This is a genomic window from Micromonospora sp. NPDC005553 (assembly GCF_042871765.1).
Classification (GTDB): Bacteria; Actinomycetota; Actinomycetes; order Mycobacteriales; family Micromonosporaceae; genus Micromonospora.
In genome coordinates this window covers 614,584-670,464 of record NZ_JBIAJD010000002.1, presented here as the reverse complement: position 1 = coordinate 670,464, position 55,881 = coordinate 614,584, and the positions used below count along the sequence as shown (strand labels likewise).

At 71.0% G+C, this 55,881-nt stretch carries 52 protein-coding genes, 3 tRNA genes and 1 pseudogene (2 of these 56 cut by a window edge); 24 read left to right on the top strand and 32 right to left on the bottom strand.

Annotation, left to right across the window (positions count from 1 at the left end; all coding sequences use genetic code 11):
* Positions 1 to 107: the final stretch of a multiple cyclophane-containing RiPP AmcA gene (amcA, locus tag ACFYPG_RS10470; protein ID WP_355004714.1), read on the top strand. It extends 121 nt beyond the left edge of the window; 107 of the gene's 228 nt are visible here — the last part of the coding sequence; the start codon falls outside the window, past its left edge; its stop codon occupies positions 105 to 107.
* Positions 108 to 243: 136 nt separating this feature from the next.
* Here amcA and ACFYPG_RS10465 read toward each other — a convergent pair whose 3' ends face one another.
* Positions 244 to 459 carry a DUF3073 domain-containing protein gene (locus tag ACFYPG_RS10465; protein WP_124821603.1) on the bottom strand — a complete coding sequence of 72 codons (216 nt, stop codon included), beginning with the start codon at positions 457 to 459 and terminating at the stop codon, positions 244 to 246.
* A 303-nt stretch (positions 460 to 762) separates the two neighbouring features.
* Positions 763 to 1,845 (bottom strand): Glu/Leu/Phe/Val dehydrogenase dimerization domain-containing protein, encoded by a 1,083-nt coding sequence (locus ACFYPG_RS10460; protein WP_145796214.1) that lies wholly within the window; start codon positions 1,843 to 1,845, stop codon positions 763 to 765.
* Between the two features lie 193 nt (positions 1,846 to 2,038).
* Between ACFYPG_RS10460 and ACFYPG_RS10455 the strand changes: the two genes are divergently transcribed.
* Positions 2,039 to 2,878, top strand: coding sequence for a hypothetical protein (locus ACFYPG_RS10455; RefSeq protein ID WP_203123410.1), 840 nt, complete (start codon positions 2,039 to 2,041; stop codon positions 2,876 to 2,878).
* A gap of 250 nt (positions 2,879 to 3,128) precedes the next feature.
* Positions 3,129 to 3,338: a BldC family transcriptional regulator gene (locus ACFYPG_RS10450; protein WP_007073996.1), complete on the top strand. Its 210-nt coding sequence runs from the start codon at positions 3,129 to 3,131 to the stop codon at positions 3,336 to 3,338.
* A 113-nt stretch (positions 3,339 to 3,451) separates the two neighbouring features.
* On the opposite strand, the gene ACFYPG_RS10445 is transcribed toward ACFYPG_RS10450, so the two are convergent.
* A complete protein-coding gene (locus ACFYPG_RS10445; protein ID WP_355004716.1) occupies positions 3,452 to 3,841 on the bottom strand; it encodes a PPOX class F420-dependent oxidoreductase in 390 nt (129 codons plus the stop codon).
* A gap of 54 nt (positions 3,842 to 3,895) precedes the next feature.
* Between ACFYPG_RS10445 and ACFYPG_RS10440 the strand changes: the two genes are divergently transcribed.
* Complete coding sequence (locus ACFYPG_RS10440) at positions 3,896 to 4,675, top strand: class I SAM-dependent methyltransferase (protein WP_387351472.1); 780 nt, start codon at positions 3,896 to 3,898, stop codon at positions 4,673 to 4,675.
* A gap of 53 nt (positions 4,676 to 4,728) precedes the next feature.
* On the opposite strand, the gene ACFYPG_RS10435 is transcribed toward ACFYPG_RS10440, so the two are convergent.
* Positions 4,729 to 5,016 carry a hypothetical protein gene (locus ACFYPG_RS10435; RefSeq protein WP_355004718.1) on the bottom strand — a complete coding sequence of 96 codons (288 nt, stop codon included), beginning with the start codon at positions 5,014 to 5,016 and terminating at the stop codon, positions 4,729 to 4,731.
* A gap of 177 nt (positions 5,017 to 5,193) precedes the next feature.
* On the opposite strand from ACFYPG_RS10435, the gene ACFYPG_RS10430 reads away from it, so the two are divergent.
* Both ACFYPG_RS10430 and ACFYPG_RS10425 read left to right on the top strand, forming a co-directional pair.
* A complete protein-coding gene (locus ACFYPG_RS10430) occupies positions 5,194 to 6,051 on the top strand; it encodes a 3-hydroxyacyl-CoA dehydrogenase family protein (RefSeq protein ID WP_387351470.1) in 858 nt (285 codons plus the stop codon).
* Positions 6,052 to 6,103: 52 nt separating this feature from the next.
* The gene (locus ACFYPG_RS10425; protein ID WP_112586217.1) at positions 6,104 to 6,847 is read left to right on the top strand and encodes an enoyl-CoA hydratase/isomerase family protein; all 744 of its coding nucleotides are present in this window, start codon (positions 6,104 to 6,106) and stop codon (positions 6,845 to 6,847) included.
* A 67-nt stretch (positions 6,848 to 6,914) separates the two neighbouring features.
* Here ACFYPG_RS10425 and ACFYPG_RS10420 read toward each other — a convergent pair whose 3' ends face one another.
* A complete protein-coding gene (locus ACFYPG_RS10420) occupies positions 6,915 to 8,261 on the bottom strand; it encodes an ABC transporter substrate-binding protein (RefSeq protein WP_387351468.1) in 1,347 nt (448 codons plus the stop codon).
* A gap of 155 nt (positions 8,262 to 8,416) precedes the next feature.
* Here ACFYPG_RS10420 and ACFYPG_RS10415 point away from each other — a divergent pair, with 155 nt between their 5' ends.
* The gene (locus ACFYPG_RS10415) at positions 8,417 to 8,806 is read left to right on the top strand and encodes a hypothetical protein (RefSeq protein WP_355004721.1); all 390 of its coding nucleotides are present in this window, start codon (positions 8,417 to 8,419) and stop codon (positions 8,804 to 8,806) included.
* A gap of 58 nt (positions 8,807 to 8,864) precedes the next feature.
* On the opposite strand, the gene ACFYPG_RS10410 is transcribed toward ACFYPG_RS10415, so the two are convergent.
* On the bottom strand, positions 8,865 to 9,305 hold the full coding sequence (locus ACFYPG_RS10410; RefSeq protein WP_238672776.1) for a hypothetical protein: 441 nt from the start codon (positions 9,303 to 9,305) through the stop codon (positions 8,865 to 8,867).
* Between the two features lie 129 nt (positions 9,306 to 9,434).
* Between ACFYPG_RS10410 and ACFYPG_RS10405 the strand changes: the two genes are divergently transcribed.
* Positions 9,435 to 10,139: a DUF2786 domain-containing protein gene (locus ACFYPG_RS10405; RefSeq protein ID WP_357203063.1), complete on the top strand. Its 705-nt coding sequence runs from the start codon at positions 9,435 to 9,437 to the stop codon at positions 10,137 to 10,139.
* A 12-nt stretch (positions 10,140 to 10,151) separates the two neighbouring features.
* On the opposite strand, the gene ACFYPG_RS10400 is transcribed toward ACFYPG_RS10405, so the two are convergent.
* Positions 10,152 to 10,679 (bottom strand): SRPBCC family protein, encoded by a 528-nt coding sequence (locus ACFYPG_RS10400; RefSeq protein ID WP_355004723.1) that lies wholly within the window; start codon positions 10,677 to 10,679, stop codon positions 10,152 to 10,154.
* A gap of 156 nt (positions 10,680 to 10,835) precedes the next feature.
* Between ACFYPG_RS10400 and ACFYPG_RS10395 the strand changes: the two genes are divergently transcribed.
* On the top strand, positions 10,836 to 11,960 hold the full coding sequence (locus ACFYPG_RS10395) for a hypothetical protein (protein WP_387351465.1): 1,125 nt from the start codon (positions 10,836 to 10,838) through the stop codon (positions 11,958 to 11,960).
* 209 nt (positions 11,961 to 12,169) lie between these two features.
* On the opposite strand, the gene ACFYPG_RS10390 is transcribed toward ACFYPG_RS10395, so the two are convergent.
* The 8 genes from ACFYPG_RS10390 to ACFYPG_RS10355 all read right to left on the bottom strand — a co-directional run bounded on the left by ACFYPG_RS10390 (position 12,170) and on the right by ACFYPG_RS10355 (position 17,757).
* Positions 12,170 to 12,243: transfer RNA gene (locus ACFYPG_RS10390), tRNA-Phe, on the bottom strand.
* Between the two features lie 99 nt (positions 12,244 to 12,342).
* A tRNA-Asp gene (locus ACFYPG_RS10385) sits at positions 12,343 to 12,416 on the bottom strand.
* 52 nt (positions 12,417 to 12,468) lie between these two features.
* Positions 12,469 to 12,541 (bottom strand) — tRNA-Glu (locus ACFYPG_RS10380).
* Between the two features lie 154 nt (positions 12,542 to 12,695).
* On the bottom strand, positions 12,696 to 13,478 hold the full coding sequence (locus ACFYPG_RS10375) for a polysaccharide deacetylase family protein (protein WP_387351463.1): 783 nt from the start codon (positions 13,476 to 13,478) through the stop codon (positions 12,696 to 12,698).
* A gap of 75 nt (positions 13,479 to 13,553) precedes the next feature.
* On the bottom strand, positions 13,554 to 14,498 hold the full coding sequence (locus tag ACFYPG_RS10370) for a MerR family transcriptional regulator (RefSeq protein WP_355005172.1): 945 nt from the start codon (positions 14,496 to 14,498) through the stop codon (positions 13,554 to 13,556).
* Complete coding sequence (idi, locus tag ACFYPG_RS10365) at positions 14,488 to 15,108, bottom strand: isopentenyl-diphosphate Delta-isomerase (protein ID WP_387351462.1); 621 nt, start codon at positions 15,106 to 15,108, stop codon at positions 14,488 to 14,490. Before idi ends, ACFYPG_RS10370 begins: the two co-directional genes overlap by 11 nt.
* Positions 15,105 to 16,586, bottom strand: coding sequence for a phytoene desaturase family protein (gene crtI, locus ACFYPG_RS10360; protein WP_357203073.1), 1,482 nt, complete (start codon positions 16,584 to 16,586; stop codon positions 15,105 to 15,107). The genes idi and crtI overlap by 4 nt, the downstream gene beginning before the upstream one ends.
* Before the next feature lie 28 nt (positions 16,587 to 16,614).
* Positions 16,615 to 17,757 carry a polyprenyl synthetase family protein gene (locus tag ACFYPG_RS10355; RefSeq protein ID WP_387351460.1) on the bottom strand — a complete coding sequence of 381 codons (1,143 nt, stop codon included), beginning with the start codon at positions 17,755 to 17,757 and terminating at the stop codon, positions 16,615 to 16,617.
* A 64-nt stretch (positions 17,758 to 17,821) separates the two neighbouring features.
* On the opposite strand from ACFYPG_RS10355, the gene ACFYPG_RS10350 reads away from it, so the two are divergent.
* The gene (locus tag ACFYPG_RS10350; protein WP_355004729.1) at positions 17,822 to 18,745 is read left to right on the top strand and encodes a phytoene/squalene synthase family protein; all 924 of its coding nucleotides are present in this window, start codon (positions 17,822 to 17,824) and stop codon (positions 18,743 to 18,745) included.
* Positions 18,742 to 20,067 carry a deoxyribodipyrimidine photo-lyase gene (locus ACFYPG_RS10345; RefSeq protein WP_355004730.1) on the top strand — a complete coding sequence of 442 codons (1,326 nt, stop codon included), beginning with the start codon at positions 18,742 to 18,744 and terminating at the stop codon, positions 20,065 to 20,067. Before ACFYPG_RS10350 ends, ACFYPG_RS10345 begins: the two co-directional genes overlap by 4 nt.
* Here the strand turns inward: ACFYPG_RS10345 and ACFYPG_RS10340 are convergent, their stop codons facing one another.
* Positions 20,068 to 21,144 (bottom strand): serine hydrolase domain-containing protein, encoded by a 1,077-nt coding sequence (locus ACFYPG_RS10340; RefSeq protein WP_387351458.1) that lies wholly within the window; start codon positions 21,142 to 21,144, stop codon positions 20,068 to 20,070.
* 92 nt (positions 21,145 to 21,236) lie between these two features.
* Here ACFYPG_RS10340 and ACFYPG_RS10335 point away from each other — a divergent pair, with 92 nt between their 5' ends.
* From ACFYPG_RS10335 to ACFYPG_RS10300, 8 genes are all read left to right on the top strand, one after another.
* Complete coding sequence (locus tag ACFYPG_RS10335) at positions 21,237 to 22,712, top strand: dihydrolipoyl dehydrogenase family protein (protein ID WP_387351456.1); 1,476 nt, start codon at positions 21,237 to 21,239, stop codon at positions 22,710 to 22,712.
* An 80-nt stretch (positions 22,713 to 22,792) separates the two neighbouring features.
* On the top strand, positions 22,793 to 23,797 hold the full coding sequence (locus ACFYPG_RS10330; protein ID WP_112586239.1) for a LacI family DNA-binding transcriptional regulator: 1,005 nt from the start codon (positions 22,793 to 22,795) through the stop codon (positions 23,795 to 23,797).
* Positions 23,798 to 24,130: 333 nt separating this feature from the next.
* Positions 24,131 to 25,510, top strand: a complete 1,380-nt coding sequence (locus tag ACFYPG_RS10325; RefSeq protein ID WP_387351455.1) for an ABC transporter substrate-binding protein — start codon at positions 24,131 to 24,133, stop codon at positions 25,508 to 25,510.
* An 87-nt stretch (positions 25,511 to 25,597) separates the two neighbouring features.
* On the top strand, positions 25,598 to 26,554 hold the full coding sequence (locus ACFYPG_RS10320) for a carbohydrate ABC transporter permease (RefSeq protein WP_387351453.1): 957 nt from the start codon (positions 25,598 to 25,600) through the stop codon (positions 26,552 to 26,554).
* Positions 26,555 to 26,565: 11 nt separating this feature from the next.
* A complete protein-coding gene (locus ACFYPG_RS10315; RefSeq protein ID WP_387351452.1) occupies positions 26,566 to 27,453 on the top strand; it encodes a carbohydrate ABC transporter permease in 888 nt (295 codons plus the stop codon).
* Between the two features lie 138 nt (positions 27,454 to 27,591).
* Positions 27,592 to 29,211 carry a glycoside hydrolase family 13 protein gene (locus ACFYPG_RS10310; RefSeq protein ID WP_387351450.1) on the top strand — a complete coding sequence of 540 codons (1,620 nt, stop codon included), beginning with the start codon at positions 27,592 to 27,594 and terminating at the stop codon, positions 29,209 to 29,211.
* 144 nt (positions 29,212 to 29,355) lie between these two features.
* Complete coding sequence (locus ACFYPG_RS10305) at positions 29,356 to 32,253, top strand: discoidin domain-containing protein (RefSeq protein WP_387351448.1); 2,898 nt, start codon at positions 29,356 to 29,358, stop codon at positions 32,251 to 32,253.
* Positions 32,254 to 32,442: 189 nt separating this feature from the next.
* Positions 32,443 to 36,129 carry a discoidin domain-containing protein gene (locus ACFYPG_RS10300; protein WP_387351446.1) on the top strand — a complete coding sequence of 1,229 codons (3,687 nt, stop codon included), beginning with the start codon at positions 32,443 to 32,445 and terminating at the stop codon, positions 36,127 to 36,129.
* A 1-nt stretch (position 36,130) separates the two neighbouring features.
* Here ACFYPG_RS10300 and ACFYPG_RS10295 read toward each other — a convergent pair whose 3' ends face one another.
* Positions 36,131 to 36,931: a crotonase/enoyl-CoA hydratase family protein gene (locus ACFYPG_RS10295; RefSeq protein ID WP_387351444.1), complete on the bottom strand. Its 801-nt coding sequence runs from the start codon at positions 36,929 to 36,931 to the stop codon at positions 36,131 to 36,133.
* A gap of 185 nt (positions 36,932 to 37,116) precedes the next feature.
* Between ACFYPG_RS10295 and ACFYPG_RS10290 the strand changes: the two genes are divergently transcribed.
* Positions 37,117 to 37,971 (top strand): Rieske 2Fe-2S domain-containing protein, encoded by an 855-nt coding sequence (locus tag ACFYPG_RS10290; protein ID WP_355004740.1) that lies wholly within the window; start codon positions 37,117 to 37,119, stop codon positions 37,969 to 37,971.
* 1,192 nt (positions 37,972 to 39,163) lie between these two features.
* Here the strand turns inward: ACFYPG_RS10290 and ACFYPG_RS10285 are convergent.
* The 12 genes and pseudogenes from ACFYPG_RS10285 to ACFYPG_RS10230 form a co-directional block, all read right to left on the bottom strand.
* Positions 39,164 to 40,207, bottom strand: a pseudogene (locus ACFYPG_RS10285) (LysM peptidoglycan-binding domain-containing protein); the annotation flags it as partial.
* A gap of 14 nt (positions 40,208 to 40,221) precedes the next feature.
* Positions 40,222 to 40,671 (bottom strand): pilus assembly protein TadG-related protein, encoded by a 450-nt coding sequence (locus ACFYPG_RS10280; protein ID WP_355004741.1) that lies wholly within the window; start codon positions 40,669 to 40,671, stop codon positions 40,222 to 40,224.
* A complete protein-coding gene (locus tag ACFYPG_RS10275) occupies positions 40,668 to 41,135 on the bottom strand; it encodes a TadE/TadG family type IV pilus assembly protein (RefSeq protein ID WP_355004742.1) in 468 nt (155 codons plus the stop codon). The genes ACFYPG_RS10280 and ACFYPG_RS10275 overlap by 4 nt, the downstream gene beginning before the upstream one ends.
* A complete protein-coding gene (locus ACFYPG_RS10270) occupies positions 41,132 to 41,575 on the bottom strand; it encodes a TadE family protein (RefSeq protein ID WP_387351441.1) in 444 nt (147 codons plus the stop codon). The genes ACFYPG_RS10275 and ACFYPG_RS10270 overlap by 4 nt, the downstream gene beginning before the upstream one ends.
* A 5-nt stretch (positions 41,576 to 41,580) precedes the next feature.
* Positions 41,581 to 41,784 (bottom strand): hypothetical protein, encoded by a 204-nt coding sequence (locus ACFYPG_RS10265; RefSeq protein WP_355004744.1) that lies wholly within the window; start codon positions 41,782 to 41,784, stop codon positions 41,581 to 41,583.
* Positions 41,785 to 41,810: 26 nt separating this feature from the next.
* Positions 41,811 to 42,683, bottom strand: a complete 873-nt coding sequence (locus tag ACFYPG_RS10260) for a type II secretion system F family protein (RefSeq protein WP_387351439.1) — start codon at positions 42,681 to 42,683, stop codon at positions 41,811 to 41,813.
* Positions 42,684 to 42,738: 55 nt separating this feature from the next.
* Positions 42,739 to 43,686 (bottom strand): type II secretion system F family protein, encoded by a 948-nt coding sequence (locus ACFYPG_RS10255; protein WP_387351853.1) that lies wholly within the window; start codon positions 43,684 to 43,686, stop codon positions 42,739 to 42,741.
* A complete protein-coding gene (locus ACFYPG_RS10250) occupies positions 43,641 to 45,188 on the bottom strand; it encodes an ATPase, T2SS/T4P/T4SS family (protein WP_355004747.1) in 1,548 nt (515 codons plus the stop codon). The genes ACFYPG_RS10255 and ACFYPG_RS10250 overlap by 46 nt, the downstream gene beginning before the upstream one ends.
* The gene (locus ACFYPG_RS10245; protein ID WP_355004748.1) at positions 45,178 to 45,978 is read right to left on the bottom strand and encodes a ParA family protein; all 801 of its coding nucleotides are present in this window, start codon (positions 45,976 to 45,978) and stop codon (positions 45,178 to 45,180) included. The genes ACFYPG_RS10250 and ACFYPG_RS10245 overlap by 11 nt, the downstream gene beginning before the upstream one ends.
* 2 nt (positions 45,979 to 45,980) lie before the next feature.
* A complete protein-coding gene (locus ACFYPG_RS10240) occupies positions 45,981 to 46,640 on the bottom strand; it encodes an SAF domain-containing protein (RefSeq protein ID WP_387351436.1) in 660 nt (219 codons plus the stop codon).
* Positions 46,637 to 47,572 carry a hypothetical protein gene (locus ACFYPG_RS10235; RefSeq protein ID WP_355004750.1) on the bottom strand — a complete coding sequence of 312 codons (936 nt, stop codon included), beginning with the start codon at positions 47,570 to 47,572 and terminating at the stop codon, positions 46,637 to 46,639. Before ACFYPG_RS10235 ends, ACFYPG_RS10240 begins: the two co-directional genes overlap by 4 nt.
* A complete protein-coding gene (locus ACFYPG_RS10230; protein ID WP_387351851.1) occupies positions 47,566 to 48,075 on the bottom strand; it encodes a hypothetical protein in 510 nt (169 codons plus the stop codon). Before ACFYPG_RS10230 ends, ACFYPG_RS10235 begins: the two co-directional genes overlap by 7 nt.
* 646 nt (positions 48,076 to 48,721) lie before the next feature.
* Between ACFYPG_RS10230 and ACFYPG_RS10225 the strand changes: the two genes are divergently transcribed.
* Complete coding sequence (locus ACFYPG_RS10225; RefSeq protein WP_387351435.1) at positions 48,722 to 49,606, top strand: prepilin peptidase; 885 nt, start codon at positions 48,722 to 48,724, stop codon at positions 49,604 to 49,606.
* Positions 49,607 to 49,622: 16 nt separating this feature from the next.
* Here ACFYPG_RS10225 and ACFYPG_RS10220 read toward each other — a convergent pair whose 3' ends face one another.
* Entirely contained in the window at positions 49,623 to 50,252 is a 630-nt protein-coding gene (locus ACFYPG_RS10220; RefSeq protein WP_355004752.1) for a phosphatase PAP2 family protein, read from the bottom strand.
* Between the two features lie 260 nt (positions 50,253 to 50,512).
* Here ACFYPG_RS10220 and ACFYPG_RS10215 point away from each other — a divergent pair, with 260 nt between their 5' ends.
* Positions 50,513 to 52,822, top strand: a complete 2,310-nt coding sequence (locus ACFYPG_RS10215; RefSeq protein ID WP_387351849.1) for a glycoside hydrolase family 65 protein — start codon at positions 50,513 to 50,515, stop codon at positions 52,820 to 52,822.
* Positions 52,823 to 52,884: 62 nt separating this feature from the next.
* On the opposite strand, the gene ACFYPG_RS10210 is transcribed toward ACFYPG_RS10215, so the two are convergent.
* Complete coding sequence (locus ACFYPG_RS10210; protein ID WP_357222197.1) at positions 52,885 to 53,349, bottom strand: hypothetical protein; 465 nt, start codon at positions 53,347 to 53,349, stop codon at positions 52,885 to 52,887.
* 180 nt (positions 53,350 to 53,529) lie between these two features.
* On the opposite strand from ACFYPG_RS10210, the gene ACFYPG_RS10205 reads away from it, so the two are divergent.
* Positions 53,530 to 54,690 (top strand): low temperature requirement protein A, encoded by a 1,161-nt coding sequence (locus ACFYPG_RS10205; RefSeq protein WP_387351434.1) that lies wholly within the window; start codon positions 53,530 to 53,532, stop codon positions 54,688 to 54,690.
* A gap of 27 nt (positions 54,691 to 54,717) precedes the next feature.
* On the top strand, positions 54,718 to 55,614 hold the full coding sequence (locus ACFYPG_RS10200) for a GNAT family N-acetyltransferase (protein ID WP_387351432.1): 897 nt from the start codon (positions 54,718 to 54,720) through the stop codon (positions 55,612 to 55,614).
* 42 nt (positions 55,615 to 55,656) lie between these two features.
* On the opposite strand, the gene ACFYPG_RS10195 is transcribed toward ACFYPG_RS10200, so the two are convergent.
* A protein-coding gene (locus ACFYPG_RS10195; protein ID WP_387351431.1) for a hypothetical protein crosses the window boundary here: on the bottom strand, positions 55,657 to 55,881 show its 3' portion. The gene runs 159 nt beyond the window's last position; 225 of the gene's 384 nt are visible here — the last part of the coding sequence; its start codon lies off the right edge, out of view; the stop codon is at positions 55,657 to 55,659.

Below are 55,881 nucleotides of genomic sequence, written 5' to 3'. Positions count from 1 at the left end.
TGCTGCGTTCGGAGGTGTCGGGCGGAGGGGGCTCCAGCGCGGTCTGCGCCTGGAACCACTTCGAGAACATCCCGACGTTCTACAACTGGAACAATCGCCCGCGCTGAGGGAGCCGTTGTCAGGGGCCTGTCGAGCGGCCGGAGTGGATCCGGTCGGGCCAGGCCCCTGATCGTCGGCGACTGCACCTGCTCGGGACGTGGGTGAGCACGCGGGGGTTACCGCGTGCTCAGCTGCGTCGAGAGGTCAGCGGGTCGGACGGACCCAGGGATCTGGGTCGTCGTCAGCGTGATCCTCATCATCATCGCCGACGGACTCTTTAGAGTCGTCGTCGAAGTGGTGCTCAGACTTACCAGCACCCGCCAGTTCGCGCTGCAAAGCGGTGAGGTCGGTGTTCGGGGAGTGGTACTTCAACTCCCGCGCCACCTTAGTCTGCTTGGCCTTAGCACGGCCGCGCCCCATGGCTCGACCCCCTCGCACAGAATGCGGGGCAGCCCGAAGGCGGGCCCCGATGACGTCAGGCATCTCTCGTGGCTCTTACGGTACATGGGGATGCCATCGTTCGGCACCTCGGGTTACCGTCAGCCGGCTCTGCGCGTCGCGTCGATCCGGCCGTCACCCAGTGTACTGGGTAAGGGGCGGAACGGTTAGCACCCGTGACACCGGACAAACCGCATCAAATTTGACCCCGGCTCAGCTTACCCAGCGAGGCCCGGCGCCGGGGCCCGGAGGCGGATCTCGTTCGACCCGCCCCCGGGGACGCGCTCAGCGCAGGTGGATCGCGCGCAGCCGGCCGACGTCCGCCATCCGGCGCTCCGCCAGCCGGTCGGCGGCCACCGCCGGGGGCACGCCCTCCGCGTCAGCCAGGTGCAGGATCTCGCGGGTGGTGTCGTAGATCCGGGTCGCCCGCAGCTTCGCCCGGTCGAAGTTGAAGCCCTCGATCTCGTCGGCCACCTGGATCACGCCGCCCGCGTTGACCACGTAGTCCGGGGTGTAGAGAATGCCCCGGTCGGCCAGCAGCTTCTCGATGCCCGGGTGGGCGAGCTGGTTGTTCGCCGCCCCGGTGACCACCTTGGCGCGCAACGCCGGCACGGTGTCGTCGTTCAGGGCGCCACCCAGCGCGCACGGCGCGTACACGTCGATGTCCGCGGCGACCAGCGCGCTGGCGTCGTCGACGAGGGTGACCTCAGGGTGGTTGCTGCGCACCCACGCCAGCGCCTTCGGGTTGACGTCGGTGGCGACCACCTCGGCGCCGTCCTCCAGCAGGTGCCCGGTGAGGTACTTGCCGACCTTGCCCAGCCCGGCCACGCCGACCCGCCGGCCCCGCAGGCTCGGAGTGCCCCACACGTGCTCGGCAGCGGCCCGCATCCCCTGGAAGACACCCCAGGCGGTGAGGATCGACGAGTCGCCGGCGCCGCCGTGCTCGACGCTGCGCCCGGTCACGTAGCGGGTCTCCCGGGCCACCACGTCCATGTCCGCCACGTACGTGCCGACGTCACAGGCGGTGTAGTAGCGACCGCCCAGCGACTCCACGAAGCGGCCGTACGCGCGCAGGAGCGCCTCGCTCTTGATCTGCTCCGGGTCGCCCCAGATGACGGCCTTGCCGCCGCCCAGGTCCAAACCGGCGAGCGCGTTCTTGTACGCCATCCCGCGGGACAGGTCCAGCACGTCGGCGAGGGCGTCGTCCTCGCTCGCGTACGGGTAGAAGCGGGTGCCGCCGAGTGCCGGGCCCAGCGCGGTGGAGTAGATCCCGATGATCGCCTTCAGGCCGCTCTGCTTGTCCTGGCAGAACACGACCTGTTCGTGGCCGGTCGATACCGGGTCGTCGGTGCTCGCGAATACGCCCATTGCTGGCTCCTACTGTGGTGTGCGTCCTTGTGGGACGTGGACCTGGTGGACCCCGGCGGGGATGCTGCCGGTGTGATCGAGCCTAGTATCGGCCGCCGGGCAGGCGCTCGACGTGCCTCCGCCGTCCCACGGTGCGGCGCGCGTGCTCCGGCCGCTGACCGCGTACGGGCGTGGTTCGTGGGAGGATCGCGCGGTGCCGTCGCTCTTCGCTTCTTACCTGCGCGTGTACGAACCGCTGGCCGCGTTCGATCGGGACCGGCAGAGCTACTGGCGCCGCTACGTCTCGGAGGGGCGCGCGATCGCCCCGGTCGAGGGGCCCGGTCGGCAGCGGACGGCGGTGATCGAGGCGCTGGGCGCTGGCTGGACCCGGCTGCCGGACCTGCCGGAGGAGGCGTACGTCCTGGAGACGGACGACGGCCTGCTGGTCTGCCCGTGGAACCTGCGCATCCGGGTCGCTGAGGCGGCGCTCAGCGCCCGGGACGGGGTGCCCTCGGTGCTCGCCGACGCCTTCGTGCCGCCGGTGCTCGCCGGGCAGGCCAGGGCAGTGGTGGACGACTGGCGCAGTGGCGCCCGGGTGCTGGAGCACGGGGTGCCCCGGGTGCACGAGCAGATCGCCACCTGGGGCGTACCGCTGCGGTGGTTCGTGCTCTTCGACCCGGCGGAGCGGGACCTGGTCACCCAGCCGGGCCGGCGGGCGTTGCGCTACCGCACCGAGATCTCCAAGGCTCGACGCCGCTCGTCGCGGGCGCTGTCGGTGCTGCGCAAGTCGGTGGGCGAGGCGCCGATCACCGAGGCGGTGGAGGAGGCGGCCCGCTGGCTGGAGGAATTCCATCCGCGGTCCGTGGTCGAGCTGGACTACGGCGGCCTGGTCGACCTGCTCTCCGACGAGACGCTCGCCGCGGACGACTCGCCCGAGCTGGTCGCCGGTGGCCTCGCGGGGCTGTCGCGCGGCGAGGCCGAGGAGGCGTCGGCCGCGTACGACAAATTGGTGGCCCGGTGGCGCGCGGTGCAGCTGTTGGAGCGGTGCAACTAGGGCATATCACCTTAGGAGCGCTCCCAAGGCGAGTTGTGCTCGTAGTTGACGCATCACGAACCGTGATCATGAGTCCTAATAAGGTACTTTCTGCCGTGTAAAAGTCGTAAAAATCGGGCATGGTTCATCCGTCCGTCTAGGGACCTTCATCCGTTCGGCCCATGTCGGACATCGGGGACTAGCCGGACCATGGGAGACGCGTCGGCCGGCGGGACCCCGGCCGATGTCTATACATGTGGAGGAGTGACCGATGGCATCGCGAACGCACGAACCAGAGCCGCTACTCACGCCGGCCGAGGTGGCGTCGATGTTCCGGGTCGACCCGAAGACGGTGACCCGGTGGGCCAAGGCTGGCAAGCTCAGTGCCATCCGCACCCTGGGTGGCCACCGTCGGTACCGTGAGTCGGAGGTCAGGGCGCTTTTGCAGGGCCAGATCCCGCAGCAGCGGCAGGGCGACTGAGCAGCGATAGTTCTTCGAAAGGGGCGGTGGATCTCGATCCGCCGCCCCTTTCGTGTGCGCCGCCGAGCACGACCCCGACCGCGCGTCAGCGCCGCAGGGTCAGCGCCGTGGGGTCAGCGCCGTGGCTCGGCCAACGTCACCCTGATGCCCACCGTGCCGCCCTCGCCGCGACGCAACCGGCTGCTCAGCAGACTCAGTCGACCGATCACGCGGTACTTGTGCTTGAGCAGGTCGCGGATCCGGCCGGTGTCACCACCTCCGTAGAGCGTCGCGTGAGCTGGCACCTCCGCCCCGTGTGGTCGACCCCGGACGTCGCACGGGGCGATGGTCACCTCGCCGTTGCGGCGGATCCGCTTGACCTTGCCGGAGTCGGCCCGGGTCCAGACCGCCAACGCCTCGCCGTCGCGCACCGCCCAGACCGGGGTCGGCACCGCCCGACCGTCCTTGCGGAAGGTCGTGAGCAGGATGTACTTCTCGGCCGACAGTCGGTCCAGCATGGTCACGCCGCCAGGATACGGCCGGTGCGGGGCACTGAGTGGCCAGATAGCGTGAACGTCGTGACGGTGGAGCCCCAGATCGGTGACGTGGTCGGTGAACTGCTGCGGGACACGCTCGCCGTGGCCACCGGGGTGGGCCCCCGGCCCCTGGTCGGTGGTCGACTGCCGCGACCGGTCATCGAGATCATCGAACGGGACGACGGTCTGATCAACGGCGCCCCGTCCGCGCACTACCTGGACGGGCCGGCGGAGTGGCAGCCGTACGACCACCGCGCGGTGGACCGGGCGCACGGCGAGACGCTGGACATCGGCACCGGAGCCGGCCGGATCGCGCTGCTGCTCCAGGAGCGCGGCGTACCGGTCACCGGGCTGGACACCTCCGCCGGCGCGCTGGAGGTGAGCCGGCGTCGCGGTGTCCGGCGGCTGGTGCACGGCACCGTCGACACGCACGTCGCCGACGGGGCGCGGTACGACACGTTCCTGCTGCTCGGCAACAACCTCGGGCTGTTCGAGGGGCGGGAGCGTGCTCCCGAGTTCCTGGCCGCGCTGGCCGCGCTGGCCCGACCGGGGGCGCAGATCATCGCGCAGGGCACCAACCCGTACGGCACCCGCGACCCGCTGCACACCGGCTACCACGAGCGCAACCGTCGACGCGGCCGGTTCGGTGGCCAGCTGCGGCTGCGGCTGCGCTACCGCGAGTTGAGCACCGAGTGGTTCGACTACCTGGTCTGCTCGGCGGACGAGTTCGCCAGCCTGGTGCACGGCACCGGTTGGCGGCTCACCGATGTGGACGACCGTGACGCCCCCTACTACCTGGCCACCCTGCGCCTCGTCGACTGAGCAGGACGGCCCCCGCTCACCGCCGGGCGGAGAGCGGGGGCCGTCCGTACGTCTCAGACCTGGACGGTCGGGGGGAGCTGCTCGGGCGGAAGGCCGCCGTCGCCGTCGACCACCTCGTCCGGTTGGCCGTCCTCGTCGATGTCGACCATGGTGATGTCCACCTTGCCGTCACCGTCGGTGTCGAACTGGAACAGGTCCGCCTTGCCGTCGCCGTCGGTGTCGACCACCCACACGTCGGTCTTGCCGTCGTTGTTGGTGTCGGCGCGCAGCAGTTCGACCCGCTCGTCGCCTCGGGTCTCCACGGTCTCCCCGGCGGTGACGCTCTCCGGTGCCTGGCTCATGTCGATGCGGTCCTTCCCTCGGTTGACGGGGCGTCATTACCCGATCCGGCGCTCCCCCACGCATGGTCCGGGTCGTCGCGCTGTCTAGGGTCGCACCATGAGCGAGCGGAGCGGGCGGGACACCCGGTCAGGCGTAGCGGGGACCCCGCGCATCGGCGGGCGGGACAGGGAGGCGTGATGAGCGATCGTTTCGTGGTCGTCGGTGCCGGCACGATGGGGCTTGGTATCGCGTACGTGGCGGCCGGTACCGGGCACGCCGTCGAGTTGGTCGAGGTGGATCCCGAGCGGGGTACGGCCGCGCTGAACCGGCTCGCCGAGCTGTGGGAGCGGGCGGTGCAGCGCGGGAAGTTGAGCGCCGACGAGGCCGCCACGAACCGGCAGCGGGTGACGCTGCGCCCAACCCTCGCCGATGTCGCTCCCGCCCCCCAGGTGATCGTGGAGGCGGTGCCGGAGCGCCTCGAGCTGAAGCGTGCGGTGCTCAGGGACGCCGCCGCGCTGCGTCCGGCACTGCTGGGCAGCAACACCTCCAGCATCGCCATCGGGGCGCTGGCCGCCGAGTTGGACGCGCCCGAGCGCTTCCTCGGCCTGCACTTCTTCAACCCGGTCTGGGCGATGGCGCTGCTGGAGATCGTGGTCGGCCCGGCCACTGCCGAGGAGACCACCGCCGCGGCCGTCGCGCTCGCCGGCCGGCTCGGCAAGGACCCCGTCGTCGTACGCGACATGCCCGGATTCGCCACCTCCCGGCTCGGGGTCACCCTCGGGCTGGAGGCGATCCGGATGGTCGCCGACGAGGTGGCCAGCCCGGCGGACATCGACAAGGCCATGGTGCTCGGCTACCGGCACCCGATCGGGCCGTTGGAGCTCACCGACCTGGTTGGGCTCGACGTGCGGCTGGACATCGCCCGCACCCTTCAGGCCGCGTACGGGGACCGTTTCGCGCCGCCGCAGATGCTGGTGGAGATGGTGGCCGCCGGGCGGCTGGGCAAGAAGTCCGGGCAGGGCTTCTACCGCTGGGAAGGCGGGGTCAAGCGGTGAGCGCGAGGAGTGAGCTTGCGAGCCCCGCAGTCGCGAACGGAAGGTGGGCAGAGTGAGCGGCCTGCGGATCGAGGAACGTCCGGACCGGCTGGTGGTCACGCTGGACCGGCCGGAGAAGCGCAACGCCATCGACGCCGACCTGATCGCCGAGCTGCACCAGGTCTGCGCCGAGTTGGAGGCCCGCCCGCGCCTGCTGCTGCTCACCGGCGGCGCGTCGGGCATCTTCGCCGGTGGCGCCGACATCGGCCAACTGCGCGAACGGGGTCGCACGGACGCCCTCGCCGCGATCAACTCGGCTGCCTTCGCCCGTATCCGGGCGCTGCCGATGCCGACCGTGGCGGCCGTCGACGGCCCGGCGTTGGGCGGTGGCGCCGAGCTGGCGTACGCCTGCGATCTGCGGGTGTGCACGGCGCGGGCGGTCTTCGGGCAACCGGAGGTGCGGTTGGGCATCCTTGCCGGCGCCGGCGCGACCCACCGGCTGCCGGCGTTGATCGGCGAGGGCCGGGCCAAGGAGCTGCTCTTCACGGGCCGGCGGGTGGACGCCGCTGAGGCGCTGCGGATCGGCCTGGTGAACCGGGTGGTGGACGAGCCCGGCGAGCTGCTGACGGTGGCGCACGCGTTGCTGGACGAGATCGCCCTGGGCTCACCGCTGGCGGTGCGGCTGACCAAACTGGCGGTGGACGCGCCGGCCGCCGCGCACCCGCACCTCGACCTGGTCAGCCAGGCGGTGCTCTTCGAGGACGATGAGAAGCACCGCCGGATGACCGAGTTCCTGGAGCGCCGCCGGCCGCGCTGATCCCGCGTACGCAGAAACGGCCGCACCGGCGCGAAGCCGGTGCGGCCGTCGTGGTTTCTGGGCCTGCCTACTGCCGGATCTGCACCCCGGCGTCGGCCAGGCCGCGGATCACCTGGGCGGACTCACCGAAACCGATGATCAGCACGGCGTCCGCGCCGAATTCCTTGATCTCCTTCGCGCCGCCGCTGAAGTCGACCGGAGCGGCCTTCGCGTCGGCCGGCGGCTCGTACGTCAACAGCTTGAGCCGGTCGTTGGCGATACCGGCCTTCTCCAGCTCGTCACGGACGGTGCCCTGGAGGCCCTCACCGTAGGAGTCCTTGCGGGCGACGATAACGATCTTCTGTGACCCGTCGCGGAGGATCACGTCGGCCAGCGCCCGGCCCTGGAGGCTGTCCGGCGGGGCGGTACGGAAGTAGAGGCCCTGGTCGTCGACGTCGGTCAGGCTGCTGTCGGTGTTGGACGGGGAGAAGAGAATCTTCCCGGCCTGCACCACGTCCGGCAGCACCGCCCGGGAGATGCCCGAACCGCCGGCACCGATGATCACGCTGACGCCGTCCGTCACGTGCTTGGCCACCGTCGCCTTGGCCACCGCCGGGTTGGTGCCGTCGTCGCCGTCGAGCCACGTCACCGGCTTGCCCAGTGCGCCGCCAGCGGCGTTGACCTCCCTGATCGCCAGCGCCGCGCCGGCGGCCATCGGCGGGTAGGCGATCGAGAGGTCACCGGTCTTCGGCAGCAGGCCGCCCAGGATCAGCGGCTCCTGGTCGGCGGCGGCGCCACCCGGGCGCTGCTTCTTCGGCTTCGGCGGGGCCTTGGTGCTCGCCGCCGACTCGATACCGGCGCCGACGAACTCGGTCTTGCCGTCGTTGATCTGCTGCCCGTCGAAGGTCAGCGTCGCGTAGCTGGCGGTGGCCGGCTCACCCTTGTCGGTGAAGCCCGCCCGGGTCAGCGACACGCCGCGGTACTCGATGTCCTGCCCGTTGCGGGCCAGCGCGAGACAGCTCGTCGGGTCTTCGCAGCGCTGCCCGTCGTTGGTCACCGCGACGATCTGCTTGGTGATGGCGGCCGGGTCGGTGCTCCCTGCCAACTGGGCGGCGAGCACGGCGATCACCACCGCGTCGTACGTCTCCGCGGAGTACACGAAGTCCGTCAGCGCCGGATTGACGGCCCGTAGCCGGCCCTTGAAGTCGTCTGGCAGCGGCACGAGGGGCGTGGTGCCCTTCATCCCGTCGACGAGACTCGCCCGTTCCTTCAACTCCGCTGGATAGGAGTTGAGCATGTTGCCGTCCGTGCCGTAGAGGCGCACCTGTTGGGCGCTGGCCTCTTCGGGCTTGTCATCCCCGCAAGCGCTTGTGGCGAGCAGGATCGTCGCGCAGGCAGCCAGTGTGGCTACCCGCGAGCGGCGTGATACGAACATGGTCGTCCTTCCTCCGGCGAAGGTCCGCTGCGCACATTAGCGTGCCGAGGCCGGCGGCGGGACCGTGGAGGTGGCGTAATGCGCAGGTAGCTCGCGTTGAACACGGACAGTGACGGTTGAGGAGGCGCTTGACCACCCGTCCTACTGTGCGCTGCGTGACGGATCTACCACAGCAGACGTTCGATGACGCGGCCGCCGTGCTCCGTTCGGCGCTGACCGGCGATGGAGACGCGGTGGTGGGAGCCTTCGACGCGGTCGTCAACCGGGCCGGCCTGGACGGCGCGTACGACGTCGCCTGGTGCCTGGCCGCGACGATGCTCGGTGACGCGCCGGCAGCCAGCGGGGCGGCGCTCGACTTTCCGGGGATCGATCAGGCCGGGTACGACACCCGCTGGGTGGCCCGCTTCGTCAGCGCGTACGCGAATCGGGACGAGCCGACCGGGGAGGCGCTGTTCGGCGCGGCGGCCGCCGACGGGCTGCTCCCCGACTGCCTGCTCACACTCGCCGGTTCGACGATCGCCACACTGCGCAGCCGCGCGGAGTGAACCGCCGCCGGGTCGCGGCGTCCGTCGGGGGGGCGGACGCCGCGACAGTGCGGGTCGGTCAGAACGCGTGGTACGCGATGAGCGGTTCGTACTCGTAGCGCAGGTTCTCGAAGCGGACCCGGAAGTTGACGCCGTCCCGGACGTTGGTCGCCACCGTGATCCAGCCCGAGTTGGCCGGCAGGTAGGTCCAGTAGTTGCAGGCGCTGGTCTTGTCGACGAAGATCACGCACGCGTCGGTGGCGTACACGCTCGCGTTGCGCACGTTGATGTCGCGGCAGCGCGTCGTGGTGCGGTACTGGCCGGCTGAGCCGCCGTACCGGCCGGTCTCGAAGTACGACCGGACCGCCCCGCCGTAACAGGTGGCGAGCGGGGCGAACACGTTCGGCCCGGAGCTGACCGGCGTGGTCGGTGTGGTCGGCTCCGCCTGGGCGGGCGTGCCGACGGAGAGCAGTGCGGTGGCCGTGGCGACGGCGAGCAGACGAGCGGTCGGGGATGGCATCCGTTCGTTCCTCCAAACAGTTGGTCAACGGTCCGTGTTGGACTGATCATCTGGCCGTGACGATGATACGTATCGATCGATTACCGCGCGGCCCCGGTGATGTCCGGCCCGTGTGGTAGCTCTGTAGGCATGTCCGAGGCCATGCTCAGCAAGGTGCGCAAGCTGTTGGCCCAGGCCGAGGACCCGGCCTGCACGCCGGCCGAGTCCGCCGCGTTCACCGCCAAGGCGACTGAGCTGATCGCCCGCTACGGCGTCGACCGGGCGCTGCTCGCCGCCCGGGACCCGACCACCGATCCGGTCGGCGATCGGGTGCTGGACGTCGTCGCCCCGTACGCCCGCGACAAGGTCGGCCTGCTCGCCGCCGTGGCCGAGCCGCTGCGCTGCCGCTGCGTACGCCGCCGGCAGGGCAACGGCTTCGCCCTGCACCTCTTCGGCTTCGCCAGTGACCTGGAGCGAGTCGACCTGCTCTTCACCTCACTGCTCGTGCAGGCGGCGCACGGCCTGGCCGCCACGGAGGTGCCCGCCGACGACCACCCCGCCGCCTTCCGCCGCTCCTGGCTGGCCGGCTTCGCGGAGGTGGTCGGAGGGCGACTCTGGGCGGCGGAGTCGGCGGCGGCCAGCGAGTCGGGCACCCCGTCGGTGGCGCTGGTGCTGGCCGACCGGTCCGACCGGGTGCAGCGCCGGCTCACCGAGGAGTACCCACGGCTGCGTACGGCACCGCCACGTCGGTTGGGCGGCACCGGCTTCGGTTCGGGGGCGGAGGCCGGCGAACGCGCGAACCTCGGTGGTCGGGACCTCGGCGGCGCCGCTGCCGGTCGGCGGCTCGGCCGGTGACCCGGTAGGCCGTCAGGCCGCCGTGCTGGGGCGATGGCGCGACACCGTGGCGACGTAGCGGGTGAGCAGCTCGTGCCAGCCGGCTGTGAGCGCCTTGCGGTAACCCTCGGCAGCCTCGCCGTGCCGGTCGAAGTGCCGGTGCTCCAGTTCGAGCCGGGTCTGTTCCGGCCCCTCGGCATGGAACAACACCTCGACCTCGCTCGCGCGGGCCGGGTCCGGGACCGGTGCCCGGTCGGGGCCGATCTGCCACACGAAGACCAGCCGGCGAGGCGGATCCCAGGTGAGCACCCGGCCCCAGTCGGCCCGGAAACCGTACGGGCCGATCTCGTAGAGCATGCCGCCGGCCCGAGGCTCCATGCCCAGCTCGGCCAGTGCGTCCGGGCCGGACCAGGTGTATTCGGTGACCCACCAGTCGGTCAGCTCGTCGCTGAAGACCGCGAATGCGTGCTCGGCGGCACCCGGGACGAGAACGCTGCACCGGAGAGAGAACTGGCCGACGTCCTGCCGGATGTCGGCCGGATCAGTCAATTCCTGTCCCATAGGCCCGGACCATACCGGCTGATGCCTCGGTGTGCAGCTTCGCGCGGTGCCCGGTTCCAGACAGAGGGTCGTCGAGTCGTCACGGACGGGATGCCCGGCCGGAAAGCGGGTAACCGCGCGGACGACCGGGACTTTCGTGCGGGCGGGCGGGAGATCATGAGCGAGAACGCGCAGCAACGAGGGCCGGACCGGACCGTCGACGACGCCGCAGACCCGGACGTCCTGCTCGACATCCCGAAGGTCACCGTCGACTCCATCCGACTGGCGGTCGACGGTCTGGAGGCCGACCTGTCGCTGCGGGCCCGGGTGGCCAACCTGCTCCAGGTCGACGCCGGCGTACGGGTGCACCTCAACGGCGGCGAGTTGAACATCGACGGGGTGAACGCCGAGGCGCAGTTGCGGGTGCGGTTGGAGCAGTTGACCAGGATCCTGGGCCGCGCGCTCGACACTCTCGACCACAACCCACACATCATCGAGACGCTCGCGCGCACGGCCGGCACCGCCGTCGACGACATGAACCGCGGTGCCCAGCAGCTGGCCGCAGGCTCAGCGGAGATCAAGGCATCGGGGCGACGCTCGGACGACGTCCGCGACGAGCCGAGCCGGCAGGTCGGCGCGGCCAGCCCAGTGGCCGACCGCGACCAGCTGGGCTCCGACCGGACCGGTCCGGGTCGGCCATCGGGCTCCGGTCAGCCGGGCCCCGATCGCCGTGGTCCCGATCGCCATGGTCCCGATCGCCGTGGTCTCGATCAGCCGGAGCTGGATCAGCCGGGCCCTGGGCGACCGGCTCCTGACCGGCCGAATGCGGGTCGGGCGGATGCGGGTCGGTCCGGGGCTGGTCCGGTCGGCTCAGGACCGGGTGCCGGCGGTCCTGGACCGCGAGCGGGTGGCCCAGGACCGGCCGACCAGGCGCAGCCGCAGCGTCCGGAGGGCCGTGGGCCGCAGGGCCCGCAGTCGGAGGGGCAGCAGCAGGAGGGCCAGCGTTCGCAGGGCCAGCGTCCGGAGACCGGCCCGCCGGCTGCCGCCCATGGCTCGGAAGGTCAGCGGCACGAGGGTCCGCGTGGCACCGAAGAAGCCCACAAGCAGTCGGATGGGTCGGGTCCGAGCCCGTCCGGTGGCGGTGACGGTGGTCTGCCGGGCGCGGCGCAGGCTGCGGCCCAGAGCGCGGCCCAGTTCGCCGAGCAGGCGGGGGAGACGCTGCGAGAGGCCGGACGCAGCGTGTGGGAGGCGATCCAGGGCAGCGTGGCCCAGCATCGCCCGCAGGGTCGCCGCGACCACTGACGCCGTGGGGCCGTGCGGCACGCCCGCCATCGCTGCCCTGATGCGGAGGTGACCACAGGCATGATCGACTCGGTTTCCTTGAATACGCGGTGTCGCGCCAGCCGGGACCCCGCGACTTCCAGAAAGTCGTGTTGACCACACCCGCCAAAGCAAGATCCCCACCTGCGTATTCGCTGGTGGGGATCTCTGTAGCCCGGCGAAAGGCTATGTGGCCAGGGGCGGGGTCGAACCGCCGACCTTCCGATTTTCAGTCGGACGCTCGTACCAACTGAGCTACCTGGCCGTGTCGCTCGGCTCATGTTACCCGGCAACCGGACGAACCGGCGGCAAGGCGACCTGCTCCGATACGCAGAACGCCGCGCGGGGCGCGGCGTCAGCGCTGCGGTCCTGACGGGACTTGAACCCGCGACCTCCGCCTTGACAGGGCGGCGAGCACTCCAACTGCTCCACAGGACCTAGCTTGTGTTGCTCCGGCTTTCGCCGGCCTTGCCCCGGCTTTCGCCGGTCGTGCCCCCAACGGGATTCGAACCCGTGCTACCGCCTTGAAAGGGCGGCGTCCTGGGCCGCTAGACGATGAGGGCGGCCCCGCCATCATTGCACACTCGCAACTTCAAGCGGACTTGCTCCCATCCGGCCCCGCCGGAGGCTTCGAAAGCATACGTGATGCTCCGTCGGTCGACAAAATCGGTATCGGCAAGGGCTTGGGACGGGCAATAACAGCAGGTCAGAGCGGTTCTAGCGGAGTCGGGTTATGCCGAAGCGCTGCTTCAGGTCGGCGATCACCTTTGGGCATGCGGCGAGTGTCGCGGCCCGATCACCGCCTCCGTCATGCAGAAGAACGATCGCACCGGGCCGGGTGGCGGAGTGGACACGCTTGCCGATCGTGGCTGCGGTCGGCTTGTCCCAGTCCTGCGGGTCGACCGACCAGTGCAGTGGACGCATGCCGAGGTCCTTGGCCACCCTGACCACCTCCGACGTCCACCGGCCGCCGGGCTGCCGGTAGAACGACACCTTCGCGCCGGGAACGGCCTTCTGGATGGCCTTGTTGGTGCGGTCCAGGTCGGCCCGGATCTCGCCGACGGGTCGACGGGCGAGCTCGAGGTCGTGTCGCCAGCTGTGGTTGCAGAGCTGGTGTCCCTCCCGGACGATCCGCCGGACCAACTCCGGGTGACGCTGTGCCTCGCGACCGACGACGCAGAAGGTCGCTGTCACCTTGGCGGCCTTCAGCTGGTCGAGCACCTTGGGTGTCCAGGCCGGGCTGGGCCCGTCGTCGAACGTCAGGGCCACCGGGCGTACGCCGGTGTTGCGCCCCAGGCCGGAGGGGAGCTTGGCCGGCAGCGGCCGCAGCGGCGGCTTGGCCGGCTTGGTGACGCTGGGGTGCGGTTTCGGGGTGGGCGGCGGTGTCGACTCCACCGGCTTCGGAGCGGCGGCCGGTGTGATGGTGCGGGTTGGCTGGGCGCAGCCGGACAGGAGCAGCGCCACGGCGAGGACGGACGCCAGGATGGCGCGGGCTTGCATGTGCTCGCTCCCGGAGGGTCGGGGTAGGCGGACCCGCCCGACGGTAGTTCACGCCGCGATCCGGCGACAGTGCGATCAGTCACGCCTCGACTGGTCCAGGGAGTCGCGGACGGCGGCAGAGAGCGAGACCGCCTCGGCCAGGTCGACCGGCCGCACCACCCCGGCGGGCAGTGTGTCGGCCCGCCAGCCGGGGCCGGCGGCGAGCACCAGCAACGGGCGCCGGGGGGCAGCGAGCAGTGCGCTGAGTTGGGTCGGGTCGGCGGTGGCCCGGGTGTGCGACCAGAGCACCACGGCGGCCGGTCCGGTCCGGTTGACCGCCTCGACGAGAGCGGCCACCGGCACCCGGGCGCCGAGCATCCGGTAGCTGACACCGGCTTCCGCGAGAGCTGCCGCCAACGCTTCCAGCGGCAGCGTGTGCTGTTCCTCGTCGGCGCAGGAGAGCAGGATCCGGGCCGGCCCGGTGGGGACGTTGGCCCGACTGGCCGCCGCTAGCGCTTCGGAGACGCAGCGGGACATCAGGTGTTCCACCTCGATCAGGCCGGCGGTGGCGGCGTGCCGTTCGCCGATGCCGGCGAGCACCGGGCGCAGCAGGCCCTCCCAGGTGGCCACGACCCCATTGGTGGCCAGGGCGTGCGCGATCGTCTCGCTGATCGCCGCCGTGTCCAGTCGCATGGCGGCCCGGGCCAGGCCGCGCGCCGCCGGACCGGCACGGCCGACCGGGATGGAGCCGCCGCCGTCCCGGCCGGTCGGGTGGATCCGGGCGGGGGCGACGGTGCCGTTGGGCATCGGGTCCGGTGCCTGGCGGGCCCAGCGGGCCGCCTCGGCGGGGCTCACTCCCTCGGCGGTGAGCCGTCGCATGATTTCGAGACGGGCCAGATCGGTGGGTGTGTACCGGCGGTGGTGACCGGGGATGTGTTCGCTGGGCCCGAGCCCGTAGCGCTGGTGCCAGGTGCGGAGGGTCGTCACCGCGACCCCCAACCGACGTGCGACGGCGCCCGCGCTCAGCGCCTCATCGACCACCCGACCGCTCCGCCGTGTCATCCGCCGACGATCCGGGCAGCGTCATGGCCGGGCCGGTTGCGCCCGACCGGGACTCCGCGGGGCGGAGCAGCCGGTGCACCACCCCGCCCAGCCAGGGCGCGTACGACCGGGGGTCGAGCTTCAACTCGGCCTCCAACGCGGCGGGGTCGGCCCACCGCAGCTCGGCCACCTCGTCCGGGTCGGGCAGCAGCGGAGCGCCGGGCAGGAACTCGCCGCGCAGCACGTGGTCGTACTCGAACTCGACCCGACCGGTCGCCGGGTCCTCGGCGTAGTAGACGTAGATGCCGACCTCGGTCAGCTCGACCGGGCCCGCGCCCAACTCCTCGCGCAGCCGTCGGTTGGCCGCCTTGGCGAGCGACTCGCCAGGCTGTGGGTGGCCGCAGCAGGAGTTGGCCCAGCGCAGCGGGAACCGGGTCTTGACGGCGGCTCGGCGCTGGAGCAGCACCTGGCCGTCCGGGTCCACCAGCAACACCGAGAAGGCCCGGTGCAGCTGCCCCGGTGGTTGGTGCGCGGCCGCGACGGTCGTCTCGCCGTGGGCCGTGCCGGTCTCGTCGACCAGCTCGACGAGGTGCTTCTCGCGGCTGCTCATCGGCCTTCCCCGGTGATCCGGCCGGCGGCGAGCTTGCCGGAGATGAGCACCATCGGTACGCCGACGCCGGGTTGGGTCCCGGAGCCGACGAAGACCACGTTCGACAGGTCGCGGTGCAGGTTGGACGGGCGGAACGGGCCGGTCTGGAAGAGGGTGTGCGCGGCGGCGAACGGAGTGCCGGCGGCCATCCCCTGCTCCTCCCACTCGGCGGGGGTGATCGCCCGGAGCACCTCGACCCCGGCGCCGAAGCCGACGTAGCCGCGCTCCTCCAGGGTGCCGATGAGCTGGTCGGTGTAGCGCTGGGTCAGGTCGCCGCGCCACTCGAACGGCGCCCGGTGCAGGTTGGGCACCGGGGCGAGCACGTAGTAGGTGTGTCGGTCCGGCGGGGCCACCGCGGGGTCGGTCCGGCTGGGGTTGGTCACCAGCAGCGACGGATCGGTCATCAGCTCACCCCGTCGGATGACCTCATCGAAGGTGCCCTTCCACGCGCGCCCGAAGTGGATGTTGTGATGGGCGATCTTCGCATAGGCCTGTCGGGAGCCGACGTGCAGAACGACGCAGGACGGCGAGTAGGTGAGCCGGCGCTGCGGCGCGGCGGGGAGCAGGTCCCGGTAGGCGACCGGCAGGTCGGGGTTGAGCACCACCACGTCCGCCGGCACCAGGTCGCCGTCGGCGGTGAGCACTCCGGTGGCGCGGCCGTTGACGGTCTCCACCCGGGTCACTGTGGTGTCGTACCGGATCTGCACGCCGTGCTTCTCGGCCGCGCCGGCCATCGCCCTGGAGACCGCGTGGATGCCGCCGCGGGGGAAGTAGACCCCGGCCACCGAGTCGAGGTACGCGATCACCGCGTAGATGGCCAGCGCGTCGTGTGGCGCGAGGCCGGCGTACATCGCCTGGAAGGAGAAGATCCGCTGGGTACGCGGGTCCCGGAAGAACTGGTTGATCTTCGTCTGGAGGCGCCGGAAAGCCCCGCCGCTGAGCAACTTGAGCAGGTTGCCGGTGATCAGGTCGGTCGGCGCGTCCAGGTTGCGCTCGATGAAGTCGGTGCGCTCCAGCCGCCACAGCTCTCGCGCGTACTCGACGAACCGCAGGTAGCCGTCGGCTTCCCGGGGCCCGCACACCCGGGAGATCTCGGCCGCCATCCGGGTGGTGTCGGTGAGCACGTCGAGGGTCGAGCCATCCGGGTAGTACGCCCGGTAGGCGGGGTCGAGCGGGGTCAGGTCCAGCCAGTCGTGCAGCTCCTCGCCGACCGCGCCGAGCGCCTCGGCGATCAGGTCGGGCATGGTGAGCACGGTCGGGCCCGTGTCGAACTCGTAGCCGTCAACGCCGAGGCGTCCGGCCCGCCCGCCGGGCACCGGCTCGCGTTCCAGCACCGTCACCTGTCGACCGCTGCCGGCCAGGTGCAGCGCGCAGGCGAGCCCGCCCAGCCCGGCCCCGACGACCACCACCCGGTCCGTCCGTCCTGTCACCGTCCGCACGTGACCACCTCCTCGCTCAAGTCGCTCATCAGGCCCGCCGGTTGGCAGCGGCGGTGGCCAGCCCGGTCAACGCTGTCCGCGCCGTCTGGTCCACGGGTGCGGCGTCGAGCGCGGCCAGCGCGTCGCTGACCCGCTCGGCGATCATCTGCTCCACCCGGGTCACCGCGCCGGTCTCGGCGACCAGCTCGGCGAGTGCGTCGACCGATCCGTCGGCGGCCCGCTCCAACGCCGCGAGCTGGGCCGGGGTGGCCAGCTCGCGGGCCAGCGTGAGCAGCGTGGTCGGCTTGCCGGTGCGCAGGTCGTCCCCGGCCGGTTTGCCGGTGGCCGCCGGGTCGCCGTAGACGCCCAGCAGGTCGTCGCGGAGCTGGAACGCTTCGCCGACAGCCAGGCCGTAGCGGGAGTACGCGGAGACCAGCGGGTCGTCGGCGGGCACCCCGGCCAGGCAGGCGCCGAAGAGCAGTGGTCGCTGGACTGTGTAGCTGGCGGTCTTGTAGCGGGCCACCCGTAGCGCCCGGTCGACCGACCAGCTGGCCGGGTCGTTCTCACCGAGCACGTCGAGATACTGCCCGGCGACCGTCTCGACCCGCATCTGGTCGTAGCAGCGGCGCACCTCGAAGAGCCGGCTCGACGGAACCGAGGCGTGGGCCAGCAACTGGTCGGCCCAGACCATGCAGAGGTCGCCGATGAGCACGGCGACGGCCTCACCGAACCGGCCGGGATCTCCCCGGTGGCCGGCGGCGACGTGCTGTTCGGCGAGCGCGACGTGGGCGGTGGGCCGGCCACGTCGGGTGGTGGACGCGTCCATCACGTCGTCGTGCACCAGCGCGAAGGTGTGCAGCAGCTCGAGCGCGGCCAGCGCGGGCAGCACCGGTGGCAGCGCCGCGGTGCCGCCGACGGCCCCACGCCAGCCCCAGTAGGCGAACGTGGACCGGATCCGCTTGCCGCCGGTCAGGACGGCTTCCCGCGCGGTGGCGGCGAAACTGCCCATCGACGCGTCGATCTCGGTGAGGGCGTCGACCTCGGCGGTGAGGAAAGTGTCAAGGGTTTCATCGACCGCCGTGACCAGATCGTGGGTATAAGCAGCCAGAACGGCGCGGACCGGATCGTCTCCGTCGGCCGGCCCTGCCGGCGCCACGCGGGTCACGTTGCCCGCTACTGCGTCGTTGGCCATGCGGCTGAGCGTACCCTAGGCTACGAGTTGCGTCGATTGGTGCGTCGATAATGGAGGAGGGCCGGTGGAAACTGATCTCACCGCTGCCTATGACCGGTGCCGTGAGCTGCACAAACGCCACGGCCGCACCTACTATCTCGCCACCCGCCTGCTTCCCGCGTGGAAACGACGACATGTGCACGCCCTCTACGGGTTCACGCGCTACGCGGACGAGATCGTCGACAGCACCGAGGACCTGCCGCCGGCCGAGCGGGCCGCTCTGCTGGACCGCTGGGCCAGCCAGTTCGTGGCCGGTCTGCACGGTGCGCCGGTCGACGACCCACTGTTGCCGGCGGTGCTGCACACGATCGCCGTCTTCGATCTCGACCGGGACGACTTTGCGTCGTTTCTGAAGAGCATGGCGATGGACCTGACCGTCACCGCATACCCGACCTACGACCACCTGCTCGACTACATGGAGGGCTCGGCGGCGGTCATCGGCACCATGATGCTGCCGATCCTGGGCAGCTCCGACCCGGTGGCAGCCCGGGAGCCGGCCCGGCAACTCGGCTTCGCCTTCCAGCTCACCAACTTCATCCGGGACGTCGCCGAGGACCTCGACCGGGGCCGCACCTACCTGCCGGACGAGGACATGGCGAAGTTCGGGGTCACCCGCGAGGAGTTGGCCGAGGCCCGCGCCCGGGGTCACGTCACCCCCCGGATCCGCGAGCTGATCGAGTACGAGGTGACCCGCGCCCAGGCGCACTACGCCGCCGCCGCACCGGGCATCACCATGCTGGCGCCCGCCTCGCAGGCCTGCATGCGCACCGCGTACGCCCTCTATGGCGGCATCCTCGACGAGGTGGCCGCGCAGGACTACGACGTCTTCGTCCAGCGGGCCCTGGTGCCGCAGCGGCGACGGATGGCGGTGGCCGCGCGGGCCCTGCTCACCTCGACGGGTACGCCGGTCGTCATCCCCGGGCCGACGATCGAGCCGGAGAGCCGGTGACCGCGAGTACGGCGATCGTGCTCTTCACCCGCGACCTGCGGGTGAACGACCACCCGGCGCTGGCCACCACCTGTGCGGCGTTCGACCAGGTGGTGCCGTTGTACGTGCTCGACCCGGCGCTGGCCGACCTCTCCGCCAACCGCACCCGCTTCCTGCACCAGGCCCTCGCCGACCTGCGCGACCAACTCCGTGAGCGTGGCGGCGACCTGGTGGTCCGGCACGGTGACCCGGTGGCCGAGACGATCCGGCTGGCCGACGAGGTCGGGGCCACCGCCGTCGCGCTCTCGGCCGACGTCAGCCACTACGCGGGCCGCCGGGAGCGGCGACTACGCGCCGAGTGCGAGCGGCATGGGCTGCACCTGCGCCTGTTTCCCGGGTTGACGGTTGTCGAGCCGGGCGCGTTGCGCCCCGGTGGCGGCGGCGACCACTACCGGGTGTTCAGCCCGTACCACCGGGCCTGGGCGGCCAACCGGTGGCGCGAGGAGCTGGCCGCGCCTCGGCGGATCGCGCTGCCCGACCGGGTACGCGTGGGTCGGTTGCCGGCGCTGCCGAACGGCGACTCGCCCGACGCTGCCATCGGAGGCGAGCGGGTCGCCCGCCAGCGGCTCACCGACTGGCTGCCCGACCTGAACCGGTACGGCGATCAGCACGACGACATGGCCGGCGACGACACCTCCCGGCTCAGCCCGTACCTGCGCTTCGGCTGCGTGTCGCCGCTGGCGGTGGCCAACCGCGCCGGCGACCGGTCCGGCCCGTTCGTCAGGCAGCTCTGCTGGCGGGACTTCTACTACCAGGTCACCGCCGCCTTCCCGGAGATCTCGACCGCGGCGTACCGGCGGGGTGCCACCGAGCAGTGGCGCTACGACGACGACGCGTTGGCGGCCTGGACCGAGGGACGCACCGGGATGCCGATCGTCGACGCCGGGATGCGGCAGATGCTGGCCCAGGGCTGGATGCACAACCGGGCCCGGCTGATCACCGCCGGCTACCTGACCAAGCACCTCGGGCAGGACTGGCGGTCCGGGGTGGCGGTCTTCTTCCGCTGGCTGCTCGACGGGGACGTGGCGAACAACTCCGGCAACTGGCAGTGGGTCGCCGGCACCGGCAACGACACGAAGCCCTACCGGGGGTTCAACCCCGTCCGGCAGGCCGAACGGTACGACCCGGACGGCGACTACGTGCGCCGGTGGGTGCCGGAGCTGGCCGCGGTGCAGGGCAAGGCCATCCACCAGCCGTGGCGGCTGCCCGAGGCCCTGCGCCAGACGCTCGACTACCCGCCGCCCCTCTCGGTGCCCGGCACCGACCCCGTCTGGCTGCGCTGATCAGAGCACCGAGTGCAACACCTCGACCAGTTCGTCGACCCGGTCGTGCTCGGCGAGGTGCGCCGTGGCGTACGCGAAGGTGTAGCCCCGATCGGGGTCGGCCCACGCGCTGCTGCCGCCGATGCCGCCCATGCCCCAACTGCCGTCCGGCTCCCGTTGCATACCCAACGTCCAGCGGGCGTCGCGGTCCAACACCAGGTCCGGTCCGTCGTACTGAACACGAGTCGCCTCGGCCAACAGATCCGGGCTGAACAGCCGAACCCCGTCCAGGACACCACCGGCCAGCAGGCCGGCGTAGAGCCGGGCCAGGCCAGCCGAGGTGGCGTGCAGGTTGACCGCTGGCACCTCGGCACCCCGCCAGAGCGGGCTGTTCAGCACGGCGAGGTCCAGCCCGCCAGCCGGGTTGCCCATCGCTCGCGCTCGCAGCGAGCCCGGCTCGCCGAGCGCTCGAACCGGCCACTGCGGGTCGCCGTAGCGCAGCTCGGCGCAGCGCCGCTGGTCCGGCTCGGACAGCCCGAAGCCGAGGTCGAGCTGCCACCGGTCGGCGATCTCCTCGGCCAGGAAACGGCCCACCGACCGCCCGTCGACGCGGCGGACCACCTCGCCCACCAGGTGCCCGTACGTCCAGGCGTGTTCCCCGGCGACAGTGCCCGGCGACCACTCTGGGGCGGCGGCGGCCAGGTCGCCGGTGAGCAGCGCCCAGTCGGCGATCGCGGTGGTCGGTCGGGGCACCGGGAAGGCCGGCAGCCCGGCGGTGTGCGACAACACCTGACGCACTGTGGCGGGAGTGCGGAACTCCGGCCAGTACCGGTCCACTGACGCGTCGAGGTCGACGGTTCCCCGGTCGACGAGCAGCAACAGGCAGAGCGCTGCCACCGGCTTGCCGACCGAGTAGACGTTGACCAGCGAGTCCGGCAGCCACGGCTCGCCGCCCGGCCCGTGGCCGCTGCGGGAGCCGCCGGTCAGGTCCACTACCGGTTGCCCGTCGTACCAGACGGTCAGGGCGGCGCCGGTTTCCCGGCCGGAGGCGAGCAGGTCGTGGAAGCAGTCCCGGACCGGAGCGAAGCGTGCGTGCATCCGGCCACGGTAGGCGTCCGGGCCGGTGCGCGTGCCGACTTTTCCGGCGACCCCGGTGGTTGGTGTGGTGTCGCTGGGGGATGCTGTTCGGTGTGGCGGAACCGGAGCTGGTGGATGTCGTCGTGGTCGGGCTCGGGGTCGGCGGCGAGGAGGTGGCCGAGCGACTTGCCGAGGCCGGCCTGAGCGTGGTCGGCGTCGAACGGGATCTCGTCGGCGGGGAATGCCCGTACTGGGGCTGCATCCCGAGCAAGATGATGATCAGAGCCGCCAACGCGCTCGCCGAGGCTCGCCGGGTCGACGGGCTCGCCGGGACGGCGCAGGTCCAGCCGGACTGGGCGCCGGTGGCGAAGCGGATCCGCGAGGAAGCCACCGACACCTGGGACGACACTGTCGCGGCGGAGCGGTTCATCGGCAAGGGTGGCCGACTCGTGCGGGGCAGCGGTCGGCTCGACGGTCCACGCCGGGTCCGCGTCGGTGACCAGGTGTTCGAGGCCCGACACGGGGTGGTGCTGGGCACCGGCACCCGCCCGTCGGTGCCGCCGATCGACGGCTTGGCCGACACGCCGTACTGGACCAACCACCAGGCGATCGAGGTCGAGGAGCTGCCACAGACGCTGCTCGTGCTGGGTGGCGGCGCGATCGGCCTGGAGTTGGCGCAGGTCTTCGCCCGCTTCGGGGTCCGGGTCACAGTGGTCGAGGCGCTCGACCGTGTGCTGGCCGTCGAGGAACCCGAGGCGTCCGAGGTCGCCGCCGCGGCGCTGCGCGCGGACGGCGTGGAGATCCACACCGGGGTACGCGCCGAACGGGTCGAGCACGACGGGACCAGATTCACCCTGCACGGTGGCGGCGGCGCGGAGTTCACCGCCGACCGGCTGCTGGTGGTGACCGGCCGCAAGGCCCACCTCGCCGAGCTGGGCCTGGACACGATCGGCCTGGACGCCAGCCAGCGTTACCTCCCGGTGGACGACCGTCTGCACGTCACCGACCACGTCTGGGCGGTCGGCGACATCACCGGCGAGGGTGCCTTCACGCACATCGCCATGTACCAGGCGGGAATCGTCATCGCCGACATCCTGGCCCGCGCCCGGCAGGCGAAGGCGGGCGCGGACGCCAGCGGCACCTCCAGCGTGGTCGGCGGAGCGATGGGCGCGTCCAGCTCGCTGGCCGCCAGCGGATCGAGCGGGTCAGCAGGCACCATCCCGCGAGCCGACTACCGCGCGCTGCCCCGGGTGACCTTCACCGATCCCGAGATCGGCGCGGTCGGGCTCACCGAGCAGCAGGCCCGCGAACGCGGCATCAACGTGCAGGTCGGTTTCACCAAATTGAGCAGTTCGACGCGGGGCTGGATCCACCGGGTCGGCGACGACGGTTTCATCAAGGTCGTGGCGGACGCCGACCAGGGCGTGCTGATCGGCGCGACCTCGGCCGGCCCGGCCGGCGGCGAGGTGTTGTCCGCGCTGGTGGTGGCGGTACACGCGGCGGTGCCACTGAGTCAGCTCCGGCACATGATCTACGCGTACCCGACCTTCCACAGGGCCATCGAAACCGCTCTACAAGACCTTTCCTGACCTCAGATCAGCCGCTGGGCAGCAAGCGCAGCGCATTTTGCTGTTCATTTCTTTCATGCAAGTGACGTACCATTGCGGTCGTGACCAAGCGGTTGACTGAAGTTGCCAAGAAGGCGGGCGTCAGCGAGGCCACCGTCAGCCGGGTGCTCAACGGCCGCGACGGCGTCTCCGAGGCGACCCGCACCGCAGTGCTCACGGCGCTGGACGTGCTCGGTTACGAGCGGCCGACCAAGCTTCGCGGCGAACGCGCCCGGCTGGTCGGGCTGGTGCTGCCCGAGTTGCAGAACCCGATCTTCCCGGCGCTGGCCGAGGTGGTCACCGGCACTCTCGCCCAGCGCGGCTACACCCCGGCGCTGTGTGCCCGGACCATCGGGGGAGTCTCCGAAATGGACTACGTGGAGATGCTCCTCGACCACCAGGTCTCCGGGGTGATCTTCGCTGGCGGGTCGTACGCGCTCGCCGACGCCAAACACGACCACTACCGTCGGCTGACCGACCGAGGGCTTCCGGTCGTGCTGGTCAACGCTGGCGTGGACGAGCTGGGCTTTCCCCGGGTCTCCACCGACGACGCGGTGGCGGTGGAGCAGGCGTACGGGCACCTGCGCTCGCTCGGGCACGAACGGATCGGCATGGTGCTCGGCCCGGAGGGACATGTGCCGTCCCGACGCAAGCTCGACGCGATGATGAAGGCCGCGGGCTGGGACGAGGGTGACGCCGAGTGCGTCGAGCGTTCGAGCTTCTCGATGGAGGGTGCACGGGTCGCCGCGACCAAGTTGGTCGAGAGGGGCGTGACAGGCATCATCTGCGCCAGTGACGTGCTCGCGCTGGGCACGATCCGCGCGGCCCGGCGGTTAGGCCGTTCGGTGCCGGCCGACGTGTCGGTGGTGGGTTTCGACGACTCCGCCTTCATGACGTGCACCGATCCGCCGTTGACCACTGTGCGGCAGCCGATCGAGACGATGGGGCAGGCCGCCGTGGATCTGCTGGTCACCCAGATAGAGGGCGCCGGCGTCCTCCAGGACGAGCTGCTGTTCGAGCCGGAGTTGGTGGTGCGGGGTTCCACCGCGCCAGCCCCCGGCCGCTAGGCACCACACCGAACGACGCTTCGGCCGTCGACCGCCTCTCGCGGTCGGCGGCCGTTTTCGTCGTTGCTCGCCGCCGTCGGCATCGACCGGGCCGAATGACCGGTCATAGACCATCAATAGGCAACAAGTCGGGCCTCTTTCAGCGTCTTGCCAACATCTGTCGTAACCACGTCGTGTCCTTTCGGAACGGCGTCGATACCTTGCCGAAATGAGTCTGCCTCGTTACAGTGACTCCACTCACACCTGGCTCCGACGCAGCTACTGGGCGTCAGGTCGTATCACCGCAGATCAGCGAAGGTCATTGGAGTCACCCGTTCCCGAAGGGATGGACAGATGTCCGTACCGCACTACCGAAAGGCTGCGGCGGTTGCGCTCGTGGCCGGCCTGGGGCTCAGCCTCACGGCATGCTCCACGAAGAGCGACGACAAGGGCTCGAACGCCAGCGGCAAGGTCACGATCACTGTCGACTGCCAGCCGGTCGGCGCCCAGAAGGAGCTGCTGAAGAACTGGAACGACGACGTCGCCGAGTTCCAGAAGCAGAACCCGGACATCACCATCAAGAGCGTCAGCGTCGGCGAGCAGTGCAACAACCCGCCGGACTTCACCGCCCGCCTCGCCGGCGGCACCGTGACCGACGTGTTCTACGGGTACATGACCGATCTCCAGCAGGTGCTCGACTCCGGTCAGGCGATGGACATCAGCCAGTACGCCAACAAGGACACCGTCCCGACCTGGGACAGCGTCGACCCCGCGCTCAAGGAGGTCTTCACCGACGGCGGCAAGCTCTACGCCGTTCCGGTGAAGAACTACTCGATGGGTCTGGTCTACAACAAGGCCCTGTTCCAGCAGGCCGGGCTGGACGTGAACAGCCCGCCCAAGACCTGGGCCGAGGTCCGTGCCGCCGCCAAGAAGATCTCCGCACTCGGCAACGGCATCGCCGGTTACTCCGAGTACAGCGCCGGCAACACCGGCGGCTGGCACTTCACCTCCCTGCTCTACTCGCAGGGCGGCAAGGTGCTGAGCGAGGACGGCAAGAAGGCCGACTTCAACAACCCCATGGGCAAGCAGGTCCTGCAGAACCTCAAGGACATGCGGTACGGCGACAACAGCATGGGCGCCCGTCAGCTGCTCCAGTGGGGCGACCTGCTGACGAACGCCGGCGCGGGCAAGGTCGGCATGTTCATCGGCGCGCCGGACGCCACCCAGGCGATCGTCAGCCAGTTCCAGGGCAAGTTCCAGGACTGGGCCATGGCTCCCCTGCCCGGACAGGATGGCGCGGCGAAGGGGACGCTCGGTGGTGGCGAGGGCTACTTCTTCAAGAAGGACCTCACTCCCGAGCAGGTCAAGGCCGGTCTGAAGTGGGTCGCGTACCAGAAGCTCACCCCGGGCAAGGGCCAGTTCGACTACGTCCGGGCCAAGCCGCAGAACTACCCGGTGGGTCTGCCCCAGCCCCTGCTCTTCGCCAACGGCAGTGACGCGCAGAAGCAGGAGTTGGAGCTGCGTAAGGCGAACGCGAACGTCGACACGACGAACTTCGCGCTCTTCGAGGCGACCCCGGTTCCGATCAAGGGTGAGCCGCGCAACGCCCAGGCCGTCTACGCGGTGCTCGATGCCGCGATGTCGGGTGTGCTGACCAACCCGAACTCGAACATCGACGCACTGCTCAAGACCGCCGAGGAGAAGGTCAACCAGCTCCTCGCCGCCGAGAGCTGACCGATCGTGTGGGGGCCGGTACGCCGACCCGGCCCCCACACTCCCCACCCCGCGCCATCGACGTCACCGACTCACCCAGGAGTTGCCTTGGCGATCACCACCGTCCCGGAGACCCGCAGGAAACCGGGCCGCCCGCCGTCGCCGTACTCGGCGAGGCCGCAGCGCACCAGCCTCGGCCGCAAGGTACGGGACAACCTGACCGGTCACGCGTTCCTGATCGGGGCGGTGCTCTGCTTCGTCGTCTTCTCCTGGTACCCGATGATCCGCGGCATCGTCATGAGCTTCCAGCGGACCCGGCGCGGCGAGACCACCTGGGTGGGCTGGGACAACTACTCCCGCATCATCGCCGACCCGAGCTTCTGGACGGCCTGGCAGAACACCTTCTACTTCACGGCGCTCGCGCTCGCCCTCGGCTACGTGGTGCCGTTCTTCGTGGCGATCCTGCTCAACGAGTTCCGCCACGCCAAGGGGTACCTGCGGATCCTGGTCTACCTGCCGGTGATGCTGCCGCCGGCCTCGGCGCTGTTCCTCTTCAAGTTCTACGCGTACGACCCCAGCGAGGCCGGGCTCTTCAACGCGATCCTCACGGCGCTGCACCTGCCCACCTCGCAGTGGATGCAGTCGCCCGAGATGACGATGCCGGCCATGGTGGTCGCGTCGACCTGGATGAACATGGGCGGCGCGGTGCTCATCTACCTGGCGTCGTTGCAGAACATCCCCGGCGAGCTCTACGAGGCCGCCGAGCTGGACGGCGCCGGGATCTGGCGGCGGATCGTGCACGTCACGATCCCGCAGACCCGGCTCATCCTCGCGCTCCTGGCGATGCTCCAGATCGTCGCCACGATGCAGCTCTTCATCGAGCCCCTGATCCTCGCCAACGGTGCGGGCGCGGAGGACTCCGCGACCTCGGTGGCGTACCTCATCTACCAGCACGGGTTCTTCCAGAACGACCTCAACGGCGCCGCCGCGCTGGGCGTGATCATGCTCGTGGTGCTGGCCGGCTTCTCCGCCGTGTACGTGCGGCTGACTGCGAAACAGGACTAGGACGGCGAGGAATGGCACAGGATTCCGGAACCCGGACCCTCATCTCCCACTCCCAGCTGAGTCGGGGGCGCGGCAGGGTCATCTACTGGACGCTGCTGGTCATCGTCGTGGCGGGGTTCACCCTCGTGTTCCTCGGCCCGCTCTACTGGATGGTCACCGGCGCGCTCAAGTCCGGCCAGGAGATCGCGCAGACCCCGCCCTCGCTGTTCCCGAAGGACCCGCAGCCGCAGAACTACATCGACGCCTGGAACAACCTGGCCCTCGCCAAGCTGCTGTTCAACACCTTCTACTACGCGATCGGCGCGGTGCTGTTCCAGCTGGTCTTCGACAGCGCGGCGGCGTACTCGTTGTCCAAGCTCCGGCCGATCTTCGGCAACGCGATCCTCGGCCTGATGCTGGCGACGCTGATGATCCCGGCGATGGTCCTCATCGTGCCGCAGTACGTGACGGTGCTCGACCTGCCGATCCTGCACATCAACCTGCTGGACTCGCCGTTCGCCATCTGGCTGCCGATGGTCGCCAACGCGTTCAACATCTTCCTGCTGAAGCGGTTCTTCGACTCGATCCCCGAGGAGCTGATGGCCGCCGCCCTCATGGACGGGGCGTCGTCGCTGCGTACGCTCTGGTCGATCATCCTGCCGCTGTCGCGTCCCATCCTCGGCGTCGTCTCGATCTTCGCCGTGACGGCGGTGTGGAAGGACTTCCTCTGGCCGAAGCTGGTCATGCCCTCGCCCGAGACCCGGACGGTGAGCGTCGGCATCTACACCTTCGCCGGCGGCACACCGATGAACGTGGTGATCGCCGCGTCGGTCATCGCCGCGATCCCGACGGTCATCATCTTCCTGATCTTCCAACGGAACATCATGTCCGGTCTGACCACGGGCAGCATCAAGGGATAACCACCACCGCATCCTTCCGCGGCGAACAACGACCGTTCGCCCGACACATGACCAGGTCCGGCGAACCCGCCGACGTACTGACGCAGAAAGCAGGTGCTCGTGTCCACAGCTGACAGAAGTCCGTGGTGGCGTGGAGCCGTGATCTACCAGGTGTATCCCCGGAGCTTCGCCGACGGTAACGGCGACGGCATCGGAGACATCGCCGGCATCCGGTCCCGGCTGAACCACCTGTCCGCGCTCGGCGTCGACGCGATCTGGTTCAGCCCCTGGTACCCGTCCCCGATGGCGGACGCCGGCTACGACGTCTCCGACTACCGCGACATCGACCCGGTCTTCGGCACCCTGGCCGAGGTGGAGGCGCTGATCGCGGAGGCGCACGCGCTGGGCATCCGGACCATCGTCGACGTGGTGCCCAACCACTGCTCCGACGCGCACCCCTGGTTCCAGGCCGCGCTCGCCGGCGGACCCGGCGCGCCCGAACGGGACCTGTTCTGGTTCCGGCCCGGCCGGGGCCCCAACGGCGACGAGCGACCCACCGACTGGATCGGAGAGTTCGGCGGCGAGACCTGGACCCGCACCACCAACCCGGACGGCACCCCCGGCGACTGGTACCTGCACCTGTTCGCCCCCCAGCAGCCAGACTTCAACTGGGACCACCCCCGGGTGCGGGAGGAGTTCGAGGACATCCTGCGGTTCTGGTTCGACCGGGGCGTGGACGGCATCCGGATCGACTCGGCCGGGCTCCTGGTCAAGGACGGGACGCTGCCCGAGGTCCGCGAGGACGAGCCGCACCCATTCCACGACCTCGACGGCGTGCACGACATCTACCGGGGCTGGCGTCGGGTCGCCGACGAGTACGCCGACCGGGCGCTGATCGGTGAGGTGTGGTTGCCGGACCGGCAGCGGTTCGCCAACTACCTGCGCCCGGACGAGCTGCACGCCGCGTTCAACTTCGACTTCCTCGGCTGCGCCTGGGACGCCGCGGCGCTGCGGGAGAGCATCGACGGGACGTTGAGCGCGCACGCGCCGGTCAACGCGCCGGCCACCTGGGTGCTCTCGAACCACGACGTCACCCGGCACGTCACCCGCTACGGTCGTGCGGACACGCGGTTCAGCTTCGCCGCCAAGCGCGAGGGCACCCCCACCGACCTGGAGCTGGGCACCCACCGGGCCCGCGCCGCCGCCCTGCTCTCGCTGTCGCTGCCCGGTGCCGCCTACGTCTACCAGGGCGAGGAACTGGGCCTCTACGAGGTCGAGGACATCCCGTACGCGATGCGGCAGGACCCCATGTGGGAGCGGTCCGGCCGGATCGACCCCGGTCGGGACGGCTGCCGCGTGCCGCTGCCGTGGGCCGGAGACGAGCCGCCGTTCGAGTTCAGCCCCGAGGGTTCCGCGGCGCCCTGGCTGCCGCAGCCGGCCGACTGGAAGGAGCGGACGGCCAGCGCGCAGACCGGCGACTCGGCCTCGATGCTGGAGCTGTACCGGGCGGCGATCCAGGCCCGCAAGGCCGACCCGGCGCTCGGTGACGGTGAGCTGACCTGGCTGCCCGCCCCGGACGGGGTGTTGGCGTTCAGCCGTGGCGGGGGCTTCACCTGCCTGGTCAACCTGTCCGCCGCGCCGGTGCCGATGCCAGCTCAGGGGGAGTTGCTGCTGGCCAGCGGGCCGCTCGACGACGGGTTGCTGCCGGCCGACACAGCGGTCTGGCTGTTTACCGCCGAATCCACCGACGGGCCGCGCGGGGCGGACGGCCCGGCCTGACCTGACTCTGCTCGCCGTGGTGCCGGCGGCCCGTCCCGGCCGCCGGCACCACGCCACCCAGGAAGGGAGAACCAAGGGGGGACGCGCGACACCGCACCGACACGGGGGGATCTGGCCTGCCTGACGAAAGGGAGAGCGCAGCTCATGGCCAACCACACCACCGGCACCCCGCACCACCTTCGACACCCGACCAGGGCACTGTTGGCCGCCATCTCCGCCACAGTGCTCGCCGCCACCTCGGTGACCGTCCTCGCGGTCACCGGCACCGCGACCCCGGCCTCGGCGGCGGGGTTGTCCCCCTTCGACATCCCCAACCGGGGCGCCACTGTGCCGTTCATCGAGCACGAGGCGGAGAAGGTCGCCCACAACGGCACGAAGATCGGCCCGGACCGGCGCTACGGCACGCTGCCGTCCGAGGCGTCCGGCCGGGAGGCGGTCACCCTGGACGCCGTCGGTGAGTACGTCGAGTTCACCCTCACCGCCCCGGCCAACGCTGTCACCTTCCGCTACAGCCTGCCGGACAACTCGGCCGGCACCGGCCGGGATGCCGCCATCGACCTGCGGGCCAACGGCAACCTGCTGAAGTCGGTCCCGGTGACGTCGAAGTACGGCTGGTACTACGGCGGATACCCGTTCAACAACAACCCGGGTGACACCAACCCGCACCACTTCTACGACGAGACCCGGGCGCTGTTCGGCAGCACCCAGCCGGCCGGCACGAAGATCCGGCTCCAGGTCTCCTCGACGGCGCAGTCGCCCACCTTCACCATCGACCTGGCCGACTTCGAGCTTGTCGCGCCGATCGCCAAGCCCTCAGGTGTCATCGACGTGGTCACCGACTTCGGGGCCGATCCGAGCGGCGCGACCGACTCGACGGCGAAGTTCCAGGCGGCTGTCGACGCCGGCAAGGCGCAGGGCCGGGCGGTCTGGATCCCGACCGGCACCTTCACCCTCTGGGATCACGTGGTGGTCGACGGGGTGACTCTGCGCGGCGCGGGCCCCTGGTATTCGGTGCTCGGCGGCCGGCACCCCACCGAGCGGAACAGGTCCGTCGGCATCTACGGCAAGTACGTTCCCGGTGGCGGCTACACCGGCCCGGTCCGCTCGCACGAGGCGAACGGGCCCAGCCGCAACGTCACGCTGCGGGACTTCGCCATCATCGGCGACATCCGGGAACGGGTCGACGACGACCAGGTCAACGCCCTGGGCGGGGCGATGACCAACTCGGTGGTGGACAACCTCTGGCTGGAGAACACGAAGGTCGGGGCGTGGATGGACGGCCCGATGGACAACTTCACCATCCGCAACAGCCGGATCCTGGACCAGACCGCGGACGGGGTGAACTTCCACACCGGGGTGACGAACTCGACGGTGACGAACACGTTCGTCCGCAACACCGGTGACGACGCGTTGGCGATGTGGGCGCAGAGCGTGCCGAACGTCAACAACTCCTTCACCCGCAACACCATCGGCGTGACCCTGCTGGCGAACCACCTGGTCAGCTACGGCGGTCGCGACATCAAGATCACCGACAACGTGACCGCCGACTCGCTGACCAACGGCGGTGGCATCCACGTCGCGAACCGCTATCCGGGTGTGCAGGGCGACACAGCGGTCCGAGGCACCTGGACGATCGCCCGGAACACGTTGATCCGCAACGGCAACTCGGACTACAACTGGAACTTCGGCGTCGGGGCGATCTGGTTCTCCGCCCTCAACGAGTCGTTCCAGCAGGCCACCATCAACATCACCGACACCGACATCCTGGACAGCTCGTACGCGGCGCTGCACTGGATCGAGGGTCAGACCAGCGGCATCAACCTCTCCAACGTGCGGATCGACGGCGCCGGCACGTACGCGCTCCAGGTGCAGGCACCCAGCCAGGTGTCCTTCACCAACGTGCGGGCCACCAACATCGCGCAGAGCAACCCGATGCACAACTGCGTGGGCGGTGGCTTCCAGATCACCCAGGGCTCCGGCAACTCCGGCTGGTACACCCCGACCCCGTACTGCGGCCCGTGGCCCGACCCCCAGTGGGGTGGCGGACCCACCTCGCCGCCGCCCACCACGACCCCGCCCCCGACGACGCCGCCGCCGACCACCCCACCGCCCACCACGCCGCCCCCGACCAGCGGGAACCTGGCGCTGGGCCGGTCGACGACCGCCACCAGCACCAACCAGAGCTACACGGCCGCCAACGTGGTGGACGGCAACGCGTCGACGTACTGGGAGAGCGCCAACAACGCCTTCCCCCAGTCGGTGACCATCGACCTGGGTTCGTCCCGGTCGGTCGACCGGGTGGCGCTCAAGCTGCCCAGCGGTTGGGAGCAACGCACCCAGACCCTGTCGGTGCTCGGCTCCACCGACGGCTCGTCGTACACCACAGTGGCGTCGTCCGCCGGTCGGGTCTTCGCCCCCGGCTCGGGCAACACGGTGTCGATCGGGCTGCCGTCCGGTGACCGCCGCTACATCCGGGTCACCGTCACCGGCAACAGCGGCTGGCCGGCCGCGCAACTCTCCGAGGTCGAGGTGTACAGCGGCACCCAGACCACCCCGCCGCCGACCACCCCGCCCCCGACCACGCCGCCCCCGACCACACCGCCCCCGACCACGCCGCCGCCCAGCGGCAACCTCGCGGCCGGACGGTCGATCACCGAGACCAGCCACTCCGACGTGTACGCCGCCCCCAACGCGGTGGACGGCAACGCGAACACCTACTGGGAGAGCGCCAACAACGCGTTCCCGCAGTCGCTGACGGTGGACCTGGGCGCCGACCGGTCGGTGTCCCGGGTCGTGCTGAAGCTCCCACCCTCATCGGCCTGGCAGACGCGTACGCAGACGCTGGCGGTGCTCGGCTCCACGAACGGGTCGACGTTCAGCACGCTGAAGGCGTCCGCCGGCTACAGCTTCAACCCGGCCAGCGGCAACACGGTCACCGTGACCTTCACGGCGACCACCCAGCGGTACCTGCGGCTGACCGTCACCGGCAACAGCGGCTGGCCGGCCGGCCAGCTCAGCGAGTTCGAGATCTACTCCAGCTAGGTCCGGTGCCCCCGCCCGGACCGGGCGGGGGCATCCGGTCCGGGCGTCCCGGCGCAACGCCGCGCCGGCCGTCCAACCCCGTCCCCACCCAGCACCGTCCCCCACCTGTCGCGGAACGACGGGAGTACCCCTGCACCCGTCGCCGGGCAACGCACCCACACCCACCCCCGAAAGAGGTGTAGCGACCCCATGTCCAGTAACGGCACCAGACGAGGCACGCCGCCAACCGGCGCGCTCAATCCCGTCTCCCGCACGGGCCACCGACGGCTGCTCGCCGGCGTACTCGCCGGCGTGCTCCTCGCCACCGCCCCGGTCGTCACCCCCATGGCGAGCGCGGCACCAACGGCCGACCCGTCCGCAGCCGCCGCCCGCGTGGCCATGCTCGCCGGGCTCTCCGCCACCATGACCGCCAGCAGCTACAACCAGAACTACGTGGCGGGCAACGCCAACGACGGCAACGCGTCGACCTACTGGGAGAGCGCCAACAACGCGTTCCCGCAGTGGATCCAGGCTGACCTGGGCGCCACTGTCAGCGTGGACCGGGTGGTGCTCAAGCTGCCACCCGCGTCGGACTGGCAGACCCGTACGCAGACGCTGTCGGTCCTGGGCTCGACGAACGGCTCGTCCTTCACCACCCTGAAGGCGTCCGCCGGCTACACCTTCAACCCGAGCAGCGGCAACACCGCGACCGTCAGCTTCACCGCCGCCAGCACCCGCTACGTACGCGTGCAGGTCACCGGCAACACCGGTTGGCCGGCCGCCCAGCTGTCCGAGGTCGAGGTGTACGGCGCGACCGGCAGCACCGACACCCAGGCGCCCAGCGTGCCGGGCAACCTGGCCTACACCCAGCCGGCCAGCGGGCAGATCCGGCTCGCCTGGTCGGCGTCGACCGACAACGTCGGGGTGACCGGCTACGACGTCTACGCCAACGGTGCGCTGCGTGGCAGCGTCAGCGGTTCGACGCTCACGTACACCGACAGCCAGGCGGACAGCGCCACGGTGTCGTACTACGTGCGGGCCAAGGACGCCGCCGGCAACCAGTCGGCGAACAGCAACACCGTGACCCGGACCGGCACCGGCAACCCGCCGACCGGCTCCAACCTGGCGATCGGCAAGCCGATCAGCGCCTCCGGGTTCGTGCACACGTTCGTGGCCACCAACGCCAACGACAACAACGTGGCCACCTACTGGGAGGGCAACGGCAACCCGAGCACGCTGACCGTGCAGCTCGGCGCGAACGCCACCCTCAGTCAGGTCGTCGTGAAGCTCAACCCGGACTCGGCGTGGGGCGCGCGTACCCAGAACATCACTGTGCTCGGCCGGGACCAGGGCTCGTCGAGCTTCACCACCCTGGTCGGCGCGGCGAACTACAACTTCAACCCGGGCAGCGGCAACACGGTGACCATCCCGGTCTCCGGCGCGGCGGCCGACGTACGGCTCTCGATCGCCTCGAACACCGGTGCCCCAGCCGGTCAGGTGGCCGAGTTCCAGGTCTTCGGCACCCCGGCCCCGAACCCGGACCTGACCGTTACCGGCATGTCGTTCAGCCCGTCCGCACCGGTGGAGACCAGCACCATCACGCTCTCCGCGACGGTACGTAACGCGGGCTCGGCGGCCTCCGGCGCGACCAACGTCAACTTCTACCTGGGCTCCACCCGGGTGGGCACGGCCTCGGTCGGCGGTCTCGCGGCCGGTGCCTCGACCACTGTCAGCGCCAGCATCGGCACCCGGGACTCGGGCAGCTACCCGCTCAGCGCCAAGGTCGACGAGTCGAACACCGTCGTCGAGCAGGACGACACCAACAACAGCTACACCAACCCCAGCCCGCTGGTCGTCGCCGCGGTCGCCAGCTCCGACCTGGTCGCCTCGGCGGTCGCCTGGTCGCCGGGCAACCCGTCGGCGGGCAACACTGTGACCTTCTCCGTGTCCGTCCGCAACGCCGGCAACCAGGCTTCCGCCTCCGGTGCGCACGGCATCACCCTGACCGTGCTCAACGAGTCCGGCACCGTGGTCCGTACCCTGACCGGCTCCTACTCCGGCGTGATCAACGCCGGTGCCACGGTCGGCCCGATCAGCCTGGGCACCTGGACCGCCGCGAACGGCAAGTACACCGTCCGGGTGGTACTCGCCGTGGACGGCAACGAGCTGCCGGTGAAGCAGGCCAACAACACCAGTGACCGGCCGCTCTTCGTCGGTCGCGGTGCCAACATGCCGTACGACATGTACGAGGCCGAGGACGGCGTCGTCGGCGGCGGCGCGGCGGTCGTCGGACCGAACCGGGAGATCGGCGACCTGGCCGGCGAGGCGTCCGGCCGGCGGGCGGTGACCCTCAACTCGACCGGCAGCTACGTCGAGTTCACCACCCGGGCCAGCACCAACACGCTGGTCACCCGCTTCTCCATCCCGGATGCGCCGGGCGGCGGTGGAATCAACTCGACACTGAACGTCTACGTCAACGGCACCTTCCACAAGGCCATCGACCTGACCTCCCGGTACGCCTGGCTGTACGGCAGCGAGGCCAGCCCGGGCAACTCGCCGAGCGCGGGCGGACCGCGGCACATCTACGACGAAGCCAACGTCATGCTCAACTCCACCGTCCCGGCCGGCAGCAAGATCCGTCTTCAGAAGGACCCGGCCAACTCCACCACGTACGCCATCGACTTCATCAACACGGAGCAGGTGGCGCCGATCGCCAACCCGGACCCGGCGCGCTACACCACGCCGACCGGCTTCACCCACCAGGACGTGCAGAACGCCCTGGACCGGGTGCGGATGGACACCACCGGCAACCTGGTCGGGGTGTACCTGCCGGCTGGTAACTACTCCACCTCGTCGAAGTTCCAGGTGTACGGCAAGGCCGTCCAGGTGACCGGCGCCGGCCCCTGGTACACCCGGTTCAACGCTCCGTCGGGCCAGGACAACACCGACATCGGCTTCCGGGCCGAGAACTCGGCGGCGAACTCCTCCTTCAAGAACTTCGCCTACTTCGGCAACTACACCTCCCGGATCGACGGTCCGGGCAAGGTGTTCGACTTCGCCAACGTGTCGAACATCGTGATCGACAACATCTGGAACGAGCACATGGTGTGCCTCTACTGGGGCGCGAACACCGACTACATGACGATCAAGAACTCCCGGATCCGGAACATGTTCGCCGACGGCATCAACATGACCAACGGGAGCACCAACAACCTGGTCAGCAACAACGACGCCCGGGCCACCGGCGACGACAGCTTCGCGCTGTTCTCGGCCATCGACGCGGGCGGCGCCGACATGAAGGACAACATCTACGAGAACCTGACCTCGACCCTGACCTGGCGGGCCGCCGGTGTCGCCGTGTACGGCGGCTACGGCAACACGTTCCGCAACATCTACATCGCGGACACCCTGGTCTACTCGGGCATCACCATCAGCTCGCTCGACTTCGGCTACCCGATGAACGGCTTTGGTGCCAACCCGCCGACCCGGTTCGAGAACATCTCGATCGTGCGGGCCGGTGGGCACTTCTGGGGTGGGCAGACCTTCCCGGCGATCTGGGTCTTCTCCGCCTCGAAGGTGTTCCAGGGCATCCGGGTCAGCGACGTCGACATCATCGATCCGACCTACAGCGGCATCATGTTCCAGACCAACTACGTCGGTGGGCAGCCGCAGAACCCGATCACCGACACGGTCTTCACGAACGTGTCGATCAGCGGCGCCCGCAAGAGCGGTGACGCCTACGACGCGAAGTCCGGCTTCGCCATCTGGGCGAACCCCATGCCGGAGGCGGGGCAGGGGCCGGCTGTCGGCTCGGTCACCTTCAACAACCTGCGGCTGAGCAACAACGCCGTGGACATCCAGAACCCCACGACGACCTTCACCATCAACCGCAACTGATTCACCCGGTAGCCGACGCCGTCGGGGGGACCCACCCTCCCGGCGGCGTCGCGCCGTGTCGGCCCTCGCCCGCGGCGAACCGGGCCGCGCCGGCCGCCGCGTCAGTGGCCAGCGAATCCATCCCGTACGCCAACTCGGTCGCCAGCGCTTCCGACTCGGGTCGTCCCGCACCGGCCAGCAGCGCGGCGCGGTCGTTGCGCAGGCAGGTCTGCGGATGCCGGGCAATCACCGCCGCCAACTCCTCGGCCGCGGCCCGCGCCTGGCCGGGTGGCACCAACCGATTGACCAACCCCATCGAGTACGCCTCGTCGGCCGGCACCGGCCGGCCGGTGAGGATCAGGTCCATGGCCCGACTCTCGCCGATCAACCGGGGCAGCCGGACGGTGCCACCGTCGATCAGCGGCACTCCCCAGCGGCGGCAGAAGACCCCGAGAGTCGCGTCGGACTCGGCGACCCGCAGGTCACACCAGAGCGCCAGTTCGAGCCCGCCCGCCACCGCGTACCCGGAGATCGCCGCGATCACCGGTTTGCTGAGCGTCATCCGGGTCGGACCCATCGGGCCGTCCCCCTCGGGCTCGACCCGGTTGCCGCTCGGTGTGCCGATCGCCTTGAGGTCGGCGCCGGCGCAGAACGTCCCACCGGCGCCCCAGAGCACTGCCACCGACGCGTCCGGATCAGCCTCGAAGGCCCGAAACGCGTCCGCCAGCGCCCGAGCCGTAGGACCGTCCACGGCGTTCCGAGCGTCCGCCCGGTCCAGCACCACTGTGGTGACCGCCCCGACCCGCTCCACCCGTACACCCATCCCGCCAGCATGCCGGCCCGGCCCCACCCCCACAATCCCCGTCGATCTTGCACTTTGGGTTGTCGATTCGCCCCTTGTGACCCGGGTTTTGTGAGCACAAACTGCAAGATCGGCGGCCTGGGTGATGCGGCAGGTTTGTCGCCGCTGGCCGGTTTGCGACGGCGAACGCCGGGAAGTCGGTACGCGTGCGAGCACTTTTGACGAAAGTTGAACAGGACTCCCGGCTGGACCGCGCGGGTGACCGGTTGCAGAAGGTCGTTCTGGGGACGCTACGTCCACGTCGGCTGCGCGACCTGTTGCACGGGGTGACCCTCGGGCATCCGCTGCACCCGGCGATGGTGCAGGTGCCGGTCGGCGCGTGGATCAGCGCCGCGGTGCTGGACCTCATGCCCGGGCAGCGCCGGCCCGCCACGGTGCTGGTCGGTCTGGGCACCGTCAGCGCGCTGCCAGCGGCGGTCGCCGGTCTGAACGACTGGGCGGCACTCGCCCGGGACCAGCGCCGGGTCGGCCTGGTGCACGCCGCCGCCAACACCGTCGGCATGACGCTCTACGCCGGCTCGCTGGCCGCCCGGCTGTCCGGCCGCCACGGAATGGGTCGTGCCCTCGGCTTTCTCGGGCTCTCCACGGTGAGCCTCGGCGCGTACATCGGGGGTCACCTGGCGTACAAGCAGGGGGCGCAGGTCAACCAGAGCGTCTCCGAGCTGCACCGGATGACCGATGGCTGGCACTCCCTGGCCGACATGGCGACGCTGCCGCAACGCACCCTGATAACCCGAGAGGTGGACGACGACATCTCGGTGATCCTCTACCGGCACGGTGACGAGGTGACAGTGATGTTGGAGCGCTGCCCGCACCAGAGCGGGCCGCTCGGCGAGGGTGAGGTGCAGGAGATCGACGGCCACGCCTGCGTGGTCTGCCCGTGGCACGGCAGCGCATTCCGGCTCAACGGCGGCGAGGTCGTACAGGGGCCCTCCGGCAACGACCAGCAGACCCTGCCCACCCGGATCCAGAACGGCGTGCTTCAGACCCGCCTGCCCTGACCCGTTCCGCGCTGGCCCGCCCGCGCTGGCCCGCCCGCGCTGGCCCGCCCGCGCTGGCCCGCCCGCGCTGGCCCGTTCGCGCTGGCCCGCCCGCGCCGTAGCCTGGCCCGGGCGCCTGGGGCGTGGGGATGCCTCACCTCACGCAGATGCTCCGCACCCAAGGCAGTAACTCCTTCGACGCTGATGTCTGTGAGTCATCATGATGACTCACAGACATCTCGCTCTCCGGGACGTTGCCCCGGCCGCCCCGCCAGGGCGGCGTGACCAGACCGCCTCGGCGCGATCGGCGCGACGTGAAGGAACCAGGTCCAGCGTGGGGTGGCCAGCCGCGTCGCAGGCGCGGCGTGGGTCCGGCGGACGCCGCCGACCGGGGTGGCCAGCCGCGTCGCAGGCGTGGCGTGCGGGCCGCTCAGGTGCGTCGGTGTCGGCCGACCGGCGGACCGTCCGGTACCGAGTCCAGGCCGTGCCCGCCGTCGAACAGCCCGCCCTCGCCGCCAACGCCAGCCCAGCCCTCGTCACCACCCCGGCCCGCAGGGCCGGCGGCCGTCATTCCGCCGCCACGGGGTCCCGTGCCACCGGAAAGTGCCATCCCGCTGCCCGGGAACGCCGTGCTGCCGGGGTAAGCCATTCCGCTACCGGCGGGTGCCACCTCGCTGCCGGCGGGCATCGCCCCAATGCCAGTAGGTGCGACCCCGCTACTGGCGGGCGTCATCCCACTGCCGGGCGTCACCCCACTGCCGGGCGTCACCCCACTGGCGGGCGTCACCCCACTGCCCAGAGGTGCGACCCCACTGCCGACAGGCGTCGTCCCGCCGCCGCGAGGTGCGAAGTCGCTCCCGCCCGGTGCCCCGCCGCCGTGCGGTGTCGCCGGGCCTTCGATGGCCGCGGCCGCCCGGCTGGCAGCCCAGGCGGCACCGCTCCCGGCCGCCCCACCACCGCCACGCCGGCCCGAGCCACTGCCACCTTGGCCCGCGCCCCTGTCACCCTGGCCCGTGCCCCTGTCACCCTGGCCCGAGCCACTGCCACCCTGGCCCGCGCCACTGCCACCCTGGCCCGTGCCACTGCTTCGGCCCGAGCCACCGTTTCGGTCCGAGCCGCCGTTTCGGTCCGAGCCACTGCTTCGGCCCGTGCCTGCGCCGCTTCGGCCCGCACCGCGGCGTGATGTGCGGGAGGACGCGGCCAGTCGGGGAGCCGCCCCTGCGGTGGCTGGACGGCGGCGCAGCCCCAGGACTGCGCCGATCTGAGCGCCGACGATGCTCGCCACGGCCAGCACGGCAGAGACCGCCAGCGGGCGGTTCACCCGATCGGCGGGACCGACCCGGGCTGCACCGACCGTCATCGCTGGTGGTTGGCCCGCTGACTCCGTACCGCTGGGTGGTGCCGGGGCCACCCGCGGCGGTGCGGCCCGCTCGGGCGCGGGCCGGGGCGCGGGCGGCTTCGGCGCCGCGGCCCTGTCGACGAGCCGACCGGTGGCGTGCTGTCGGGACCCCTGGTCGGCGGCCTCCGTGGGCAGTCGGAGCAGTTGGCCGGGGCGGATCCGGTCCGGGTCGTCGAGCTTGTTCAGCTTGGCGAGCTGTCGGTAGTCGTCGAACTCGTCCAGGTACCGTTCGGCCACCTCCCCGAGGTAGTCGCCCCGGGCCACCCGGTACACCGGTGCGGGCTCGTCGTTCGCCGCCGAGGCGCCGGGTGCGGCCAGCCCCGTCCCAGCCAGGCCGAGCGGGCCGCCCCGGGCCACCGGCGCTGCCGTGTCTGGTGTCGTCGCGGCTCGGCTCGGCGCGGCCAGGGTGGTGACGGACGTTGCGCTCGGACTCGCGTACACGGGAGTGCTGTAGATCGCTGCGGCGCTGGCGGCGGCCGGGCTGGCGACCAGGATCAGCGCGACCGAGCCGACCAGCGCGGCGGCGGCCTTCTGCTGGCGGCCCATCCCGGGCAGCTTCGGCGCCGGCCGGCGCAGGGTCTGTGCGCCCAGTTCGACGAGGACGGAGAAGGCGAACGTGGCCCAGCCGAACCACCCGGCCAGGGCCAACGCCCGCAGGAAGAGCTGACCGTCGTCCCGGCTGGTCAGCGCGGTGCCCACCTCGCTGATCGTGGGGAGGTGATCGGGCAGCGGGTTACCGGCGAAGGCCAGCAGCGCGATCGGCGCGCCGACCAGCAGCACCAGGAGCACGGCCAGCGCGCCGATGCCGGTGAGGATCCGTCCGGTCCGCCGTACGACGGACCCACCCGATACGGGCATGGCTGCCTTCCTTCCTACGGTGTTGCGGTGATGGCACGCGCGGTCGCCTCGCCGGTGACGGTGACCGTCTTCTCCTGGATGAACGGCCCGATCATGGAGCGCTGGTAGGTGATGGAGACGGTCACCCGGATCAGCGTCTCCCCGTCGACATCGGGGAAGTTCACGGTGTGGCCTGCGGTTTTCACGGCGTTCAGGTAGTTGGCCACCGCCTTGCGCGCCTCCGGCTCGTCGATCCGCTTCGGCCCGCCCTCGATGGCGGTGGCCCGGTCGATGGCCTGACCGCCGGCCCGGGCCGCCTCGGCGGCCAGGTTCTGGGCGTGTTGCAGGGTGCGGAGCTGCCCGGCGGCGTCGAAGGAGAGGCCGATGATGGCCAGTACGCCGACCATCGTCACAGCGAGAAAGATGCTCACCCGGCCGTGCTCACCTGCCCGCGAGGGCCGGGCAGCCGACGTGGTCGCCGTCATTGCCGACTCCGGTAACGGTCAAGTGGGGAGGTGAACTCCGCGGTGATCAGCCGATCACTCTTCATTCCGGGCAGGATGCCGAGGGTGATGTCCTTGAAGGACACCAGGCAGCTGATCTTCACCGTCACGGTGGCGTTCGAACCGACCGAGCTGCTGAAGGCCTCGTCGAAGCTGGAGTCGTTGCCGGGCGACTTGCCGGTGAACGTCGGGGCCAGGTCGTTGGCGCAGGCCAGGCCATGCCAGTCCAACTGGTCCTGGGCGGCTTCCAGCGCGTTCTCCCGGGCGGTGTCGGCATTCCGGGAGATCGAGGCGGCCCGGGCGGCGTCGTGCGCGGCGGTCTGGAGCGTCTCCGCTGCCACGGCGCTGCGCCCGACCACGCCGGCCAGCACCATCAGCGCGATGAACGCGGGCGCGAGGACCGCCACCTCGATGGAGACCGAGCCCCGCTCGGCGGTACGGGTCATGGCGGTGTCACCCTCTCCACCGTTCCATGGGCGGTCTGCTGAATTGCGAAGTCCACGCCCGGCACCACGGACAGGGACCGGCCGCTGACCGTGCAGGTCACGTCGGTCGTGGTGGTCTCGCAGGTCGGCCCGGCCTTCTCCCAGCCCACCAGCCAGCCGCCGGCGCCCTTCAGGAAGCGGGAGGCACTCTCCACCCCGGCACCGTTGCCCGCCTGGTACGTCCGCTGGGCGTTGACGCCACTCTGCGCGGCGTTCAACGCGGTGGAGCGGGCGAGGAAGACGGCCGCGACCTGGATCGAGGCGAAGAGCAGCACCAGGATCAGCGGCATCATCACGGCGAGTTCCACCGGGTTGGCGCCCCGCTCGCTGTCGCCGGCCGCGAGGCGGCGCCGGGCGGCGGTGACCGCCCGGCTCCACCTCGGGTACCCGGCTCGACGCATCCCGGCTACTTCGGGTCCGTGTGGTTCGGGATGCCGGTCATCCAGTTGTTGGCCTTGGTCAGGGCCAGGGCGGTGACGGCCATGGCGACCGCGACCAGACCGGCGATGATCACCGCGGTGGGCACCGGGCTGTCGCCACGCTCACCGTCGCGGCGCAGTTCGGCCAGGCGCGTCGTCACCACGACGTGCAGGTAGCTGAGGATGGACATGGCGTTCTCTCCTTCAGGGGGCGGGGTCAGACACGGGCGATGAACGGATAGAGGACGAACCCGAGCAGCACGAAGACGAGCAGCGCGCCCGGGATGTCGAGCTTGCTGGTGATCCCCTCGGCGCGGGCGAGGTTGTCGGTGCGGATCTGGTCGCGGAGCGAGTCGGCCCGGCTGCGCAGCGTCTCGTGCACCTGCGCGCCCTCGCTGCCGGAGGAACGCATGATCGCGCCGACGTCGCCCAGCTCGGGAATGCCGATCTTGTCGGCGAGGTCGCGCAGTTCGTCCCAGGGCGCGTGCATCTGCATCTGGGCGATCCGCAGCGACTCCTGGAGCCGGTCGAACACCCAGCCGTCGCAGACCGCAGCCGCCCGCTCCAGCGACTGCACCGGCCCGTGCGCCGCGGAGAGCTGCAACGCCACCAGGTCGAGGTAGGTACAGACCGCCTGGCGGAACTCGTCGCGGGCGGCGGCAGCCTTGGTCAGTACGGCGCGGTGCGCCAGCAGGGCGGCCAGCAACGCCAGGCCGAGGCTGCCCAGCACCGGCACCACCAGCGGGAACGGAATGCCGAGCGCCCACAGCACCACCCCGAGCAGTGTCGGTGTGGCCAACCCGATCAGCGCGGAGAGCAGCACCGACAACGCGTACTGCTCGGGCGTCTGACCGATCAGGGCGAGCTGCATCTGCGGGGGTCGCAGCCAGCGGGACATCCCGCTCAGCCAGTCGAGTCGCCGGGACGCGGGCGTGGACACCCGGCCGGTGCCCGGCGGCTGATGCAGCCGGCGCAGCGCGGGCCCGAGCGCCGGTGTCGCCGGCACCAACTCCCGGACCACCAGGAACACACCCAGACCGATCCCGGCGCCACCGCAGACCGCGAGGGCGAACTGCCAGTTCACGATCACGCGAGCCGCCTCTCGCTCGCGACTGCGGGGCTCCGCTGCGCTGCACTCCTCGCCCTCACGCGATCACCTCGCTAGGGTTGGGCGCCGGCAGGAACCGGGCCGGCCGTTGCGGCTGGCTCATCGACCGCACCCAGGCCAGCAGGCCGATGAAGGCGGCGCCGAGGGCGGCCATCACCAGCTGACCCACCGGGGTGCCGTACGGCCTGATGTACTCGGTGTTGATCAGCCCGTACGCCAGGGTCGCCAGCGTCATCCCGGTGAGGAAGCGGACCGCGAACCGGGGCTGGGTGCGCTTGGCCTCGATCTCCCGCCGGGTGGCCACTTCCGCGGACGCCGCGCCGGCGATCGAGCCGAGCACGTCACCCAGCCGCTCACCCCGGTCGGACAGGTGCAGGATCAGCGCCGCGACCACCTGGTCGCAGACCGGGTCGGCGATCTCGTCGGCGAACGCCAGCAGCGCGGAGCGGGCCATCCAGCCGGCCTGGAGGCGGGCCGCGAGCAGCCGCACCTCGTCCTCGACGCCGGGTGGCACGCTGCCGATCGTGCCGATGATCGCCTGCTGGAGGCCCTGCCCGGTGCCGGAGACGTCCTTGAGCCGGCGGGTCCACTCGCCGACCGCCTCGATCCGGGCGATGGCCCGCTGTTCGGCCTTGCCGACCCCGAACAGCCACGGGGTGCCGGGCACCGCCACCGCCACCAGCAGGCCCACCACCGGCAACCCGGTCAGCAGGAACGCCAACGCGCCGGCGACCAGCGCGGCGACCAGCAGCGCCTGATAGGCGCGCTGCTCAGCCGGCGTGCTGCCTGGCCCGCGCCACAGTCGGCTCAGCCCCGGCCCGCTGCCCGGCCCTGGCCCGGGGGGGCGACGGGTGCCGACCAGGGCGACCACGGCCAGCAGCAGCCCGGCCACACAGGCGGCGCCGGAGACCACCGCGATCACCTCGAGGCTGTCGAACATCAGGTCACCCGCCGGGCCAGTCGGGTCTGCCGAGGCCGCCGCCAGGCACCGGCACCGGCCTCGACCCACCGGGTCAGCAGCCGCGCGTCGTAACCCACCCGCAGCAACTGGTCGCGGACCCGTTCCGGCAGGTGCCGGGGGACCGCGCGACCGTCCGGGCCGGGCCCGAAGACGGTGGTGGTGGTGATGCGACCGGCTTCGCCGGCCCCGATCACCTCCTCCACGTGCGAGACGAACCGGTGCTTCCGCCCGCCGATCGCGGTCTCGTCCTCGATGGTGACGTAGACGATCAGGTCGAGCGCGTTGCCGGCCATCCGGCGGGCCTGGTCGACTGTCATCTCGCGGCCGTGCGCCAGGGCCAGCTCGACGATCCGTTCACCGACACCGGCGGCGGTACGGGCGTGGATGGTGCACATCGACCCCCGGCTGGTGGTCATCGCCTGGAGCATCGGCACGATCTCGCGGGACCGCACCTCGCCCACGATGATCCGTAGGACGCCCATCCGCAGGGACAACGGGATCAGGTCGGCGATGGTCACCTCACCGGCCGGGCGGCCGTCGAAGCCGCGCTCACCGTGCCCCTCCCGGGCCTCGAAGCTCATCACCGCCCGGTGCCGCTCCCGGCGGCGGGCCGGGAGCAGCTCCCGACTCTCCTCCAGCAGCACGTACGGCTCATCCTGCGGGATCTCGTTCATCAGCGCGCGGATGACAGTGGTCTTCCCGGCACCGGCCAGCCCAGCGACCATGATGTTCAGACCGGCGCGCATCGCGGCGCGGAGGAAGTCGCGCAGCAGCGGATCGATCATCTCGTCCAGGTCACCTCGGGCGCCCGCGAGGTCGTCGAGGCTGACGTCCAGGGTGTTGTGCTTGCGGATCACCGCGTACGGACGGTGGCTGACCAGGAACACCGCGGCCAGCCGGCTGCCGTCGGGCAGTTGCAGGTCGAGGGTGGGCTTCACCGTGGAGAGGGACCGCTCGGTCGCGCCCGCCCGACGGGCCGCCGCCTGGAGGATCTCCACCAGCTCGGCGTCGCTGTCGGCGATCGGCTCGGCCCAGTCCACCCCACCGCCGTGCCGGGTGATGCGCACCTGGTCGCAGCCGAGGATGTGCACCTCTTCGATGGTGTCGTCGACGAGCAGCGTCTGTAGCCGGCCGAGCCCGACCAGCTCGGCGGTCACCTGGTCGAGCAGCATGCGTTCGTCGCCGGCGGCCATCGGCGTGCCGGACCGGCGCACCGAGTCCGCGTACGCGGCGACCACAGTGACGGCGAGCCGGGCCCGCTCGGTGTCCTCTTCGTCGACAGTGAACTCCCGGCCGCGCTGCCATACGGTGAGCCGTTCGGTGAGTTCCCGGCGCAGCTCCCGGACCACCTGGAAGTCCATCCGGGCCCGAGGTGGCGACTCGGGCGGCGGGGTGGTCGCGGGCGTCGACGGCGGCTGCGGCCCGGACTGGTGGTGCCGGCCGTTCGGCAGGGCCAGGGGCGGCGCGGTGGAGGTCACTGCCGGTGGCTGCTGGCGCGGATCGGTGGAGACCGGCTCAAACCGCATCCGGCACCCCCTGCTGCACGGGCCACGCCAACCGGGCCCGTCGCCGCTCCAGGAGCGACCCGATCGGGACCTCCAGCGCCGCCGCCGCGCGCATCAGCGGCCGACCGGCCCGCACGGTCCCGCCCAGGGCGAGCACCCCGGCGGTACGCGCATCGTGCGGCAGCCGTGCGATGACGGGCAGTTTCAGGGCGCGGCTGATCTCGGCCCGCCCGTGCCCGTCGCCGACCAGCAGCAGCCGCAGGGTGCCCGGGGGCACCCGGTGCTCGGCGAAGTCCCGTTCGATCGCGGTGACCACCGCGCGGGTGCCGGAGAGGTCCGGCAGGTTCGCCCGGGTCACCAACAGCACCACCGAGGCGGCCCGCAGCACCGGCCACGGAGGCCCGGTCACGTGCAGCCGACCACAGTCGACAAGGACGTCGTAGCCGGGGGTGCCACGGTCGAGGGCGTCGAAGTAGTCGGCGAAGCGCTGCCACAGCGGGGTGACGCTGCCGCTCTGGGCCGGGTCGACGAGGCCGGGCAGCAGCAGTCGTTCCCGGCGTGGGGCGTCCAGGTCGACCAACTGGGACCAGAACGCGGTCTCCAGGTTGCCGTCGCGCAACTCGCCGACGGCCAGCTCTCCGATGCCTCGTGGGCCGTCCAGTTGGCCGCCGAGGTATCCGGCGAGTATCGAGCCGCCGGCCGGGTCGCATTCGGCTACCACCAGCCGCCGGTGCCAGGCCAGCGCGCAGGCCAGTGCCGAGGTGGTGACGCCGGGTGAACCCTTCGCGGACACCAGCGCGATGATCGCCATGCTCAGGCCGCCTCGGTCAGTACGACGGCGAGCCGTTCCTGTGCGGCGAGCGCCACCACCGCTGGCACATCACGGGTCAGTAGCGCCAGGTACAGGACCCTGTCGTCGTTGGCTGGGCTGACCATGTCGATGACGGTGGCCGAGAACCGGGTGCCGGCGGCGGCCGTGTCTCCGTCGGCATCGTTGTCCGGGGTGCTGACCAGCAGGACCTTGTCGCCGGGGTGCAGTTCGCGGGCCGGCACCTGGGCGGTCTTCAGGCCGAGCGCGATCTGCTGCTGGCCGGGGCCGAGCAGCGGGTCGTCGGTGACCTGTCCCAGGGTGAGCAGCGTGCCCGGAAGCAGCGCGACAGCGGCCCGTTTGCCGACCACCTCGTCGAGCCGTGCGGCGGGCACCGGGCGCAACCCCTGGCCGCCGGCGACCTGCACGGTGACCAGGTCGGCCGCGCTGATCTCCCGGCCCACCTCGACCGGTCGTGCCACCGCCAGATAGCTGCCGGTGGCCCGTACCGAGGTGACCGCGAAGGCCGCGCCCAGCCCGCCCAGCGCGATCAGGAGGACGGCGAGACCGAGCAGCCCGGGACGCACCCGGCGCTGGCGGACCACTGTGGGCGGGTTGACGGGTGCGTCCACTGACGGGGTCCCGTTGCGCGTTGCGAGGCTCATCTGGTGACCACCTGGAGTTCGTTGATCTGGATCTGCACGATGCCGCTTCTCCGGGTCTGCGGGATCACCCGCCTTGTGGCGTCGCTGTTGGTCCACCAGCTCACCGTCCAGTGCGTGGTGGCGGTGACGTCGTAGGTGTCTGCCTTCGGGTAGCCCTTGTCGTAGCCGCAGTCCGGGGAGGTGGAACCCGCCCGCGTGCCCGTGGCCTTGTACTCGGTGCCGGCGCTGTAACAGGGGACCGTCTTGCCGTTGCCCATGTCCCAGTCGATCCGGTCGACCTTCGCTTCGATGTAGACGGTCAGACCCCGGTCGGACTCGTCGGCGTAGAGCGGGCCGAAGTAGTTCTTCCCCGGGGTTGCCCACATCCAGACGGGCAGGCCGACCAGGCCGGGGCCGATGCTCTTTCGGGGTGCCACCTTCAGCCGGGCCGGCAGCAGACTGATCGACGCCAGGGCGCGACGGGCCAGCTCCTCCGGGTCCGGCGGTGCGCCGAAGCCGGCCGGCGGGTCGGCCAGCGACACCACCTCCTGGGCACCCAGGTCGCCGCCGTTGCAGGTTTGCAGGTACCACTGCTCACCCTCGGGGGGTTCGACAGGCCCCTCGGTCAGCTTGTAGTAGCACCCGTCGCCGCTGTTGAACCAGCCCAGGTCCTCGTCGTAGCAGGGGATGGTCCGCCCGTTCCACTGGCAGACGCCGCTCCCGCCGCCGCCCCCGTCGTCTCCGCCCCCACCGTTGTCCCCGCCGCCGCCGGGATCACCGGGGTTGCCGGGCTCGTCGTCCCAGACGCTGCAGTCGGGTTGGTCGGGCGGGCAGCCGGCTCCCGGGTCGGCCCGTAGGGCGGCGGTGGCCGGCGGGGCCGCACCCACCACCAGCAGGAGCGTGAGGCCGATCCCGGCGAGCGCGCGTCGGGTTGTCACGGCCCGGCTCAGCACGGCTGGTCCCGGTGCGTCGCGCCGTAGTTGATCAGCCAGCGACCGTTCGGATATCGGGTCGCGGTGGCGGTGGAGAGGTGTCTGCCGCCACCGCTGCCCGGCACAGCGCGCTTGTCCTTGGCGTAGACCAGCCGGTAGCCGGTCGTGTCCAGGCAGTCCTGGATCTCCACCGTGGCCGGCTTCGCGTCCAGGCTGACGGCGGTCACGGTCGGGTCGGACTTGAACGTCCCGGTACGCATAGCGCCGTGCTCCTTGGCCTCGCGAATTGACACCCGGACCCGAGTCAAAAGTGGATCACCGAGGAACCGGGACAGTTCCGGTGAACGCGGATCACTGCGCAGGCCGGCCGTGCGCGAGGCCGCGAGATAACCGGAGTACGCGTCAAGTGCCGCCTTTTCGGCAGCGCGTCGTTCGACGTCGGAATCGGTCCGGGGTCCGTTGTCGCGGACTTCCGTCGGCCGTTCGACCGCCTCCCGTCCACTGGCGCAGGCGGTGACCGGCATCGCCGCCACGCCCACCAGCAGGCAGATTGCCGCTCTTCTGAGCTGCCTTCCGCGCACCGTCGAGCCTCCTCGTGGTCGCCCGGGGCGGTGAGGGTTCACCGCCGTCGGGCATACGGAAGCGCGCCCGGATCAGCACATCCGGAGCCTTCATTGCGCTTCTGTATTCACCGATACGGATCTTCTACAAATTGGGGGTCCTGTGTCGTCCGATGGTGAAGGTGAGGCTTGCGTCACACCCAAGGGGCGAGCATAGGCTGACGCTCGCCGATGCAACAGAGGCAATTCAAGCGAACACTCAGCGTGATGACAGGTGGTGGTGGCAGGTGTCGACACTGCTCCCCGGGCAATGGGCGAGCGATCTGTCGTTATTGATGGGGCGTCGCCGGGCCGGACGAGTTCACCACAGTCGCGTCACCGGTCGCGGGAGTGGGACATCGCGGTCTCATCCCGGCATTCGACCGACGTCGGCACCCCGTCGGCGGGCTGCCTCGTCCGACGGCATGCCTGACTCGGAACTGGTCGAAAGCGCCCGCGCGGGCTCCGGTCGGCAGGTCGCTTTCTGCGCCATCCGCTACACCGCAGCGAGCGTGCGATCACGATCCGTGTTCACCGTCGCAGGGGAGCAGTCAGCCGCAATGGAGGAGACATGGCGCTGACCGGACCACCGGCGGCCACCCCCGGTCGGGAAGACCGACCCGATCGGAGTCCGGCACCCCGGCCGTCCGGTGCCACGACGGAACCCGCAGGCCAGGCGACGCCCGCTCCGCCGCGCGAACGACCGGGCGACCTCGCCTCGGCGGGGGCACGCACCCGGGTCTCGACAGTGTTCGCGATCCTCGCGATCAGTCCGCTGATGCGCTTGGCGGCGCTGCGCCACGCCGTACCCCCGGGTCTGCCCAGCCGGAGTGGTTGCGACGCCTGCGGCGCGCCGGTCGGCCTGACCCACCCCTGGCCGGCGCTGGGCCCGGCGGCCCGGTGCGGTCAGTGCCGCGCCCGGGTCGGCCCACCGCCGGCCACCGTCGAGCTGGCACTGCTCGCGGCGGCGGTGCTGCTGGCCATCGCCGGTCCACCGGGCGGGGCGCTGCCGGCGCTGATCTGGTGGCTGGGCTGGACCATCCCGGCGATCCTCGTCGACCTGGCCGTGCACCGGTTGCCGGATCGGCTCACACTGCCCGCGGCGGCCGGGACCTGGCTGCTGCTCGGCGTGGCAGCGCTCGACGCCGACCCGGGGCACTGGCTGCGAGTTGTCATCGGTGGCACCGGGCTGGCGCTCTTCTTCGCCAGCACGGCGGTGCTGCTCGGCCGCCGCGGCTTCGGGCTGGGCGACGCCAAGCTGGCGCTCAGCGTCGGCGCGCTGCTCGGCTGGTACGGCTGGCCGGTGCTGCTGTTCGGGCTGGTGCTCACCTTCGGGCTCTCCGCCCTGGTGAGTCTGGTCCTGCTGGCCACCCGCCGTGCCAACTGGAGCACCCACCTGCCGTTCGGCCCGTTCCTGCTGCTCGGCACAACGGCCGCCCTCCTGCTGGCGACCTGACCCGCCTCGTCGCTGGTCAGGGGCGGGATCGGCTGGCGAGCTTGGGGGCCGGGCTGCCGGAACGGTTGGCCCTGCGGCGGAGCACCTCGCTGGTCGGGCGGGCCAGCAACGGGGTGAGCACCACGGCGACCAGGGCGCCGAGCAGCACACCCGCGATCACGTCGTGCGGGTAGTGCACGCCCACGAAGACCCGTGAGAAGGCGCCGAGCGCGGCCAGGGGCAGCGCGATCAGGCCGAGTCGGCGGGAGAGCAGCAACGTGGTGACCGCCAACGCGCCGGCGATGGTGGCGTGGTTGCTGGGGAACGACCAGTCGCCCGGCGGTGGGCAGACGCCCGCGATGATCTCCCGACCGATCGACCGGCAGGGGCGATCCTCGTCCACCACGGTCTTGAGGAACTCACTGCCCACGTACGCCAGTACGGCCGGCACAGGCGCGATCAGGGCCAGTGCCCGGTCGTGCGGGCCGCCGGAACGGCGGCTCAGCGCGGCCATCACCAGCAGCGCGCCGAGTAGCAGGATCACCCCCTCGGTGGCGTGCCCGACGAACCACTGCACCGGCTCTGGGCTACCGGCGGCGGCGTCGACGACGTCGCTGTACCACTCGGCGCTGATCTCCGGAACGTCAATGCTGCCGTTGTCGACCATGCATCACCTCACTTCACGTTCATACCCCGTTCACCCTGGGAACACCCTAGGAACGCGGCAGAGGGCACTGCTCCTGTCGAAGGTCGGGTGGTCTGTCAGACCTTCGTCCAGGTTTCGCACAGCCGGCTCTGGTTGGCTGTCGCAGAACGTCGACATCGACAGGAGACCTCTTGCAGACCGGTTCGGCCACCGATCAACCGCAGTCCACCGCCGCTACCGCGGACGACGAGACCTGGAGGATCCGGCGCACGGAGGCCGACATGGACCGGCTCGGCGAGACCGAGTCGATCTTCGCGTTGGGCAACGGGTGGATCGGCTGGCGTGGGGTGCTCGACGAGGGTGCCCCGTGCGGGATGCCGGGCAGCTACGTCAGTGGCTTCCACGAGCGGCGTGAGCTCAGCTATCCCGAGGAGGGGTACGCGTTCCCGCCGGCCAGCGACACCGTCATCAGCGCACCGAACGCCGCACTGATCCGGCTCTGGGTCGACGACGAGCCGTTGGATCTCCGGACCGGGTCGCTGCGCAGCCATGAACGGGTGCTCGATCTGCGTACCGGTGTGCTGCGCCGGGAGACCGAGTGGATTTCACCGGCCGGGCGGGGCGTACGCATCCGCAGCACCCGGTTGGTGTCCCTGCCGCGTCGCCCGGTGGCTGCCGTCCGGTACGAGGTCGAGCCGTTGGACACCGCCGTCGAGCTGAGGGTCAGCTCGGACCTGCTGGCCAACGAGAAGGTGCCGGAGCGTTCGGACGACCCTCGGGCCGCCTCGGTGCCCACCGACCCGTTGACCGCCGAGACGTACAGTGCGACCGGCCTCGACGGCGTGCTGGTGCACCGCACCGAGCGCAGCGGCCAGCGCGTGGCGGTCGCGGTCAGTCACCTGCTGGAAGGCCCGGGCACCGTGACGACCAGCGGCGACTGCACCCCGGACCGGGTACGGCTGACCGTGACGGGTCGCCTGCACCCGGGGGAGCGGTTGCGGCTGACGAAGTTCGCCGCCTACGAGTGGGCGACGGTCGACGCGACGCCCGCCGACGAGTTGGCCGCTCTGGTCGCCGCCGAGGCGGACGCGGCGCGCGCGGACGGCTTCGACGCCCTGCTCACCGACCAGCGCGCCGCCCTGGACGCGGCCTGGCAGGTCGCCGACGTGCGGCTCGACGGCGATCCGGAGCTTCAGCAGGCCGTTCGGTTCGCGATGTTCCACCTGATCCAGGCCGGTCGCCCGGACTCCGACCGGACCATCTCGGCCAAGGGGTTGACCGGCAACGGCTACGACGGGCACGTCCTCTGGGACACCGAGAGTTACGTCCTGCCGGTGCTCACCTACCTGGCCCCGGCGGTGGCCCGCTCGGCGTTGAGGTGGCGGCACGCCCACCTGCCCGAGGCGCGGGAGCGGGCCGCCGAGCTGCGGTTGAGCGGCGTGACCTTCCCGTGGCGGACCATCGGCGGTCGGGAAAGCTCCGGCTACTGGCCGGCGGGCACCGCCGCGCTGCACGTCAACGCCGACATCGCCGACGCGGTGCTGCGCTACCTGGCGGCCACCGACGACCAGCGGTTCCTGGCCGAGGCGGGGCTGGAACTGCTGGTGGAGACCGCCCGGCTCTGGCACGGCTTCGGCCACTGGTCGGACGACGGCGGCTTCCACCTGCACGGGGTGACCGGCCCGGACGAGTACGCCGCGCTGGTCGACGACAACGTGTTCACCAACCTGATGGCGAAGCGCAACCTGCGCGGCGCGGCGGACGCCGCCGAGGGGCATCCCGAGCTGGCCGACCGGCTCGGCGTGGACCGCGACGAGGTGGCCGGCTGGCGGGCCGCCGCCGACGCGATGGCCATCCCGTACGACAGCGAGCGCGGGGTGCACCAGCAGGCCGCCGGCTTCACCGAACAGCCCGAGTGGGACTTCGCGAACACCGCTGACGACGACTACCCGCTGCTGCTGCACTTTCCGTACCTGGAGCTGTACCGCAAGCAGGTGGTGAAGCAGGCCGATCTGGTGCTGGCCATGCAGCTCTGCCCCGGTGAGTTCACCGCCGACGAGAAGGCCCGCAACCTGGCCTACTACCAGGCCCGCACGGTCCGCGACTCGTCGCTGTCGGCGGCCCCGCAGGCCGTGCTGGCCGCCGAGGTCGGGCACCTGGATCTGGCGTACGACCTGTTCGCCGAGTCGGTCCTGCAGGACCTGGCCGACCTGGGCGACAAGACCGCCGACGGGCTGCACCTGGCGTCGCTGGCCGGCGCGTGGCTGGCCCTGGTGCAGGGCTTCGGTGGGCTGCGCGACGACCGGAGGGTGCTCTCCTTCGACCCCCGGCTGCCGCGCCGGATCGACAGGCTGGCGTTCAGCCTGCGCTGGCGTGGCCACCTGCTGCGGGTCACGTTGACTCCGGCCGAGGCCCGCTACGAGCTGCCCGACGCCGCCGCGGACGCCGAGGTCGAGCTGTTGCACCACGGCGAGTCGCTGCGGGTCACCGGCGCCGAGCCGGTCACCCGGCCGATGCCGCCGGTGCCCGACCCCGGTCCGGAACCGCCCTCCCCGCCCGGCCGCCGCCCCACCCGCCGCTCAGCCGACTGAGTCGCCCCGGCCGGTTCGGGCCGGCAGGCGCGGCTTCGTCCCGAGTCGGCGCGGGCTCCAGCTCAGGTCGGGGCGGGACCGCCGGCCATCCGCTCGCGGACGGCCTCCAGCGCCTCGAAGGCGTACGCCCAGTTGTGGCACTTGAAGCTGCGCAGGCCGTCGATCGCTGTGTGACAGTCGGAGCAGCGCACCCCGGCGATGGCGTCCGGGATCTCGGTGTTGACGTACTTGCGCTCGCCCAGGATGACCGTGGCGATCATGGCCTTGTCGTGCAGGCCGGAGAGCGCCGACGAGACGATGTCGTACCAGGTGACCCGTCGGCGGCACTTCGGGCAGTCAGGTTCGTCGCCGCTGACCCAGAGCGGGGCGCCGATGCTGCGCGCCGGCATGCCGAGCAGTTTCTCCAGCCGCCGGACGTCCGACTCGGGGGTGGTCCAGCGGTGTCGGCCGGGCAGTGATGCGGGCGAGTCGTACACGGCGCGGAACAGGTCGTTGTCGACCTGCACGGTCTCGCGCTGAGCGGTCATCGGCGTCCCTCCTCGTTGAGTCGGCGCCCCCACCGTGGCCAGCGGTGACCATGGGCGCAGCCGGATCAACGACACGAGGGGGCGGTGGGTCGTCGCTCCGCCGCTGACCGCTTTCGCCTCCGGTGGCCGGCCTCGGGTGGTACGACGGACGCAGGGCGTGCGTCGGCGGGAGGAGCGCCGATGGCGGGCAGACCCGAACGGTTGCTGCGGGGCGGCAACTCGCCGCTGAGCGCCTCGTTCCTGGAGCTGTTCTTCGACCTGGCGTTCGTGCTCGCCCTCAGTCAGTTGGCCGCCCACCTGCTGCACGACCTCAGCCTGGCCGGCGCGCTGCGTACCGCCCTGCTGTTGGCGGGTGTCTGGTGGATCTGGGTGCCCACCACCTGGTTCGCCGACTGGTACGACCCGGAGAGTCCGGCGGTGCGGTGGTTGCTGGTGGGTGCCGCGCTGGGCAGCCTGCTGGCCGGGGTGGCGATCCCGCAGGCGCTGGACGGGCGGGGCCTGCTCTTCGCCGGCGCGTACGTCTCGGTGCACATCGCCCGGGGCGTGGTCACCGCCGTCGGGCTGCGTGGTCATCCGCGACAGATTCGAACGCTGCGCATCCTCGGCTGGTTCAGCGTCTCCGCCGTACCGTGGTTGGTCGGTGGGTTTCTGCCGCAGTGGCGGGTGCCGCTCTGGCTGCTCGCCCTCGCCATCGACCTCACCGGCCCGCGACTCCGCTGGCCCACGCCGGGGATGGGCCGGACCGGGCGGCAGGAGTTGCACCTGGCTGGCGAGCACTTCGCCGAGCGGTACCAGCAGATCATGATCATCGCGCTCGGCGAGCTCGTCCTGGTCGCCGGCCTCTCGTACGCCGGCACCGATCTCCACTTCCCGCAGACTGTCGCGTTCCTGCTGGTCTTCGCCACCGCCGTGCTGATCGGTCTGCTCTATGTCACGCCCGCCGGCCAGCGCCTCGGCCCCGCCATCGAGCGTGCCGATCCGGCCCGTCTCGGCGTCATCACCGGATATCTGCACCTGGTGATGATCGCCGGGCTGGTGGTCACCTCAGTGGGCGCCGAGCTGAGCATCGCGCACCCTCTGCGAACTGGTGACCTCACAGCGGTCCTGTTCATCCTGAGCGGGCCGATGCTGTTCCTCCTCGGGCGGATCCTCTTCTCGGCGGCGATCCACCGGCGACTCTCCTGGCCCCGGGTCGCCGCCCTGTTCGTGCTGGCCGGCGCGGCGGTTGTTCTGCGGATGCCGCTGCTGGCGGTCAGCGCGGTCGCCACCGGGGTGGCGCTCGCCGTGGTCGCCCTGGACCACGCCGGGATCGGCTCCTACCGCCACCGAGCTGGCGCGTAGTCAAGAAGCCTGACTAAAGTCAGGTGTATGGACTCGGCTCTCGTCGCCGCCGTGCGGCGCTTCAACCGGACGGTCACCCAACGGGTGGGCGCGCTCGACGACGAGTACATGGCCCAGGGGCGCCCTCTCGGGCAGGCTCGGCTGCTCTGGGAGATCGGCCCCGCCGGTGCCGAGGTCGCCGCGCTACGGGCCCGGCTCGGCCTGGACTCCGGATATCTCAGTCGACTCCTGCGCACCCTCGAGAACGACGGCCTCGTCACCGTCGGACCGGTCGACCAGACCGGCGCCGACGGCCGGGTCCGCGTCGCCACGCTCACCGAGGCCGGCCGGACCCAGTGGGCCGACCTCGACCAGCGGTCGGACGATCTCGCCGCCTCGATCCTCGAACCACTCACCGAACACCGTCGCGAACGACTCGTCACCGCCATGGCCGAGGTCGAACGGCTGCTCATGGGCTCGATGGTCGTCATCGAGCCGTGCCCGCCGAGCGACCCGCGAGCCCGTGCGTGCCTGCGGGCCTACGCCCGCGACATCGCACGACGATTCGACGACGGGTTCGACCCCGCACTGAGCAAACCGCTCCCCGACGAAGCGCTCGTCCCGCCCAACGGGGTGCTCCTGCTCGCCACCCTCAACAGCGAACCGATCGGCTGCGGCGCGGTCAAACTCCACCCCGACGCGCCCGCCGAGGTCAAACGGGTGTGGGTGTCCGACACCGTACGCGGGCTCGGCGTCGGGCGACGACTGCTGGGCGAGCTGGAACGGTACGCCGCCGAGCGCGGCGCGACAGCGGTCCGGCTGGACACCAACCGCAACCTCACCGAGGCGATCGCCCTGTACCGGGCGACCGGTTACCGGGAGATCGAGGCGTACAACACCGAGCCGTACGCCCACCACTGGTTCGAGAAGCAGCTGGGGCACTGACGGCCGCAACCGTCCGGTGATCGGGCGTCGCGTTCGCGGCGGCTACAGCCGCTCGAAGCTCTCCATGCCGGCGAGTTTCAGCACCTCGGTCCGGGTCGCCGGGCATTCCTTGCGGGTCTGGTCGTCGATGTCACGGCCGTTGGGTACAGGGCCCTGCTTCTCGTACCAGGAATAGAGGTTCACTGTGAGGTTCGCCATCGCGCCCGTCTCGGACCCGATTCCCTTGAGCGTCGGCACCTGGCCGTCCAGGTAGGCGCACACGTCCTT

Bases quoted from the DNA above. Each gene is read 5' to 3' on its own strand.
- ACFYPG_RS10465 (WP_124821603.1), bottom strand. From the start codon at position 459: ATGGGGCGCGGCCGTGCTAAGGCCAAGCAGACTAAGGTGGCGCGGGAG.
- ACFYPG_RS10460 (WP_145796214.1), bottom strand. From the start codon at position 1,845: ATGGGCGTATTCGCGAGCACCGACGACCCGGTATCGACCGGCCACGAA.
- ACFYPG_RS10450 (WP_007073996.1), top strand. From the start codon at position 3,129: ATGGCATCGCGAACGCACGAACCAGAGCCGCTACTCACGCCGGCCGAG.
- ACFYPG_RS10435 (WP_355004718.1), bottom strand. From the start codon at position 5,016: ATGAGCCAGGCACCGGAGAGCGTCACCGCCGGGGAGACCGTGGAGACC.
- ACFYPG_RS10430 (WP_387351470.1), top strand. From the start codon at position 5,194: ATGAGCGATCGTTTCGTGGTCGTCGGTGCCGGCACGATGGGGCTTGGT.
- ACFYPG_RS10420 (WP_387351468.1), bottom strand. From the start codon at position 8,261: ATGTTCGTATCACGCCGCTCGCGGGTAGCCACACTGGCTGCCTGCGCG.
- ACFYPG_RS10410 (WP_238672776.1), bottom strand. From the start codon at position 9,305: ATGCCATCCCCGACCGCTCGTCTGCTCGCCGTCGCCACGGCCACCGCA.
- ACFYPG_RS10405 (WP_357203063.1), top strand. From the start codon at position 9,435: ATGTCCGAGGCCATGCTCAGCAAGGTGCGCAAGCTGTTGGCCCAGGCC.
- ACFYPG_RS10400 (WP_355004723.1), bottom strand. From the start codon at position 10,679: ATGGGACAGGAATTGACTGATCCGGCCGACATCCGGCAGGACGTCGGC.
- ACFYPG_RS10395 (WP_387351465.1), top strand. From the start codon at position 10,836: ATGAGCGAGAACGCGCAGCAACGAGGGCCGGACCGGACCGTCGACGAC.
- ACFYPG_RS10375 (WP_387351463.1), bottom strand. From the start codon at position 13,478: ATGCAAGCCCGCGCCATCCTGGCGTCCGTCCTCGCCGTGGCGCTGCTC.
- idi (WP_387351462.1), bottom strand. From the start codon at position 15,108: ATGAGCAGCCGCGAGAAGCACCTCGTCGAGCTGGTCGACGAGACCGGC.
- ACFYPG_RS10355 (WP_387351460.1), bottom strand. From the start codon at position 17,757: ATGGCCAACGACGCAGTAGCGGGCAACGTGACCCGCGTGGCGCCGGCA.
- ACFYPG_RS10340 (WP_387351458.1), bottom strand. From the start codon at position 21,144: ATGCACGCACGCTTCGCTCCGGTCCGGGACTGCTTCCACGACCTGCTC.
- ACFYPG_RS10325 (WP_387351455.1), top strand. From the start codon at position 24,131: ATGTCCGTACCGCACTACCGAAAGGCTGCGGCGGTTGCGCTCGTGGCC.
- ACFYPG_RS10315 (WP_387351452.1), top strand. From the start codon at position 26,566: ATGGCACAGGATTCCGGAACCCGGACCCTCATCTCCCACTCCCAGCTG.
- ACFYPG_RS10305 (WP_387351448.1), top strand. From the start codon at position 29,356: ATGGCCAACCACACCACCGGCACCCCGCACCACCTTCGACACCCGACC.
- ACFYPG_RS10300 (WP_387351446.1), top strand. From the start codon at position 32,443: ATGTCCAGTAACGGCACCAGACGAGGCACGCCGCCAACCGGCGCGCTC.
- ACFYPG_RS10295 (WP_387351444.1), bottom strand. From the start codon at position 36,931: ATGGGTGTACGGGTGGAGCGGGTCGGGGCGGTCACCACAGTGGTGCTG.
- ACFYPG_RS10280 (WP_355004741.1), bottom strand. From the start codon at position 40,671: ATGACGGCGACCACGTCGGCTGCCCGGCCCTCGCGGGCAGGTGAGCAC.
- ACFYPG_RS10275 (WP_355004742.1), bottom strand. From the start codon at position 41,135: ATGACCCGTACCGCCGAGCGGGGCTCGGTCTCCATCGAGGTGGCGGTC.
- ACFYPG_RS10270 (WP_387351441.1), bottom strand. From the start codon at position 41,575: ATGCGTCGAGCCGGGTACCCGAGGTGGAGCCGGGCGGTCACCGCCGCC.
- ACFYPG_RS10265 (WP_355004744.1), bottom strand. From the start codon at position 41,784: ATGTCCATCCTCAGCTACCTGCACGTCGTGGTGACGACGCGCCTGGCC.
- ACFYPG_RS10250 (WP_355004747.1), bottom strand. From the start codon at position 45,188: ATGCGGTTTGAGCCGGTCTCCACCGATCCGCGCCAGCAGCCACCGGCA.
- ACFYPG_RS10245 (WP_355004748.1), bottom strand. From the start codon at position 45,978: ATGGCGATCATCGCGCTGGTGTCCGCGAAGGGTTCACCCGGCGTCACC.
- ACFYPG_RS10240 (WP_387351436.1), bottom strand. From the start codon at position 46,640: ATGAGCCTCGCAACGCGCAACGGGACCCCGTCAGTGGACGCACCCGTC.
- ACFYPG_RS10230 (WP_387351851.1), bottom strand. From the start codon at position 48,075: ATGCCGGTCACCGCCTGCGCCAGTGGACGGGAGGCGGTCGAACGGCCG.
- ACFYPG_RS10225 (WP_387351435.1), top strand. From the start codon at position 48,722: ATGGCGCTGACCGGACCACCGGCGGCCACCCCCGGTCGGGAAGACCGA.
- ACFYPG_RS10220 (WP_355004752.1), bottom strand. From the start codon at position 50,252: ATGGTCGACAACGGCAGCATTGACGTTCCGGAGATCAGCGCCGAGTGG.
- ACFYPG_RS10215 (WP_387351849.1), top strand. From the start codon at position 50,513: ATGGACCGGCTCGGCGAGACCGAGTCGATCTTCGCGTTGGGCAACGGG.
- ACFYPG_RS10210 (WP_357222197.1), bottom strand. From the start codon at position 53,349: ATGACCGCTCAGCGCGAGACCGTGCAGGTCGACAACGACCTGTTCCGC.
- ACFYPG_RS10205 (WP_387351434.1), top strand. From the start codon at position 53,530: ATGGCGGGCAGACCCGAACGGTTGCTGCGGGGCGGCAACTCGCCGCTG.
- ACFYPG_RS10200 (WP_387351432.1), top strand. From the start codon at position 54,718: ATGGACTCGGCTCTCGTCGCCGCCGTGCGGCGCTTCAACCGGACGGTC.